Source organism: Streptococcus sp. STC1396, assembly GCF_058933875.1.
This window is the reverse complement of sequence record NZ_JBZYCU010000016.1, coordinates 1-52,116: the sequence shown is the minus strand read 5'-3', so window position 1 is coordinate 52,116 and position 52,116 is coordinate 1. Positions and strand designations below refer to the sequence as shown.

The following is a 52,116-nucleotide window of genomic DNA, read 5'->3' as shown; positions in this document are numbered from 1 at the left end:
TATTTTGGGGTACTCGTCGGTAGAGTGGATTAGTTTGTCCCGCGAAAGTGATATTCAAGAAATTATCAACCACAAAGCCCTCACTTATATTATACTTCTAAATGAGGGCTGTTTTCTTTATTTTCGTGTTTCTGTGGGTGACGGCTATGTCGTCATGGCTGTCTGTCCCACTCTCTAATATGGATTATTTGATATAAGCTGAGAAGACTTCTTCGTCTGAAATAGTATCAGAGATAAAGCTGCCGTTACTGGTGCGCTCAGACAGGCTGAGGTCAGCCAGATTGATTTCATAGGCCGTTCCTTTATTAGAAAGGACTTGTAAAATCTGCTCCTCACTGACTTCTGCTTCGGTAGTAAAGAGGTCAAAGTCCGTAGCTTCGCCAAAGACCGGTCCAGCCACAAAGACACGATGTGGCTTGGCCTTAAGCTCTCTCAGAACTTGAAGTCCGCGATTTGCTCGACTAGTAACAGGAATGTCTGCGACCGCCATACGCTTGAGCGAACCGCGCTGAGTCAGGAGGTAAAGCGAGTCTGTGTTGGCGATAAAGGCTGCCGCTAGGACATCGTCCTTCTTGAGGTTGATAGCCTTAACCCCAGCTGCCTTAGCTCCGACAACTGGTACTTCTTCAATATTGAAACGCAGGGCATAGCCCTTTGTAGTCACTAACATGACATCGTCTAGCTTAATCGGTGCCAGAGCAATGACCTGATCTTCTTCATTTTTCAGCTTGGCAAACTTGAGCGACTTAGACTTGTAGGTCCGCCAAGGGCTGAACTCCTTGCGCTCCACTCGCTTGATTTGGCCCAGCTTGGTCGCTGCAAAGTAAGTCCCTTCCTCAAAGCTGTCCAGCAATTCTGTATAGATAACCTCTTCCTTGGTATCAAAATTGCTGATGGTCTGGCTGAGGTGTTCGCCGATTTCTTTCCAGCGGATGTCTGACAGCTCATGAACAGGCCGGTAAATAACATTTCCCAGGCTGGTAAAAATCAGCAAGTGCTGAGTCGTCTTGGCTGGACTGAGGAAAATCAGGCGGTCATCATCACGCTTGCCCATCTCCTCTAAGGTCGAAGCAGAGAAGGAACGCGGACTTGTCCGCTTGATATAACCAGAACGTGTCACGCTTACATAGGTCTCTTCCTCAACAATCAGACTAGCCGTATCAATCTCAATGGCGTTTGCTGTATCCTGCAGCTCGCTGAGACGCGGATTACCAAACTTCTTCTTGACATCGCGGAGCTCTCGCTTCATAAGATTATACATAGTGCGCTCATCACCGATAATGGCAGCCAGCATGGCAATCTTCTCGCGCAGCTCTGCTTCTTCCTCTTCCAGAACAACAACGTCTGTATTGGTCAAACGGTAGAGTTGGAGAGTGACAATCGCCTCAGCCTGCTCCTCAGTGAAATCATAGCTGACTTTAAGATTTTCCTTGGCGTCCGCTTTGTTTTCTGAAGCACGAATCAGGGCAATCACCTCGTCCAAGATAGAAAGCACCCGAATCAATCCTTCCACGATATGCAGTCGTTTCTCAGCCTTAGCTTTGTCAAACCGGCTGCGAGCCAGAATAATCTCCTTGCGGTGGGCAATGTAGCTGGTTAAGATTGGCACAATTCCCACCAAACGCGGCGTGAAATTGTCAATAGCCACCATGTTGAAGTTGTAATTAACTTGTAAGTCGGTGTACTTAAAGAGATAGTTGAGAATCAGCTCAGTATTGGCGTCTTTCTTGAGTTCGATGGCAATGCGAAGACCGTCCCGGTCTGATTCGTCCCGCACCTCGGCAATTCCGGCCACTTTGTTATTGACCCGCACATCGTCAATTTTCTTGACCAAGACCGCCTTATTAATCTCATAAGGAATCTCGGTGATGACGATTTGCTCTTTACCGCCCTTCAGCTTTTCAATCTCAGTTCTGGAACGCACCACGACGCGACCTTTGCCAGTCTCGTAAGCCTTCTTGATCTCATCACGACCTTGGACAATAGCTCCTGTCGGAAAATCTGGGCCAGGCAGAAACTCCATGAGTTTGTCCACCTTGGCAGACGGATGGTCAATCATATAGATGACCGCGTCAATGACTTCGGCAAGATTATGAGGTGGAATATCAGTAGCATAACCAGCGGAAATCCCAGTTGCTCCATTGACCAAAAGGTTAGGAAAGGCTGCCGGCAGAACGGTCGGCTCTTTCTCAGTATCATCGAAGTTCCAAGCAAAAGGAACGGTATCTTTCTCGATATCCTGCAAAAGATAGCCAGCCATTTCAGACAAGCGTGCCTCAGTATAACGCATAGCCGCCGGTGGATCACCGTCCATTGAGCCATTGTTCCCGTGCATCTCAACGAGAATCTCGCGATTTTTCCAGTCCTGAGACATACGGACCATGGCATCGTAGATGGAGCTGTCACCGTGAGGGTGGAAATTCCCCATGATGTTCCCGACAGACTTGGCAGATTTGCGGTAGCCCTTGTCAAAGGTGTTGCCGTCCTTGTTCATCGAATAAAGAATACGGCGCTGAACAGGCTTCAAGCCATCGCGAATGTCTGGCAAAGCCCGCTCCTGAATGATGTATTTGGAGTAGCGACCAAAGCGCTCTCCCATGATGTCCTCAAGGGACATGTTTTGAATGTTGGACATAATAATTCTCTTTTTTAAATGTTTTGTTGCAAAGTAAATCTATATTTTATAAATTTAACTGTTTCTTTGTAGGTAGTGAGAAAAGAAGAGCAATCCTACTAATCCTAGAATGAATAAAAGATTAATTTTAATAACAAATAAGCTAAGTAGGGTATTAATTAGGCCGTGAAAAATGGCGCAATAAAGGATCGACTTAGTCTTTTTGAAAACAGCCGCTAGAAGAATGCTGAGATAAATTGCGAATAGACTGAATAATATAAAAGGCATCCTACTTTGAGAGCTTCCAATCACAAACCATAAAGGTACATGCCATACTGCCCAAATACAACCTGTTATCAAACCAGAAATCCAAAAGGAGAATCTAGTTTCCAAAGTTGGTTGCAAGATGCCTCGCCATCCCAATTCTTCTTCGCCACCATAAACACAGACTGCACTCAAAAAAACAACAAACAAATTTCCTAGTGGAAAAGCTGGATTAATCTCCTTAGACGAGACAGCAATAACACCCGTCTGCACGAAAATTAGTATAAGAAATAACAAAATATATTTCTTTGAGTCCCCTAAGATAAAAGAGACTATGCTTTTAATTGATTTTTGAGGCAAACAAGAAATGGCTGCAATGGTTGGACCGAAACCTCCTAGCAGATGGAGAAAAACCCCCAGCGGACTTGTTAGACTTAAGAGGCTCATTTGCGTCAGAAAAGCGAGCAATCCCCAACCAAATCCCCAAGAAATGAGAAAACTAATCAGTAAAAATTTTGTTATCTTATTATTTTGTAAATATTTCATTTGTTTCGAGTCTCTCCTCAGCATAAGCCAGCATCTTCTCAGCGGTCTCTTTGTCATAGTGGAAGCCAGTTTTGAGAGAGAAAACTTGTGCTTCTTTGTGGAAAAAGTCCATGGTAGCTAAGAGAGACTTGGTGATTTTTTTCTGGTCAGAAAAGTCAAGCAAGGATGTAAATTCTTTCTCTTTCTCAGCAGGCAAATGCTGAAAAAGGTATTTGTAGTTCTTGCCAACATCAACTGTTCCCTTGTCTGCTGCCACTTGCCAAGCTAAAAGTTTGAGCAATTCTTGCTGGCAGATGCCATAGAGATGATCCGTAGCATAGATGAGTTGTTTGCGACGAATGCCCTTGACCACATAGGCTGAGACCCAGCAAAATTCATTGCAGGATTTGTCAAAATCAATCGCGCTGGCTGGTGCCGTCCAATAGCGCTTAGTCGTCGGTGCATAAGGGGCAAAAAGCCCCTGCGGGTCATCCAGCACCGTAAAATCCGCTTCGCTATCCACCCACTCTTTGATGTGTTCCTTGGGACAAAGGGTCAAATCGATCCGATTGCCATCTTCAAAGAGCATGAGATAGAGGCGGCGATGGTCAAGTACATTATGCTGCTCGATGATGCGCTTACCAAACCTTTCCAACCATGCAAGGTCAGCTGCCAAACCATCCAAATCCTCCACAATGTAGACCACATCATAGTCTTGGAACTCGTCCTTGGGAGCATTCGGGTTTGTCCGCGAACCGGACATGGCGACAGCGTCAACCTGTAGCACTTTTGCGGTTTGCAAAATCACATCAAACATCTCGGATTCAGTTCTCATGGGAATACCTGCCTTTTTAGTGAAAACTCTTGATTCTGTAGAGGACATGTCTATAAAGGGGACTGTCTGCTGGAACTTTTTCATTATCAAATTCTTTGACAAATTCCATACTCATTTTTTGTATGACTTTGACAACAGACCTTTTCCCTAGCTATACAACTCATTTAGTTATTTCTCAATCTCTACCCGTACTATTGCATCATTGATAAAAATTTTTATTCATCTGATACAAGTCTTAATTTTTCAGTAGAATTATAGCCAATAATTCCACCAATTTCTACATTCGGAATGAAGTAATTAAAATTAAGCTCCTCATACTCATCCGGCTTATTGCACAAACTTCTGATATGAATACCTCTCGGAATCAATTCTTCCTCATGATAAATCAAATCGGCACGATATTTCACTTCAATAGAACTATCTTTCTTACAAATTCTATTTCTAATAAGATTTTCAAAATATGTTTGGTTATAGCCCCACCTAGCTTCGTAACAATTTTGTTCCTTTGGCTGATTACCTTCATTTGACCATGTTGTTTGCCGATATATGTTTTCCATATTTTTTTTGCTGGTATTAAAATCACTCCCTAAAAAAAGTTCTCTTCCCAATATATGCCCTGCATCAAAACCTGTTCCTGTGAACGGACTCTTTCCTCTTAATCCTCTTCCCGGTTTATCGCTTTTAGTTATTGATTCTTTTGTTGCCAAACCGACACCCCCTACTGGACGGCTAAAGCTATCAAATCCAAAATTGTACGGTTTATTCCAATCAATACCTTCAAAATCACATTCCTGCACATCAGGCAATTTATAACTACCAAATTTGTATTCTAAATCATAAGAAGTTACACCAAGTTTTTCTAACATATCATCTTTGAAAAAATCTTGACCAATAAGATCTTCCGGATATGCTTTATTATAGTCTGTTGCTCTCATTCTAAAAACTCCTTAGTTCCCATATTCACAACTCCTCAGCCTTATACAGGCTATAGCCTTCATAGTAGTAACTATGGTCTACGCCTATCATGTAGAGGTTGCGGTTATGAATGTCCTTTGTGAGGGCTCGCTTGAGAACGTGGTTGATTTCTGTGTCTCGAATAGGGCTGCGCTCCATGGCTAGGAGGTAATCCTCCTTGTCCACTTGAGACCAGTCCACGACTTGCCCCAGCTCAGCCTTGAGTAGGTGGTCCAGCCAAAGCCTCATACTTCTGCCATTTCCCTCGCGGAAAGGATGAGCAATATTTAGCTCCACATACTTTTCGACAATCTGATCAAAGGTCAGCTGAGGCATTCGATCAACATTTTCCAAGGAAGCTGCCAGATACATGACAGGCGCAAAACGAAAGTTCCCTTTGGAGAGATCGACTGTCCGAATCTGACCAGCAAAGTCATAAATTTCTTCAAACAAGAACCCGTGAATAAAGGCTAGAGTGGCATAGGTGCCAGCTACTTTATCGTCCAGAAACTGCTCTTCAAAAAGCTCTTTCGCTCGAGTTTTGCTGATTTTTTCTTCCATCTTGGCTAGTTCAAGTGAATCCATCAGCCCCAGTTTATTGTCAAGCGTCATGGTTAGCTCCTTTCGTCAGAAGTTGCTAGTTCGCCTCCGCCACTTCTTCCTTCGCTTTCTTAGCTGGCTTGCGTTTTTTATAGCGGCTGCGGATAGTGTTGAGATGGTCACGGAGATTGACCATGTGAGTTCTTTCGGGATAAGCGTAAGCACCGATAGCGGTGAAGTCCACAAGGAAATCATAGATTTCCTGCAGCTTGAGGCGGACAGTCTTATTTTGGCTTGGAGCCTTGCCCTTGAGCTCAGTCAGTCGCTCCTTATAAACCTTGTCAAAGGCTTTCTGAGCAGCAGCCAGACTATCGACATGGGCTTCCAGATGAAGCTTAGCTAACGCTGTCTGGTAGGCTGACTTTTTCAGCTCTTGGAGCAGGTGGTTGATGCCCTCGGTCTCCTTTTCAAAGCTAGTTCCAGCGAGGCCGCTATAGTTTTTCAGGAGCTGAGACAGGGTCTCGTAGGCTTCCTTGGTCGCTGCGTCCTTGACACGCGCAAAGGCCCGAACCAAAGACTGGAGCGTAGACAAAGCATCGTCACGCTCACGGTCAGCTTTATCTAGACTAGCCACCAGCTTGCTGGACTTGGTCTGATGAAGCCCGCCTTGTAGCTTAGCCAAAAGTTGCTCCATCTCCGCCAGCTTATTCGTGTAAATAGCATCTACCTTGTTGGCATTATTAAAAGCCGAAATCTCCTCCATGCTCTCAGACATAAGCTGGAAAAATTCATTGTTTTCCAAATTGCGTACAGTTAAACTAGTGATTCCATATTCTTTTTTCATAAAACTCCTCTTTCTTCATGTGTTTTTTAATCTTTTGCTCCAAAACCGCTCGGAACACATGTGAACGTTCGGCTTTTGCTCTAAAAAATCAAATTACACATGTGTGATTTGGTTTTTTGCTGCTAGATAAGAAATCCTTCATGTGAAATTTCTTGTTTTAGAGCTGGGGAAGATAATTTCAGATGTGGGATTGAGTCATCCTTCTCTTAAAAACGTTAATTCTGATAAAATTCTAGCTTCATCCAAGCTTAGAATAACAAACAAGGATGAGGTGTAGATATCATCGTACCATTGTTCTAGTTTCTCATTAGTCATATCAAGATGATATTGTTTAGCATTGTTATGTCTTAGACCAAAATTATTATACATTTCAAAAAGCTTCTCAAACGCAATAATCTTTTGATTATTAACCTTGAAAACCTCCTTTAATTCCTCAGAATTATTCAGTTCTTTTCTTAATGGCTCAAGGTAGTTCGCTAAAGAAATAAGTATTTCTTTCTTACGCTGAACATTTCCTTTATTTGCAAAATGATTATATTCTAAAACCTTTATCGCATCTTGAATACTCGTTTCAGATACAATTTGAGAAACTTCTGAGGCATAAACATTCTTTTCAACAATGATCCGATTTCCACTGTCTAATTCAATCAGTTCGTGATTTGTTTTATCTAGAGAATAGTTTATTCTATCCTCAATTTCTTTAAAACTATCTGATATTAAGATTAAGTTGTCTGAAAGGTCGTCCGAAAGCTGATCTAAACGATCATAGAAATCTGATTCCCTAAATTTTACATGAATATTATCATTTAGAAGAGATCTTAAATCAAGAATAAACTCTATATAAGAAAAAAGTCGTTCAATACCATTCATATTATTTTCAAAATATTCTTTTACTTCCTCATAAGAACTAAACTGAGTTTTTCTATATTTAAGATATATTAAAAAATTGTTATTAAATACATCTTGAAACGATAAATTTTTATTGAGTACATCTTTTAGAATGAATAAATTTTCTTTAGATAAACCATTATTAAGTAATAAACCTTCTACATCACCTGAATTTACATAAAAACGAAATTCTCCATATTCTTTTTGTAAAATTGAACTAAATAGTTTATTTAGAATTGATGAAAATGGATATGGTCGTCTTTTTTCCGATATAAGTTTTGAAATTATTTCAAACTCTTTATCTGCATCAAATCCCATATTCTGAATAAGCTCAAAATAATTTTTTCTCGTCATAAATTCCTCCTAAAACACCCCACTCTCCTCAAGAGTAAACTTGACGTTATCCTCAATCCACTTACGGCGTGGTTCGACCTTGTCACCCATGAGGACATTGACACGGCGTTCGGCGCGGGCTAGGTCTTCAATGGTGACACGGATGAGGGTGCGGGTTTCAGGATTCATGGTCGTCTCCCAGAGCTGGTCAGCGTTCATTTCACCGAGCCCCTTGTAGCGCTGAAGCATGGCACCCTTGCCAAACTTGCGGCGCAGGTCGTCCAGCTCGCCATCGGTCCAAGCATACTCGACAACTTCGCTCTTGCCCTTGCCCTTGGACATCTTGTAGAGAGGCGGCAGGGCGATATAGACGCGACCAGCCTCGACTAGCGGGCGCATATAGCGATAGAAAAAGGTCAGCAGCAAGGTTTGGATATGGGCACCGTCGGTGTCCGCATCGGTCATGATGATGATCTTGTCGTAGTTGGCATCCTCAAGGGTAAAGTCTGTACCCACACCCGCTCCAATCGTGTAGATCATGGTGTTGATTTCTTCGTTCTTGAGAATGTCGGCCATCTTAGCCTTAGCAGTATTGATAACCTTACCGCGCAGGGGCAGGATGGCTTGGAACTTACGGTCACGGCCTTGCTTGGCAGAGCCACCGGCAGAGTCTCCCTCGACCAGATAGAGTTCGTTCTTGGCTGGATTCTTGGACTGGGCCGGAGTTAGCTTACCAGAGAGCAAGCCCTTGTCTTTCTTATTCTTCTTGCCATTGCGACTTTCGTCTCGTGCCTTGCGGGCTGCTTCTCTGGCATCTCTGGCCTTGATAGCCTTGCGGATGAGATTAGAAGCCAACTCGCCATTTTCCAAGAGGAAGAAGGTCAGCTTGTCAGAGACGATGGAGTCCACGGCCGGACGAGCCAAAGGACTGCCCAGCTTGTCCTTGGTCTGGCCTTCAAACTGGAGGTGTTCTTCTGGGATGAGGATAGACAGGACAGCAGCTAGACCCTCGCGGTAGTCCGATCCTTCCAGATTCTTGTCCTTGTCCTTGAGCAGGCCTGTCTTTCTGGCATAGTCGTTCATAGCCTTGGTAATAGCGGTCTTGAGCCCCGTCTCGTGGGTACCGCCGTCCTTGGTGCGGACGTTATTGACAAAGGACAGGATATTGTCCGAGTAGCCGTCGTTGTACTGGAGGGCCACCTGAACTTGGAAGCCGCTCTCCTCGCCCTCGAAATAGAGAACAGGAGTCAGGGTTTCCTTGTCTTCATTGAGATAGCTGACAAAGTCTTCAACCCCGTTCTCATAGTGAAACTCCACTTCTTCGCCAGTCCGCGCATCAGTCAGTGACAGGCGGACATTCTTGAGCAGAAAGGCTGATTCCTTAAGGCGCTCCGCAATGGTGTTGTACTTGAAGTCTGTCGTTGAAAAAATCGTATCGTCCGGCATGAAGGTCACTTTGGTCCCAGACTTGGACTTAGGTGCCGTGCCGATTTTCTTGAGCGTAGTGACTGGTTTTCCGCCATTTTCAAAGCGCTGCTTGTAAACAGTGCCGTCGCGCGTGATTTCCACTTCTAACCAGCTGGACAGGGCATTGACAACAGAGGACCCTACACCGTGGAGACCGCCCGAGGTCTTATATCCCCCTTGGCCAAACTTACCGCCAGCGTGGAGAACTGTGAAAATGACCTCAACCGTGGGAATGCCCATAGCGTGCTTGCCGACTGGCATCCCGCGTCCGTGGTCTGCGACAGTCAAACTGCCGTCTTTGTTGATGGTGACCTCGATTCGGTCACCGAAGCCTGACAAGGCCTCATCGACTGCATTGTCTACAATTTCCCAGACCAGATGGTGAAGTCCCGCTCCGTCGGTTGAACCGATATACATCCCCGGACGTTTGCGGACCGCATCCAACCCTTCTAATACCTGAATGGCATCGTCATTATAATTGTTAATATTGATTTCCTTTTTTGCCACAAGGAACCTCCTGCATGATAGTCATCCTTATTATCTTACAGGTTTTTGGTAAATTTTGCAAAGTTTTTTCTAAAAAATAGCCTTAAAAAGGCTGATAGGACCTAGATTTCCACTCAATTAGCTGAAATTCGCCTTAGCTGACGATCGTCAGACTAGACAATTCCTTGAAAATATTCTCAGAATAGTCCTTTGTCCAAACCCCAAATCATGGTATAATGAAATCATGATGAACACGATAATTGGATTAATACTAGCATACTTACTGGGCTCCATTCCGACAGGGTTGTGGATTGGACAGATTTTCTTTAAAAAGAACCTGCGGGAATACGGTAGTGGCAATACTGGCACGACCAATACTTTCCGGATCTTGGGTAAGACGGCTGGCACCGCCACTTTTGTCATTGACTTTTTCAAAGGTACACTGGCAACTCTGCTTCCGCTTTTCCTGCATATTGAGGGGATATCACCACTGATTTTTGGTCTCTTGGCTGTGATTGGTCATACTTTCCCTATCTTTGCGGGCTTTAAAGGGGGCAAGGCTGTAGCGACTAGTGCGGGAGTCGTTCTAGGCTTCTCACCAGCTTTCTTCATCTATCTAATACTTGTCTTTGTGACAACCCTTTATCTGGGAAGTATGATTTCCTTAGCCAGCGTGGTCTCCGCAATCGTGGGCATCCTGTCCGCTTTGCTTTTCCCTGCTTTGGGCTTTCTTTTACCTAGCTATGATCTCCTTTTTACCCTGATTATTATCCTCTTGGCAGCTATTATCATCATTCGCCACCGTGATAATATCCAGCGGATTCGAAATAAAACCGAAAACCTAATCCCTTGGGGCATCAACCTCACTAAGCAAAATCCAAAAAAATGAGAGTGGGACAGAAATCGGTAATTCGTTAGAATTCGATTTCGTCGTCCCACCTCCGCACAGTTGAGTAGGGCTGTAAAAGCTGATGAAATCAGCCTAGTAGAGCCCACTCAACCACTGCGTCTTGCTCGACAATCCAAAAACAATTGAGAGGCTAGGACTTTTGTCCCAGCCTCATTTTTTTAGTCTTTTTGAGTTTTTTTCAGGCTTGCTACGCCGAACGTTCCCAGAACCAGTCCAAAGAGGGAAATAAGGAAAGGATTCTTGCTTCCTGTTTGTGGAAGAGTTTCTTGCTTACTTACTGCTCCTGTAGGACGAACCTGTGCTGGAGCTTGATAGGTCGGCTGGCTCAGGTGAGATGGAACTACTGGATTGTTAGGAGTCGTTGGGGTAGTAGGGCTACTTTGTTCAGGCTTAGAAGCGGCATCATTTGGATTGGTGCCTTGTTTGATCTCCTCGATGTCTGTGTAGCCATCACCATCTGTATCCTTGCTAGCAGACATAGAAATCGTGCGAGAATTTGGATTGATAACTGCATAAGCCGTCAAATCTGCACTTTCCAGATAGTCTGCAAATGCTACGTCCATAGATGGCCCTTCTTCACGTGCACCACCCAGCATGGTATAACCGTCACCACCGGCTGCTAAGAAGTCGTTGGTTGTCAGGTAATAGGTCTTAGCCAGATCAAGAGCCTCATAAGCACCTGTTTCTTTATTCTTGATTTCGATGTGAAGAATACGTTTCTCTGCTGGCAGGGTTGTGTCATAGTAAACTTTAGCACCAGAGACTTGCAGGAAACCGCCGCTTGGCTCTAACAATGGCTGACCGTTTTCATCCAAGACAGGTTTTCCATCTTTTTCTTGAAGGATTGAGCCCAAAGATTTGGCAAACATATCTGCGATATTCTGACCTGTTACCTTGATTTGAGAAATGGTATTTCCAAATGGCAATACAGCAATGACATTTCCCTTAGTGATTGGCTTGTCTTTAGCAATGGTTTCCCGCAGTCCGCCACCGTTGGTCACAGCCAAATCTGTTTTATTGGCAAATCCTGTTTGGCCATATTTGTAAAGGGCATCTGCTACCACATTTCCCAGATTGGTTTCTCGAACGCGGACATTTTCACGATCACCGTTAAGCTCCACAGGGCTATTGGACACGATTACCTTGGCATTTTCTGCATCGTATTTTTCCTTAATCTTCTTGACCATCTCTGCTACAACTGGGTCTGGAGTCGCTTTTTTAGCTATTTCAGCTGAAATTTGCTGAGGATTGCCCAGAAGTTGGTTGGCCTTAAAGGTAACTTTACCGATATTATGTAAGTAGCTGCCAGTCTGGTTGTAGGTCACATTTTCTCCGTAAGTAGTGGACTCAACTGTATGAGAGTGACCATCAATCACGGTAACACGTTTGCCTCTGAGTTTTTCATTTGCAGACAGGGCTGCCGCTAGAGTAGAGCCGCGCCATTCAAGTGGAGTCGTAGTATCGATACCTAAGTGAGCCAGAACAACATAGTTTTTGTAAGTCTTGCCTTCTGCAGCTGCACGTGCTTCGACCTCGTCAATCACCCGATTAACCTCTGTGATTGGATCCACGAAGGTCACACCTTGAATGTTTTTAGGGTGAGTTTTTGTAGCTGTCTCAGGAGTGGTTACCCCGATTACAACAAACTCATCACCTTCTACATTCTTATCCTTGTCTACAATGGTTGAAGCTTGGAAAACACGTGCATTGTTAGCATAAGTATTGGAGCTGAGCAGTGGGAAATTGAGAATTTCTTTGTATTTTTTGGCTTCATCCAAACCAAAGTCAAATTCATGGTTACCAACTGCCATGGCATCATAGCCAATTTCGTTCAGAATCTTCGCACGTTCTTCCCCTTTTGAACTGTTTGAAATTGGCAGACCTTGGAAAGCATCACCTGCATCCACAACGAGAGTTTGAGGATTTTTCGCACGTTCTTCTTTGATGACAGCTGCAAGCTTGGCATCTCCGATAACACCTTTTTCTTCCACGATACGACCGTGTACATCATTTGTGTGAAGAATGGTTGCCTCAGGCAAATTTGCTTCAGGAGCCGCCGCACCTGATGCATCCTGACCATTAGCAGCTATAGCTGCATTTACGCTAGCTTCATCGGCAGATTCACCACTGGTCGGTGCTACTTCAGTTTCAGCTGGCTGTTGAACAGAGTTGCTAAGATTTGACACTGTCGTAGCTGGTTGAACATCATCCGCCGCAACTTGATGGGCCAAAAAGGCAGGCGCCAAAAGGATTGTGGATAAAACAGGTAAAATAAGATGCTTCTTTTTCATCAAAAAGCTCCAATCTATGTTTTTTCTAATATTATACCGTTTTTTTGTAAAAAGTGAATCTTATTTGGTCAGATTTTAACCAAGTCCTCTCTTTTCCTCCATAATAAGAAAAAACGCCCCAAATCTGAAAGGGACGTTGCTATTCTGCAAATTTAAACTTAGGCTTGGAAGACAATTTCTCCATCGCAGATGGTATATTTGACTTGACCTTTGAGTTCTTCACCAACAAAAGGTGAGTTGGCTGCTTTAGATGCAAAGTGATCGGAGACTAAGCGGTCAGCTTTAGGATCGAAAATAGTGATGTCAGCTGGACCTTCTTCGGCCAGAAAACCAGCATTAAAATCATAGAGACTAGCTGGATTGACCGTCATTTTCTCTAACAGTTGCATGAGGCTAAGGTGCCCTGCTTCCACCAGATAGGTCAGCCCCAGAGAAAGCGAGGTTTCAAGACCAGTCATACCAGACGGCGCCTTGGTAATATCCGCCACATTTTTCTCATCAGCATGGTGAGGTGCGTGGTCCGTTGCAATAACGGAAATGACACCCGATTTGAGCCCTTCAATGACACCCATACGGTCAGATTCCAACCGCAAAGGCGGATTCATCTTAGCACTGCTGCCCTTGGTCAACAGCAGAGACTCAGTCTTGGAGAAGTGCTGAGGTGCTGCTTCTGCCGTTACCTGAGCCCCCAGTTTTTGGGCAAACTCGACAACCTTGACACTTTCTGCCTTAGATAGATGCTGGATATGGACATGAGCTTTGGCATCATAGGCAATCATGACATCACGGGCAATCATACTGTATTCAGCCACACCTGTCGCCCCGCAAAAATTAAAATGCTCTTTGGCGATATGTTCATTGAAGCCCAGAATACCGTTGAGTCCTGGATCTTCCTCATGCAGACAAATAAAGGTCTTGTTTTTTCTGGCTTCGATCAAGGCTTCTCGAAGAACCTTTGAACTTTCCAAAGGAATCCCGTCATCTGAGAAGCCAACGGCACCAGCAGCCAAGAGAGCTTTGAAATCTGTCAAATGCTGGCCATCGAAATTCTCAGTAATGGTCGCGACCGACTTGATATGAATATTTTCACGACTAGCAGACTCCAGCACTTCCTGCAGGGTTTCAACTGTAGAAATAGTCGGATTGGTATTGGCCATCATAACGACCGTTGTAAAACCGCCCGCTGCCGCTGCCAAAGCTCCTGTGTGAATGTCTTCCTTATGAGTCTGACCCGGCTCCCGAAAATGAACGTGAATGTCAACCAGACCGGGGGCAACGACCAAACCACTGGCATCTAGAACTTGGGCATCAGTCGCTTCCAGATTTTGGCCGATTTTGACAATGTTCTTGCCCTCCACCAGCACATCACACACTTGATCTAGACCAGACTTAGGATCCATTACACGGCCATTCTTGATTAATAGCATTTTTTATCTCCTTTATTCGTAAAAATCGACCTGCGTGTCGAGCAGTTTATCACCATCATAAACAAATTTGGCTGAAAAGAAGGGCTTATCCTCCAGCAGCCATTCAACAAAGGTATGATCCCCTTCCCAAGTTGGCTTGGACAAAACCTGATCGTAAGGCACCCATTCCAGCGTCCCTTCATTGCAATCAATCAACTCTCCTTCAAACTCCGTCACCTTGAAAACATAGGTGTACCAGTCCAAGTCGGGAGTGAATTCTGGAAAAGTAATAACACCTTTTAGGACAGGCTTGGCCTTTAGCCCTGTTTCCTCTAAAATTTCGCGAGCAGCGCATTCCTGCGGGGTTTCTCCCCGCTCTAGCTTGCCACCGACACCAATCCATTTCCCAGCATGGACATCGTTGGGCTTTTTGTTGCGGTGCAACATGAGAAACTCCCGACCATTATCAATATAACAAATCGTTGCTAACTGAACCATACTACCTCCTATGCTAACCAATTGATAGGCTCCAAGCCTTTAGTAACTAAAAACTCATTGGTGCGGGAAAAGGGTTTACTGCCAAAAAAGCCACGGTAAGCAGATAGCGGACTTGGATGAGCCGACTCAATAATCAAATGTTGGGAATTACTAATCAAAGCTTTTTTCTTGCGGGCGTAAGAACCCCAGAGTATAAAGACAACCGGATCTGACTTTGCATTAACGACCTTAATAATGGCATCCGTAAAAGGCTCCCAAATCAAGCCGGCATGAGCGTTGGCTTGGCCAGCAGGCACTGTCAGTCCAGCATTGAGCAAGAGAACTCCTTGCTGGGCCCATGAAGTCAAATCATGCGACTCTTTCACTCCGATATCATCAGCCAGTTCTTTGAGAATATTCTGCAAAGAAGGCGGTGCTGGAATGTCATCAGGGACCGAAAAACTCAAGCCCTGCGCCTGTCTCGGTCCGTGGTAGGGATCCTGCCCTAAAATAACCACCTTAACATCCGCCAAATCCGTCGTCTGAATGGCATTAAAAACCTTGTCGCGAGGTGGGTAAATGGTTCCTGAAGCATAAACTTCGTCTAAAAAATGATTGATTTTTGCAAAATAACCTTCTGGCAGCTGCTCCTTAATCAAAGCGTGCCAAGCTGAATGCTGCATCTTCTCTCCTTTTTATTTTACATTCTATGTTTACGAGCAAGGGATGACAATAGGTCTCCTTAGACCTCATTTTTTCCAAAATTTCATGCGAGTCAAGTCTAGCGGATACTGAGTTAAGCCCACAGCTGACAGAATTAGAATTTGCGGCAGAAACTGAATCAGATACCGGGTCTTCCCTCCTTCAAAAATCTGTAAAAAGAGCAAACCTCCAAAGACTGCCAAAATTAAGAAATTCAAAGAGTCATCTGGTCGGTATTTCCAAAGGGCAAAGACAAGCCCCAAAGCCATAATAATCCAAACCACCTGCTTGAGCAGCGAATAAAAACGATAACTATCTTTATCGGAATTCAGGAAAAAATCACGAATAAACTGAGCAAGTCTATTGTCTTTTGTGCTTTCATAAAGCGGTGAAATATAGGGCGTTTTTTCATGTTCAACACTCCTATAAAGCCAGCCCAAGTTGCCTTCGGCAACCGTCAAAGATTGCTTATAATACAGGTGTTGAAGAAAAGTCAGCGGTGTATATTCCTTCAGGCGACGCTTGATTTCCTTAATGACATTTTCGGTAGCAAACATTCCATTATTGTAGTCAGCTCGCTTGTCAGGATCAACATATTGCAAAAGACCTTCTTTCATATCTTCTTGATTGTGTCCGATAAAGGTCAGGCCTAGATTGACAAAAAGTAGCGGCCCTTTGGCCAGTCCTTTCCCTTGGATAATCGGCACTTCTGTCTGATGAGCTAGACCGTAATGAAGGGGAAGATAGCTAGCAGAAAAACCAAGGCCGAATACCGCCGCAGTCAAGAAAAACTTTTTCCAGTTTTTTCTCAAAAAAAGCACTCCCAAAGCAGCAATCATCAAAATCATCACTGTCGGACGAATCAGAAAGGCAAGACTGGTCAGAATTCCTAGCAAGAGGCTTCTGCCAATGATTTGTCTGGTTTTTTCCTGATTTTTGAGTAAACCAAGAGCCAGAAAAATCTGCAAACTAATTAAAGGCAGAGGGGGAATATCAGTATACATGGACATGTAATAAGGTGAAAATCCGACCAGAGCCACATAGAGGGTAAATGTCACATCTGCTACAGTCTGAGAAAAATATCTCTGACAGCCTTTGTAGAGGATCCAAGCCGCAATATTGACATAAAAAAGATTGAGTCCCTGCATAATCCAGAGAGCTGCTTCTCCAAAAAGGTTGAAGAAAAAACGCTCATAGAGAAAGAGGGGCAGATTATTGGGATTGCGCGTCAGATAGCTGGAAATAGATGACTCCTTCAGGTACTTGAAAGCCCCTGTAAAAACTACCGCTGCATCCCGTCTAATCAAAAGCTCAGCCGATAAGAGCACGATGATCTGAAAAAGAAGAGCTGCAAACGCTATGGCAAGCTTATTCCGCATTAGAAATTGATAGCACTTTTTAAGTTGAATGCGATAATGAACTGCGAAAACAGCTACAATTCCAAAAATAATCAGAGCCAGACTATTCAAATAAGCCAAATAGACACCGAAACCAATAGCTGTAAACAACCAATGGAGACTTAGCACCAGCATGATTTTTTGCAGGATCGAAAAAGTGACATGATAAATCTTAGACATAGCTTCATTATAACAAAATCAAGGTTTTTTTGCTATTTTAAAAAGTGAACGACATCAAAAATCATCCCTAAAAAGGAGACAGGGACATCCTCGTCCCGCCTCCTCGTACCTTCTTAATTTTGCCAATTTTCTTGATCGTCTTTGAACTTCTTCAGCAAAGCCAATCCTTCTGCATTGATGTAGCCTTCTTGCTCAGCCAAGTGGATAAGCTCTGTATAGTTTGACAAGGTCACCAACTTCACGCCTGCATCTGCAAAGTTCTTATCCGCCTTCGGCAATTCGTAGGTGAAAATGGCTGCAGCACCGATCACATCCGCTCCTTCACGCTTGGCTGCCGTAATAGCATCCAAGACAGACCCACCAGTGGAAATCAAATCTTCAATCACAACTACCTTTTGACCAGGAGCGACACGCCCTTCAATCTGATTACCCGCCCCGTGATCTTTTGGTTTGCTGCGGATATAAGCAAAAGGTAGATTCATCTTGTCGGCGATGATAGCCCCGTGAGGAATGCCTGCTGTTGCCGTACCCGCAATCACTTCCACATCAGGAAATTCTGCACGAATCTTTTCGACAAAGCCATTTTCAATCAAAGTCCGAGTTTCTGGGTAGGCCAAAGTCACTCGGTTATCTGTGTAAATCGGTGATTTGATCCCAGAAGCCCAAGTGAAAGGCTCCTCTGGTTTCAAGTAAACTGCTTTGATTTTCAACAAGTCACGTGCAATATCGTTGGCTAAAGTCATTTCTTACTCCTTATACATCTGTTTTTTAAGCTATTCGTCTCGTTTGACGGTTTCATTTGAAAGTCTTATTCTTGCTTAGCTGTTCCACTGCCTCTTAATTTCATGATAGGCATCCCAAGGATTTTCAGCCTGAATAATTGGCCGACCCACTACAATATAATTGCTGCCAATCTGATGGGCTTCCTGTGGCGTCATAACCCGCTTTTGGTCACCGATTTCAGCACCTGCCGGCCGGATACCTGGCGTCACGCAAAGAAAATCGTCCGCCGTAGCTTCCTTGATGAGCTCAACTTCCAAGGCTGAACAAACAACCCCATCCAGCCCAGCTTCCTTGGCTTTGCGGGCATAATTTACCACCGATTCCTGCACGGTCGTTTGGATATTTTGACAGTCGCGCATGTCTTCTTCACTGGTCGAAGTCAACTGGGTCACTGCTACCAATTTAGCATTGTCGCCGAGAACTTTTTTGGCCTCCCGCATCATCTCAACACCGCCAGCTGCATGAACTGTCACCATATCAATGCCGAATGTTCCCAAAACAGACATAGCTGAACGCACGGTATTAGGGATATCGTGCAATTTCAAATCGAGGAAAATACTATGTCCCAAACCTTTCAGATAATGCACAATTTCTGGACCAATGGCATAAAAGAATTCCATGCCGATTTTGACGTAAAGTTTTTCATCTTCAGGAAAATGCTCCAGGAAGTTTTTGACATCATCAAAGGATGGAAAGTCTAGGGCGATAATGGGACGTTCTTCACGCATGAGGTAGGTTCTCCTTATTATTTACTAAAAATAGCAATGATTTAAAATCATAGAAAAAACCTTGCCCGAGAGCAAGGTTACACGAAAATTAGGCAGAATCTGCCATTTTAAACGTATGCGCCTTAGAGCCTCTCTGGACTTCTTTAAAGGTTTTATCTTAAACATTCTATAATTTACTGGGAAGTTTGTCAAGAGAAAATCGAGCTTAAAGTAAATTTTCTCTGACTTCTTTTCTCAAGCTTTCTAGGTTTTCAATGCCATATTTATCCATGACTTGCGGCAACTTTTCTATGATGTTGGGGCAGGCATATGGATCGGTAAAATTCGCCGTTCCGACACCGATAGCTGATGCACCGGCGATAAACATCTCCAGCGCCGCCTCTGCCGAGTCAACTCCGCCCATGCCAATGATTGGCAGTTTGGTGAACTGAGCAACCTGACGAATCAACTTGAGCGCAACAGGAAAGACAGCTGGGCCAGACATACCACCCGTTCCATTGGCAATGATTGGCCGCTTCGTTTTCAAATCGAAACGCATTCCCACCAAGGTATTGATCATGGTCAGTCCGCTCGCGCCCGCATCTTCTGCCGCCTTGGCCACTTGAGTAATATCTGCTACGCTGGGGGTCAATTTGACATAGACTGGGACTTGGGAGGCAGCAACTGCTGCTTTTACTGCTTCATAAGCTAGCTCAGGGACTTGCCCGATTAAAAGCCCCGCATTGCCATGGTCTACATTGGGGCAGGAAATATTGAGCTCAATTGCCTTGACATTGGGAGCTTGGGAGATTTTTCCAGATACATAAGCATATTCTTCATTGGAAAAACCGGCCACATTGGCAATAATCGGCAAATCTGGATAATGCTTGGCCAGCCAAGGAAGTTTTTCAGCCAAAACGGCATCTACACCTGGATTTTGGAGACCGATAGCATTGAGCATGCCAGCTGGCGTCTCAGCCACACGGGGCGTTGGATTGCCAAAGCGGGGATGTTGCGTCGTCGCTTTGATCATGATAGAGCCCAGTAGATCCAAGTCATAGTATTTGGCATATTCTTGACCGAAGCCAAAACAACCTGAAGCTGGAATGATTGGATTTTTTAGCTCTAAGCCTGGCAGAGAAATTTTTAAACGATTTTCAGTCATTTCCTTATCCTCCTAAAGCACGATGGTTCCAGTCTCAAAAACTGGTCCGTCTTCGCAGACCCGCTTATTAACTGCTTCATCCTGACCTGCTACATGAACGACGCAGGCATAGCAGGCGCCCATGCCACAAGCCATCCGTGACTCCATTGATAGATAAGCATGGGGATGATCATGAAATTTTCGATCCACATACTGGAGCATACCGGGCGCCCCGCAGGAATAGACCGCAGCAAACTCATCTGTCAGCTCGTCGACAATGGTTGATACATAGCCCTTTTGACCATAAGTGCCATCATCTGTGGTGATAAATAACTGACTACACTCACGAAATTCTTCTTCCAAAATAACCGCAGATTGATTGGCAAAGCCTAATACTGCTGTAACGTGGGCACCCTTAGCATGCAGTTCTTTGGCCGTTTGCAAAAGAGGAGGTACACCGATACCACCACCAATAATCAAGACCTTGTCCCCCTTTTCTACCGGAGACAAATCAAAGCCATTTCCCTGAGGCCCCATGACATCGAGGTAACTACCGACAGGAAGCTGAGAGAAAATGGCCGTCCCGCCACCTTCGACCCGATAGATAATCCGGCAGATTTGCTGCTCTCGGTCAATCTCCGATATGGAAATCGGACGCCGCAACAACTTGCTATCATCTGGCACTCGGATATGCAGGAATTGCCCGACCTGCATCTGGCTCACCATCTGGCCTCTCAGACGCATCGAAAAAATCTGAGGCGCAATTTCTACTTGATCCAGCAGCTCCATTTGCTCCAGCATAACCTTGCCAAATCTCTTTTTACAGTTTTCGCTAACCATGATACCCTCTTTCTCCTTATATGATAAAAACCTCGCCACAGCAAGGTTTTACAAAAGAAAGGCACTTGGGCCTTCTGTTCTTTTTCCGTTTCCTTGCAGTCTCTCTGGACTTCCTTAAAGGTTGAATTTAAAATATTTTACAACTTAAACCGTGTTTTGTCAATGCTAATATGATAAAATAGACCTATGAGAATTCAACAATTACACTATATTATCAAAATCGTCGAGACTGGCAGCATGAACGAAGCTGCCAAGCAACTTTTTATCACCCAGCCTAGCCTATCCAATGCCGTGCGGGATCTAGAAAATGAAATGGGTATTAACATCTTCATCCGCAATCCCAAAGGCATTACCCTGACCAAGGACGGTATGGAGTTTCTTTCTTATGCCCGCCAAGTGGTAGAGCAGACCCAGCTTCTGGAGGAACGCTATAAGAACCCGGTTGCCAATCGCGAGCTTTTCAGCGTTTCGTCCCAGCACTATGCCTTTGTGGTCAATGCCTTTGTGTCTCTCCTCAAAAAGAGCGACATGGAAAAATACGAACTCTTCCTGCGGGAGACTCGGACTTGGGAAATCATTGACGATGTGAAAAACTTCCGCAGCGAAATCGGTGTGCTCTTCCTTAACAGCTATAACCGCGATGTCTTATCCAAAATGCTGGACGACAGCCATCTGATCGCGACCCATCTCTTCACGGCTCAGCCCCATATCTTTGTCAGCAAGTCCAATCCGCTGGCCAAGAAGAAACTGGTACAACTGTCCGACTTGGAGAATTTCCCTTATCTCAGCTATGACCAAGGTACGCACAATTCCTTCTACTTTTCAGAAGAAATCCTTTCGCAGGAGCACCACAAAAAGTCTATCGTGGTCAGCGACCGTGCAACCCTCTTTAACCTCCTGATCGGTCTAGATGGTTACACCATCGCGACCGGTATTCTCAACAGCAACCTCAACGGTGATAATATCGTCTCTATCCCTCTGGACATCGATGACCCGATCGAGCTGGTCTATATCCAGCACGAAAAAGCCAGCCTGTCCAAGATGGGAGAGCGCTTTATCGAATATCTGATCGAGGAAGTACAGTTTGATAAATAAAGTAAAACACCTAGAAGCAGACACTTCATGCAAGCTCTAGGTGTTTTTTCTATTTTTGAGACTTGGTTTTCCTGTCAGGTTTATCAGATGGGAGGAAGGTTGAGAGTCACTCAATCTTTTCTTTCTTCAATTCTCATCCCTCCCATTCCTAGGCTACACTTTGTACCGACTCCGGCATACTCACCGAATCTTAGGAGCATCTGCGCATAAGCTTTTAGTGTGGATGCTCCCTTTACCTGTATCGTCACCCTGCCTTCAAAGGCGGGGTATTTTCGTCCATGAATTGGAAAATAATGACTTTTTAGATGATAGCTGGTGATTTGGCTATGGTCTGCTAAAAACTGTAGGGTCTCCTCTTCGATTTCCGCTCTCCCTTCCACCAGTCGACTGTATTTTTGCATCAAACTTTGAAAAATCAGGCGCGTGTCTGGAAATAGCACAAACTGCCCCTGACGCTTAAAGGTCGTTGGCGTATAAAAATGGACGCGTATCAGGTGGGAGGCATCATCATCTTGGTAAATATCCAGCAAGGTCTGCTGGGACAAGGAGTGGATTTCCACCTTTTTGACAAGGATTTCCTCAGCATAGCTCTCTAGCTTGATGGTTTCCAGGTTTAATAAAGGAGCTAGCATTTGCTGTTCCGCCTCTTCTGAAAGCAAATTGACAACCCACACCGACTCATCGCGCGTGGAGCACAGATTCAGCGAGTAGGGATTGGTCTCCTGCTCATGGAGAAAGGTCGCAAAGTCTGGTGAAATCTGCGCCATCAAAAAGCCCTGAAGCTTACTGACCAATTCTTCGTCTTTTAGTCTTGTCTTTGATAAATGTAACTCTACTTTCTTCACACGCTCTCCTCTCTATACTGCAAAAGCGCCCGAAAAAGGCAAAAGTATGTTTCACCGATTTCATGGCGCCCTTTAGAACGATTATTATTTACTGAGCTTATTATATCAAATTCTGAAAGCGTTGTCAATATTTTTGAAGCGTTTAAAAAAGCTTAAGCAGTCAGGATCCTTCTTTCTTGGCAAAGCAAGAAGCTGAGGGAAAGTAAAAAAGCCCCCATCTACTCCGTACCCTCTCGAGGATTGTGGGGGTTCTAACGTTCTCGAAGGTGTATCTTACTCTACTGCTTCTAAGTTTCCATCCCCTCTCAAGGATTGTGGGGGTTCTAACGAAATTGACTAGTATTATAAAATCTTTTCATTATACGTTTCTATCCCCTCTCGAGGATTAGGGGGGCTCTAACCTATGATTGACTATTTTAAAAAACTTTCTAATCGTGTTTCCATCCCCTCTCGAGGATTGTGGGGGTTCTAACACTCGAAAAAATCTATAGTCGGGCGGACTTTAAAAGGTTTCCGTCCCCTCGCGAGGATTTTGGGGGGTCTAACCTAATACATGGCTATTGTAGGTTTAAAAATGGTTACATTTCCGTCCCCTCGCGAGGATTTGGGGGGGGCTAACAAACCTATATCAGTGTTTGGTGGACTAGAATCTTTTTTAGTTTCCGTACCCTCTCGAGGTTTAGGGGGAATCTAACGTAAAAACTACAAAATTGGTTGGAAGCGTGAAAGTCGGGTTTCCGTCCCCTCACGAGGATTAGGGGGTTCTAACGGTTCCATCCGCACCCAGCAGACGGTCTACGAGCAGTTTCCGTACCCTCGCGAGGTATATGGAAGAGTCTAGCTCAAGTTCTTTAATTCGATGATAACCTATAAAACTTATATTTCCGTCCCCTCGCGAGGATTGGGGAGGTCTAACATACCACAAAGGAGATAGAGAGTGAACAAAGCTAAGTTTCCGTGCCCTCTCGAGGATTGGGGGGGTTCTAACATTGAGAGAATAACAGAAAAGCAAAAAAGAGATCGGTTTCCATCCCCTCTCGAGGATTGGGGGGGGTCTAACAGTTGTTAATGTATCTAGAGGTATTCCTAAATACGTTTCCATCCCCTCTCGAGGATTGGGGGGGTCTAACGGAGTCCCCCAAAATCGGGAACGTGTGTTTATTATGTTTCCGTCCCCTCTCGAGGATTTTGGGGGGTCTAACAAAATGGCTTTTCTGAAGTAACAGCCAAGGAATTGAGTTTCCGTCCCCTCTCGAGGATTTTGGGGGTTCTAACAAAAAGGTAGCCTTAACAGGAACATCTGGTTATAGTTTCCGTCCCCTCTCGAGGATTTTGGGGGTTCTAACGCAATCGATCATAAGCATTATATTGAAGAATGTATTAGTTTCCGTCCCCTCTCGAGGATTGTGGGGGTTCTAACACATTCAAGAAAATCTATCCGTCGAGGGGAACTGTTTCCGTCCCCTCTCGAGGATTGTGGGGGTTCTAACGTAAAAGATTTTACAGATGAAATAAATGATTTATTGTTTCCGTCCCCTCTCGAGGATTGTGGGGGTTCTAACGCGTGTCCCGCCGTACTCAGGATTCTGCTAGGTACGTTTCCGTCCCCTCTCGAGGATTGTGGGGGTTCTAACGCAGCACGATACCGCCTAGCCTTAAAATCACGCTATGTTTCCGTCCCCTCTCGAGGATTGTGGGGGTTCTAACCAATCAGAATGGTCCCCACGCTCTGCATGGCCGTCAGTTTCCGTCCCCTCTCGAGGATTGTGGGGGTTCTAACAGCATATCTTGTATAAAGACTCAGAAGAGCCCCACCACATCTTGTACCCCTTAGAAACTAGCTAAAACCTTAACTCCATTATACCACCTCTCGCTCAGAAATAACAGCTTAAAAGAACAAAATATCGTCTAGCAACTCCGCGCCATCATAAGGATTAAAAACAACCCTTTCTTCCTTGTTCCCCAGATAGATAATGATATTATCCCCTTCTTCTGCCTGATAAAAGGCCCTCAGCTCCCTCACAAGGCAGTCAAAGTCCAGCTTATCAAGAGCCAGCTCAAAGCAGGAACGCTGAACTCTCACGCCATAGCCTTCTAAAAGCTTTGATAGCTTCAAGCGTCGCTTATGGCTCACGATATCATAAATGACCAGACAAAATTTCGTTTTCTTTCTGGCAAACTCTTTTTCATCATCATCAAGATTAAAGAAGACCATCTTTCCCTCCTCCCGTATAGCTAGACACATACTCAGCTGGATCCAAGGCTTCAAAGCTTCGGATCAAGGATTTGATTTGCTGATCCGCCGCATATAGAAAAGTGTAGCGGTTCTTATCCAGCTCGACATAGTGATGAATCTCCAAGATCCTCTCCCTCATAGCCCGAGAAAAAATCTCGATTCCTTCAGGCGTCAAAAAGATACCATCTTCCTTTTCAATGAAATGCTCTTCAAGAATTTCCTGACGGTTGACCAGCCCCAGCACCGTATCATCCACGATCACCGGCCGCCATTCCTCCATCAAGTCACTCGCCAAGACAGCATGATGGTCATGTGGCTGATGCATCACTCCAAAGCCCAAGCTCAGACCATTCTTGCGAATCAAGCCCATAAAGCAAGAATAAAGAATAGAGTAGCCAAAGTTTAGCAGGGTATTAAACTTGTCCATAGCTGGCCTCCGACTCCGACCAGAAAAATGAAAACCATCAATGACCAGTAAGTTCAAGAGGTAAAAGTAGGATTTTGCCAGTCGCCCTTCGATTCCCATAATCTCTGCAATGCTTCTAGCTTGCTCGATATGTACCATCCCATCACTAAAGCGTTTGAAATCCTCCTGATCCAGCAGGTCATTTTCGTCAAAAGCCTGGAGCAGATTGAGCTGATTGCCTATCTTAGCGGCAGCGATTTTCCGAGCGATGCCCAAGCAAAAATCCGCATCAAAAGAAGCCCGAGCCTGACTACGCTGCTTTTCAAAATCTTCCTTCCTAAAGGAATCAAGGGAAAATAGAAACTCGCCCTTGCTCGAGAAATAGAATACAAAAATATCTCTAGTGGCCAAGGCTTTCAGTAGCTGAGTAGACAGCTGTGCATTGCCAAAGACCAAGATATTGTCAATCAGATTGAAGGAAATTTCCTTCAGTAAGATGTGCTCCTCATTTCGCACAAGCACACGCTGCTCCCTCACCGACAAGCTACAAGACGAATGTTGAATATATAAATCAGCCATAAAATCCTAAATATCTCTCACAAATAAACTTTCCCATTGAAAAACTCTTTTAGTCTCCCTGTCTCAACTGCGCAAACACTTCCCCAATCTTGCCTTCGATGACGAGGTCAGCTTGCTTGTCCTGCGGAATGCTGGTCTTGTTGATGACGACCAGATGCTTGCCAGCAAAGTACTGGATGAGGCTAGCTGCAGGATAGACCACCAAGGAGGTTCCCCCGATGATCAGCAGGTCGGCTTGATGAATGGCCTGCGCGGCTTGCTGAAAAGTCTCCATATCCAAAGGCTCTTCATAGAGGGTCACATCAGGCTTGATCACGCCGCCGCAGTCAGGGCAGTAAGGCACTGTTCCAGGCAGAGCTAGAAATGCCGCCAAATCGTAAAATCGCTGACAGTCTAGACAGAAATTCCTATCCGCACTGCCGTGCAACTTGAGGACATTTTTTGAACCAGCCATTTCGTGCAGACTATCAATATTTTGCGTCACCACAGCCTTGAGCTTGCCGGTCTTCTCCAAATGAGCCAGATAGGCATGAGCCACATTGGGCTTGGCATCCGGATAGAGCAGGTATTTCTTGTAAAAGTCGAAAAACTCCTGCGGATAGCGCTCAAACATGGTATGCGAAACTAGCTGCTCTGCCGTAAAATGCCGCCCCAGCTTGACACTATAAATGCCATCCGAACTGCGAAAGTCAGGGATATTAGACTCAGTCGAGACACCCGCCCCACCGAAAAAGACGATATTCTGACTTTGGTCAATCATGCCTTGCAACTGCTGTATTTTATCCATTTTCCTCTCCTGTCAATAAAGCTCTAACCAAGCGATTTGCCTCATCAAAATAAAAATGTTCCCGATCGTAGACAATCCCTGTGAAGCGTGCCAAATCCACCAAAATCTCCATAAAATGCTGGGATGAAAAGCCAGTTGTCCGATATAATTCTGCCTCATCAAAGGGCTTAATCAGATGAGCCAGCGGATTTCGGACTGACTTTTCCAACTCACGCAGCTGTCTGACCTCTTCCTTGACAGACTCTGGCAGATCTAAGCACAGAATCAACTCTGTCAGACTGGACGAATTGACCGTGCTTTCTGCATGAAAATCTTGCAAGACTGCATAATCTGACTCTCGCATCCGTTCAAACTTCCAGCGGTCATAGCTGGCTTCACGAGAATTATGGATAAAGTGCTCAATATCAGGAATTTCCAGCTTAATCAAGCGCATGAAAATCCGATAAATCGCTGGGCTGACTGCTCGAATGAAGTCAATAATCTGCTCATTGCGCAGCTTGGCTTCCAAATCGTAGAGATAGTTGGCCAGCTGTTCGTCAGCCAAATCGGTATGACAAAAAAGCTGAAAACCACTTTGCATCTGCAAAGCAGTCTTCAACTCTTCATCCATGGCTGGCAGAATATTGAGCTCTCTGCGCTCTACCAGAATATGCAACAATTTTGTCAAAAGGGGTGAACCGTTTATCAACTGTTGCGCCAGCTTATAGGCATAAGCATAGTCATAACGGGAAATCGCAAAGAGAATTTCCTCTTTTAAATCTAGATTCATGCTTAATCAATCAAGGTTTCCAGACCAACCTTCATCATATCGGTGAAGGTATTTTGACGTTCCTCAGCCGTCGTATCCTCGTCTGGATTGACCAAACTATCAGAAATAGTCATGATGGCAAGCGCATCTACTTGGTGCTGAGCAGCCAGATAGTAAAGGGCTGCAGCTTCCATTTCGACCGCTTTCACACCCCATTTACCCAGCTCGATATTTTTTTCAAAATAGTTGGAATAGAAGACGTCTGATGACAAAACATTTCCGACATGGGTCGTCATGCCTAGATCTTTAGCGATATGATAAGCCTTGTCCAGCAAGTCAAAGCTAGCAATCTGCGGAAAATCATACTGAGGCCAGTCATTGCGGATAATGTTTGAGTTGGTCGCAGCCGCTTGAGCCAGAACCAATTCACGAACGTGAACATCTGCATTGAGCGAACCAGCCGTTCCCACACGAATCAGCTTTTTCACACCGTAGTCCACAATCAGCTCACGTGCATAGATGGAAATCGATGGCATTCCCATCCCTGTTCCCATGACAGAAACCCGCTGACCCTTATAGGTACCAGTGTAGCCGAACATGTTCCGAACTTCATTGAAGCAAACGGCATCTTCTAGGAAATTCTCCGCAATAAATTTAGCCCGCAGCGGGTCCCCCGGCAAAAGGATTTTATCAGCAATCTCACCTTGTTTAGCAGCAATATGGATAGACATAATTTATGATACAAAGAGCGACAAGAAAACGACTGAAAATTAGGAATCTGACGAGAAATCCTGATTTCTCAGGCAGATTATCTATTTTCCGAGTTTTCCGCTCGTGTTCAAATCAAAACACACGCTCTACCTTTCTTTTTTTAGATTCAGGATAGCGACAGAGAACAAAGCAAAAATAGGAAATCTAACGAAGATGCGACTGCATCTAGGTAGATTTATCTTTTTTACACAGTTCTCCGCCCGTATTCAGTTCAGCGAATACAGTTAGCCCTTCCTTTCTGTGTTTATTTGAAAGATAGTTTTCCGCTCGTGTTCACATCTGAACACCTCGTTCTACCTTTCCTTAGTTTAAATATTTACCAAATGTCATAGAAAGGTTAGCCCGAGTTCGTTTGAAACTCAGGCTCTCCCCTCTCTATGATTTTTTATTTTCTTACAATTCAGCAAGAATGGCTTTGAGCAAGCCTTTGAAGTCGCCCTTGATGCGTTCAGTTACTTCCACTACTTCTTCGTGGTTGAGTTCTTCTTGCAAACCAGCGGCGAAGTTACTGATACATGAAATACCCAGAACTTTCAGTCCAGAGTGAGCTGCAACGATGACTTCTGGAACTGTAGACATACCAACAGCATCTGCACCCATAGTCTTGTATGCACGGATTTCAGCAGGTGTTTCATAAGTCGGACCTGTAGCACCGAGGTAAACACCGTCTTCCAACTTGATGCCAAGCTTATCAGCGACTTTATGCACGATTTCACGGTATTCTGGAGTATAAGATTTAGACATATCAGGGAAACGTGGACCAAATTCATCCAAGTTTTCACCAATCAAAGGATTTTGACCAGTCATATTGATATGGTCAGTTATCGCCATAAGCGTTCCAGGGCCATAACCGATACCACCAGCAGCATTTGTAACGATAACACCTGTCGCACCGAGAGCCTTCATCACACGCACTGGAAAAGTAACGACTTCTAAAGGATTTCCTTCATAGAAGTGGAAACGGCCTTGCAGTGCCAAGACCTTACGACCTGCCAAGTCTCCATAGACTAATTTACCAGCGTGACCAACGACAGTTGAGCGGCCCCAGTTTGGAATATCTGCATAGTCAAGACTAACGGCATTTTCAATTTCAGAAGCCAACTCTCCCAAACCAGATCCCAAGATCAAGCCGAATTCAGGCTCTGTCATACCTTTTTCTTTTAAAAAGGCTGCTGTTGCTTTGATTTTTTCAGATAATGTTGTCATAAACTAATTTCCTCACTCTCTTATAGTGCTTATACCAATTTGTCCAAGAAGCTTTCACCAATCATAGCCTTGTCGACACCGAAGTTGTCCGCAACGGTTGCTGAAATGTCCGCAAAATGTCCGACAGGCAAGTGACCATTCCCCTTGAGGGATTTACCAAAGACCAAGAGCGGAATGTACTCACGAGTGTGGTCAGTTCCGGCGTAAGTCGGATCATTTCCATGGTCAGCGGTAATCATGAGCAAGTCATCCTCACGCATATTTTCAATGATTTCTGGCAAGCGAGCATCAAATTCCTGCAGACAATCACGATAGCCATGCGGATCACGACGGTGGCCATAAAGAGCATCAAAGTCCACTAAGTTGGTAAATGAGAAGCCATACTTGAAGTCTTCAGACTGGATAGCCTTAACCAGATTGTCCACTCCATGATTATTGGACTTGTTGTGGCCCATATCATGGTTGATACCAGCGCCATTGAAGATATCGTTAATTTTACCTACAGAATAGGTATCAATGCCTGCTTCATTGAGCTTGTCCAAAACAGTTGGCTCAAATGGAGAAACTGCATAGTCATGGCGATTAGCTGTACGAGTGAAGTTGCCAGGCTCACCTACATAAGGGCGAGCAATGATGCGGCCTAGAAGCGCTGGCCGATCCAAAGTGATAGAGCGAGCGTATTCGCAGATACGATAAAGCTCGTCCAAAGGAATAATCTCCTCATGAGCTGCGATTTGAAGCACTGGATCTGCAGAAGTATAGATAATCAATTCGCCAGTTTCCATCTGACGAGGCCCGAAGTCGTCAATAATTGCCGTGCCAGAATAAGGTTTGTTAGCCTCACGAATAACTTTGCGCCCAGAAAATTCTTCAATCTTAGTCAAGATTTCCTCTGGGAAGCCATTCCAGAAAGTATCAAAAGGCTCAGTAATGTTCAGACCCATGATTTCCCAGTGGCCTGTCATCGTGTCTTTACCTAAAGAAACTTCTTCTAATTTAGTATAGTAACCACTTGGATTTTCCTCGGCTGGTACTGTTTTCAGCGCTTGCTCACGCTCGATATTACCCAAGCCCAGCTTAGCCATATTTGGCACATCTAGGCCGACTGCTTTGGAAATGTGTCCCAGAGTATCGGAAGCTCCATCTGGCACCCCTGCATTGACAAAGTTATTGGCATCTGGCGCAGCACCAATACCAACTGAGTCCATGACTACCAAGTGAATACGATTAAATTTTGACATATAAACCTCTTTTCTAGTTGTCTGTTTCTAAAACCTTTACGCCACTTTGTCCTGCGACGATGACCTTGTTGACCATTTGATTGAAAAGTCCATGCTCAACAACGCCCACGATGTGGTCTAATTCTCGACCAAATTCGATTGGATTTTCGATCACCCCCAAACCCAAATCGATAATGAAATTCTGCATATCCGTTATAAAACGTTGGCCATTTTTTTCACGGAAACTTGGCTTGTAGCCTGCCTTGGCAAAGCGACGGAAAACTTGCTCCGCACCATATTGCACTACTTCAACCGGAAGCTTGAAGGCACCTAGTTTTTGAACCAGCTTGCTTTCATCAACCACCCAGATGTAGTCCTTGGTAGGTGTCGCAACAACTTTCTCCATCAGCAGGGCTCCGCCACCGCCTTTGATCCCGTTAAACTGAGAATCCACTTCATCAGCTCCATCAACGGTCACATCAACCTGATCCACCTCATCAATGGATTTCAGCGGAATGCCCAAGCCTTCTGCTTGCTTAGTGGTCACGCTAGAAGTCGTGACTGCAGTAATCCGCAGCCCCTCTTCTTTGATGCGACGACCAATTTCTTCAACAAAATAATAGGTAGTCGAACCTGTTCCCAGACCGACCACCATCCCATTTTCAACAAATTCAGCAGCCTTGATGCCTGCTAGTTTTTTTAGAGTTTCCATAGCACCTCCCAAAATCAACTATTTTAATTATATCATGATTCTTCGGAATATGAAAGTGTTTTCAGCCTTTTTAAGGTAGTTCATGCTTTACCATTCATACTTTTCATTAAAATGACCTAAAATCTTGCTCCCACTCCTTTTTTGCGTTACAATTAGAATAATTGATTCACTATTTATAGAAAATGCAGGGAATAAAAGATGATAACACGAGAATTTGATACCATTACTGCGATTTCGACGCCTCTTGGAGAAGGAGCTATCGGCATCGTCAGACTAAGCGGAACGGACAGCTTTGCTATTGCCCAAAAAATCTTTAAAGGCAAAGATCTAAGCAAAGTTGCCAGCCACACGCTCAACTACGGCCATATCGTTGATCCAGAAAAACAGGAAATCCTAGACGAGGTTATGGTCGGCGCTATGCGCTCGCCCAAGACCTTCACGCGCGAGGATATCATCGAAATCAACACCCACGGCGGAATTGCGGTCACCAATGAAATCCTGCAACTCGCCATCCGAGAAGGAGCTAGAATGGCAGAGCCAGGGGAATTCACCAAACGGGCCTTTCTCAATGGACGCATGGACCTGACTCAGGCTGAGGCAGTCATGGACATCATCCGAGCCAAGACTGATAAAGCCATGAATAATGCTGTCAAACAACTGGACGGCTCTCTCTCCGACCTTATCAACAGCACCCGTCAGGAAATCCTCACCACATTGGCACAGGTAGAGGTCAATATCGACTATCCTGAGTACGATGATGTAGAAGAGATGACAACTCAACTCATGAGAGAAAAAACAGCTGAGTTCGAAGCATTGCTGAGCAGCCTTCTCAAAACTGCCCGCCGAGGAAAAATTCTCCGCGAAGGCATTTCTACAGCTATCATCGGTCGGCCAAATGTTGGCAAATCCAGCCTGCTCAATAATCTACTTCAAGAGGACAAAGCTATTGTAACCGACATCGAAGGGACAACTCGTGATGTGATTGAGGAGTATGTCAATATCAACGGTGTACCGCTCAAGCTTATTGATACGGCAGGTATTCGCGAGACAGATGATCTGGTAGAGCAGATTGGTGTTGAACGCTCTAGAAAAGCACTACAGGAAGCTGATCTAGTCCTCCTAGTTCTCAATGCTAGTGAGCCCCTGACCGAGCAAGACCGCCAGTTGCTTGAAATCAGTAAAGACAGCAATCGTATTGTCCTACTTAACAAAACTGACCTCGAAGAAAAGATTGAGCTGGACCAACTACCTGCTGATGCTATCAAGATTTCTGTCCTCCACAATCAAAATATTGATAAAATAGAGGACCGTATTAATCAACTCTTCTTTGAGAATGCTGGCATTGTCGAGCAAGATGCCACCTACTTGTCCAATGCTCGGCACATTTCCCTCATCGAAAAAGCCGTCGAAAGCCTGCAAGCTGTCAACGAGGGGTTGGAATTGGGCATGCCAGTTGATCTTCTCCAAGTCGATTTGACTCGCACCTGGGAAATCCTAGGCGAAATCACAGGTGATGCCGCACCAGACGAACTCATCACCCAGCTCTTCAGCCAGTTTTGTTTAGGGAAATGACATGGGCATCACAGAATTTATCAAAGCAAAAAATCTAGGCGAATATCTAGAAAGTCGAAAGAATGAGCAAGTCAGAGATACCATCCAAAAACGCAGCTGGAAGGAGGCCTTCCTCAACAAAGCCCGCACCACAAAAATAAATCCTGAAAATTACGAAAAAGCGAAGAAAAAGAAGCACGGTTCTTGATAGATAGAACCGTGTTTGTTTGTCTATTCAATCTAGCTGAGAATTCGCCTGATCATGAATCGTGGTACTCTCCTTATCCCAAACTATTTTTCTGTTTGGGCACATCTTCATCGGACTTGAGTCAGCACTCCGTCTTGCATTTCATAGACCTTGTCAACCTCGTCCAGTAGGCGGGTATCATGGGTAATCATGACCACGCTCTTGTTGAATTTCTGAGTCACTTCTTTGAGCAGATGGACCACGCGCTTAGCCCGCTCTGTATCCAGACTAGCTGTCGGCTCATCAGCCAAGATAATATCTGGGCTATTGTAAAGCGCTCTGGCGATAGCAGCTCGCTGCCGTTCCCCACCAGACAATTCTTTGGGATACTGCTTGAGTGTGTCTTTTAGATCTAGCAGCTCAATCAGACTGTCCAGTTCTGTTCTTTCCTTTTTAGATAAGCGGTCAATCAGCTGAAACTGGTCTTCGATTTTCAAAAAAGGTATGAGATTGGAGGCCTGCAAAATAAAGCCGAAATCATTGAAGCGTAGGGCAGCTCGTTCCTTTTCCTTGAGCTGGGAAGTATCTTTCCCATGCAGGAGAATCTGCCCTTTTGAAGGCGTTTGTAAATGCCCCAGCAAGGTCAGAAGGGTTGTTTTACCCGAGCCTGACGGCCCAATAATAGCTACAAACTGCCCTGCTTCCAGTTGGAAATCAGTTGGTTTCAGGGCTTGAACCAGCGTATGCCCCTGACCATATTCTTTTGTAACCCCTTTTAGTTCTATGATTGGCATTTACTCACCTCCGATCGCTGTGATAGGGTCAATTTTCAGAACCCGATGAATGGACAAGAGTCCGCCAGCCAGTGACATGAAAACAATCAGGACAATCAATCCAGCATAAGCTCTCCAGTCACTGTAAAAAGGCATAGAAGCCGGCAAGACTAGCTGGGTTCCCAAAAGAGCCAAGACAGCTAAGCTGATTCCCAGAGTGGACAGGATGAAAATCTGCCAAAAAATAGAAGCAATAATCTTCCCACTGGCAATCCCTTGGGCGCGCATAATACCGTAAAGGTGCGTCTTCTGAATGGTAATGATGTACATAAAAATTCCCAATACCAAAAATGTAATCAGAACCATGGCCCCAATCATAAAGGAAAAAGTCAGTACCTGAGGCTGATAGCCAGGGATATTTTCTATAAAATCACTCATAGAGAGCTGACTAAGCCCAGTTTCTTCAATTTTTTGACTATCTTTGACCACAAGTGCGCTGATATTCTTAACCTGACTAGAGCCGTACTTTAATTCCCTGAAATCCTCCAGCGCCATAAAGACAACTGGCTGAGTTAAGAAGCTATTATCCACCGTGAAGCCAACAACTTGATAAATGTGCTCACTACCATTGAGCTGGAGCTGGTCGCCCAGTTTCACACCTTTTTGCTGCAGGCGCTTATCCGCAATGACTTCATGAGCATTCTCAACAGGACGTCCATCAATAACATCTGGTGCCAGAAAACTATCCCAGGAAAGACCAAAAACTTGAGCGTTGAGTTTATCCGTCCCATCTTCATAATTGGCCACTGCTGACGTTTGTCCCAAAGCAGCGATTGAGTCCCTTTGAAGCAGGTTACTATACTCCTCTTCCTTGAGAATCGAAGCTACCAGATTCTTATTGGCGTACTCCGACAAGACGATCGACTCAGCCTGCCATTGGTCCAAAGCCAAGCGGTTAAGCCTAGCCAAACCGACGGAAAGACTGGATAAAAAGAAAACCATATAGGTAATGAGAAAGACCACAGCAACCACTAAACGATAGCGTCCGCGGCTGTAGACAATCTCTTTAAAAGCTAAAAACAAAGCTGTCCTCCTTTGAGATATTTAAGACCATTATATCATAAAGAAGCAAGCTAGAAAAACATATGAGACTAATAGTGACTAGATTCAGGCGAAAATCACTCATTCACTAAGTCAGAAACATTCCGTGAAAGAAAATCGTAAAATAAAAAGAAACAAGCACGGACTTCAGTTCATCTACCGAAGCTTGCCTTGTTTCTTTTCTCTAGGTTTCGACCGCTATCTGACCCGCTCCTTCTCTTATCCAGAGCAGATTGAAAATCGGCTTATTGCTTGCTCCTTTGTTATTTCTAAATCCATAACTTTAACTACTTTTCATAATGGTATACTTTATCTCAAAAAATACATATTTGAAATTATATACAATTTGTCACATTAACCTCATCAGTAATTTAATATAACGAAAAATTTTTAAGCTACATTAAACTGCAAAAAAGACAACGACTAGCAATAGTCCACCAATCCACGCTCCCGTGAAGGGAGCGACTTAACCATTGCACCATTACATCGTCCAGTAGTATTATTTCAATCCACGCTCCCGTGAAGGGAGCGACATACAGATATGGCGGCCGAAGTCCAACAACAATTAATTTCAATCCACGCTCCCGTGAAGGGAGCGACCATCCATATTATCTGTCGAGCCTTCCGTGTCGATATTTCAATCCACGCTCCCGTGAAGGGAGCGACTGCTCACATTGGATCTTATGCTGGCTAGTAAGACAATTTCAATCCACGCTCCCGTGAAGGGAGCGACAAAACTCCGAAAGGGGAGTATGCCTGGGATTTAATTTCAATCCACGCTCCCGTGAAGGGAGCGACCGGATGCTGAACCTACCGCCTTTGCTTTGATGTTTATTTCAATCCACGCTCCCGTGAAGGGAGCGACGATGATCCATCATATCATACACGCTTGCTTTCTATTTCAATCCACGCTCCCGTGAAGGGAGCGACAAGATCAAAGAGATTTCGCTTGTTGTCCTCAATATTTCAATCCACGCTCCCGTGAAGGGAGCGACCATCTGTATAGATGAGACTGGCCATTTTATTTAAATTTCAATCCACGCTCCCGTGAAGGGAGCGACTCCATGCACGGATTCCGACAAAACCGCTATTGTTGATTTCAATCCACGCTCCCGTGAAGGGAGCGACGCGACTGTGTTGCTAGTCTCGTCAACCACTTTCTGATTTCAATCCACGCTCCCGTGAAGGGAGCGACAATAGCATTGGTGCACTTTATGACTACCGAGGAAGATTTCAATCCACGCTCCCGTGAAGGGAGCGACGAAAAGTGGCTATGCACTCGCTTTTTCTCTGGTATTTCAATCCACGCTCCCGTGAAGGGAGCGACGACCGAGGTTATCGCTGAGCAATTCCAGATGTTAATTTCAATCCACGCTCCCGTGAAGGGAGCGACGATGAATAAGGCAGATGTGGCTAAGCAGGCTTTGATTTCAATCCACGCTCCCGTGAAGGGAGCGACAAGTAAGCTTCAGTCTTTTTCGCTTGATGATTCAATTTCAATCCACGCTCCCGTGAAGGGAGCGACGACCTTCGCCGACAATCGCAAATGACCGCTGACCAATTTCAATCCACGCTCCCGTGAAGGGAGCGACTATTTTCACGACTTAGCACACAAAAATCTGTTTATTTCAATCCACGCTCCCGTGAAGGGAGCGACGAGTTCGCCTTTTGAAATCTTTGCTGACCGTTATATTTCAATCCACGCTCCCGTGAAGGGAGCGACCTTCTGAATTTGATGTGGATGCTGCCATTCAAATATTTCAATCCACGCTCCCGTGAAGGGAGCGACGATACTTGGATTTGTTTTTCTACATTTCCTGTCGATTTCAATCCACGCTCCCGTGAAGGGAGCGACCGCTCTTTTTTCAAGAGACGAGAGCAGAAATCAAAATTTCAATCCACGCTCCCGTGAAGGGAGCGACGCTATTTCCTGCTTGCTTGTATAGTTGGCTATTTATTTCAATCCACGCTCCCGTGAAGGGAGCGACAAGACAGCTCTTATCCGACCATTCACCCTACGCAATTTCAATCCACGCTCCCGTGAAGGGAGCGACTTCCCGATGGTCTCTTTAGGGCCGCCGAAATCATATTTCAATCCACGCTCCCGTGAAGGGAGCGACGCTAGTAGATAGAGGTGGACGCTGTCTTGGTCGGATTTCAATCCACGCTCCCGTGAAGGGAGCGACATGTTCTCCGCCTTGATTATATCCGTGTGCTCTTTATTTCAATCCACGCTCCCGTGAAGGGAGCGACGTGCATTATCAGTTATGATTTTTTCAAAACCTTTATTTCAATCCACGCTCCCGTGAAGGGAGCGACATAATCCCATATTTCAAGCGGTTTGGCATCTTTTATTTCAATCCACGCTCCCGTGAAGGGAGCGACGAAACAAATCTTCTTGATGTTTAACCCAGTTTCATTTCAATCCACGCTCCCGTGAAGGGAGCGACTTACCTTCTCCAAAAAAGAGGGATTTGCCTTTTTATTTCAATCCACGCTCCCGTGAAGGGAGCGACGGAGATGTGAATGATCCAAGTAGCATTATAATCACTATTTCAATCCACGCTCCCGTGAAGGGAGCGACAGCGCGTAGTTGCACTGTTTTAGGCAAAAATCATCTTTCGAGGAAAGAAAACTCTTCTAGAATTTCGAATTTTTGCCTTATTTTTGTTTGTTTTTTGCGCGAAAGGCCTGCTTTTTTATGAGCAACCACTATTCACACTAAACTATTTAAAGGAGTAATACCCCTATATCAGGATCATAACTCGTATCACGTCCAATCGTTTCTAGACGATTTTGCCAGTTTTTTCCTAGCAAATAAAAACGAATACTGTCAGACTCAGTGTCAATAATACTCAAAAGTTGAGCCTTTATTTCTACAAATTCTGCTGGAGTCAGCGAGCATTCAAAGACCGAGTTCTGAACACGCTGTCCATAATCCACACACAGTTTCGCCACGTGACGCAATCGCTTTCGGCCTCGTGCCGTTTCTGTATTGACATCATATGTCACTAATACCATCATAAACCAACTCCTATATCAAAAATGGTGGATAGGATTCCAATTCCCCACGGATTGTCTTGGCCAATAACTGTGCTTGGACATAGGGCAGTAACATCAATTTCACCTTTTCTTTAGTAAAAGGATGTTCTACTTCCTGATGTTTCCGCTTTTGCCAGGCTTCAATAAAGATTTTACGCCCTTTTTCAGTTAATATGACACTTCCATTTTCTTTAAAGTCAAAATGTTTTTTGTTTAACTGAGCTTTATTTATCAAAGAAAAGACAAAGCGATCAACAATATAAGCACGAAATTCTTCGACTAAATCCAATGCTAAGCTAGCACGACCTGGTCTATCCGTATGGAAGAAGCCAACATAACTATCCAGCCCCACTGCTTCCAAAGCAGACTGGCATTCATATGTTAACAAACTGTAGCCAAAAGATAACAGAGCATTAACGCAATCTAACGGAGGCCGCCTGGTCCTCCCGTTAAACTGAAAAGTCTCCTTATCAGTTAATACTAAATCATTAAAAATACGAAAATATTGGTTTGCTGCCTGACCTTCAATTCCTAAAAGAGAATCCTTGTCTTCAGCTGCTTGAACCTGTTCCAATGCCCACGTCAATTCTGTATTCACTTCTTCAAAGAGACGGCTATCGATCCGATCCCGATGGTCACGCTTGAAACGCAATAAATATTTTCTAGAATTTGAAATCTTAGCAAGAATAAAACGTTTTGCATATTCTAGAGATTGTTCTTCATCCGCCAAACGATAGTGCTGTCTCCTTAACAAAACATTCCCATTTGTTTGCCCAACAAATCGTCCACAAAAGCGTCCCTGTGGTGTATGAAAGGACAAATTAATCTGATTTTCAGCACATAATTCAATCAAAGAAGGAGACGCTCCTAAATAAGAAAAACAAACAATGCCATCAATAATTCGATACGGGAAACGACTGATAACTTTACCTTCTTGCTTGATAACGATGTTGTCTCTTTCACGCGTTAAATAAAAATTATCTTGAGTCAAATATAGAGTATTAAGCAGCTTTTTCATAAGCTATCCTCACTTTTTAGTGCTTGGAAAATATAATTGTCAACATTGCGCGCCTTTTTGCTCAAACGCGGCATGCAAATATCAACTAAGGAGCATAACTGACAGTTTTTAAAATACTCAGCTTTTGGAATAAGCTTTTTATCATAATATTCATGCATTTGGCAAGCCAACTCAGCTACTTCTTTTCGTAAATCAGAAGTGATTTCTATTAGCTTCTTTTGATTTACACTATGATAATAAAGATAACCATAATCAATTGCACACTCAAGAGTTTCTTCCAGACAAATCGTTTGAGCAACCAGCTGAACAATGTCACGAGTATCCTTTTTAGGTTTTCCACGCTTATATTCAATAATGACAGGAAGCCATTTGCCACGTTTTCCTTTTAGCGGAATTCCTTTTTCATCCTTATGGAATTCAACCACATCTAATATCCCATAGAGACCAAGCTCTTTTGATGAGACATGCATGGCTCGTGAGGTAATGACATCCTTTCGCTTCTCTTTAATATAAGGATTGTCCGCCTTTTGATGCAAAATCTGCCCATGAGCTGTCGCTTCGTTTTCAGCCCACTGCTGCTCAATATGAATCAAACTCCATTGGCGCTTGCAGAATTGGAAATGCTGAATACCAGATAACATCAAATAGTCGCTTTCAGCATACGCCATATTACAACCCTTCTATGATATCAACTTTCAATCCTTTAGCCTCATATTCTGCTAATTTTTCTTGATTAAGATGAATGCTGTAGTCATCGTAATTATCTTTATCCTGTTTTTCTTTGTCATATTCAATCAAATCAAAAACACGCGCACTGGAAACATTTCCTAACTTATTAGAATGAGTAAACCAGAAGACTTCCCTCACGCGCATAGAACCTTCAGGACGAGCGGATGACGCATCGTTTTCAAAAAGACTAACGAGCACTTCCTTAATAACTTCAGCATCTTCGTTAGAGAATCCTGTTTTTTCAGCAAAATTTGGATTAATCGAACCTTTGATGACATAGACGCCATAGTCCACAAAATGCTTAGTTCCCATCGTATCAGATGAACGTCCACCTGCTTTTTTAGGTTCGACACCATTTGTACTTCTAGTAATCTGTAAACTAGAGATGATGATTGGATCCAAAGATTTAGCCATGCTGACAGAAACTGGTCCACGAATAGCAAACGAGCGATCTTTTAGATAAGTGAACACTTGACCAAACGAACGGACATCCATCCATAATTGATTCGCTTTTTCATTAATTTCTTCATCTGATTCTTTTCCTGTAAATTGAGTCTTGAACCGTTTCTCAAGTGAATTAAGCCCATCCTCAATGCGATCATTTGCTTGTACAAAGATGGTGTAGCCAAAATCCTGCATCCGATTGCGGATTTTGCGCTTGATGGCCACATCACTGATTAAACCTTGATTGGCTGCATTTGTTCTTGGCATATTTCCTGATAAGGGATCTCCATTTGCATTAGCTTCCCTCACTTCAACCGTGACCATAAAATCAATCTTGTGTTCCAACATCTGCTATTCCTCGCTTTCATTTTTCTCTTGTTTTGTATAAAAGAACTGCTTTTCAGCATAGTAACCAAAAATAAATTGATAATCCAAGGGATCATTGATATCCTTCTTTGCCATTAGGGGGCTGAGTAATCGGACAATTTCTGCTCGCTCTTTATCCAATTTATTAAAAATTCCATGAGCATTTAACTTTACAGTTTCTTCATAAGGTTTAATTTTATTTGTCAAATTCATCATTAACTTGGCAGGCTGGCTGGTATAGGCGTTCCAGTACCTCTCGGCATTTGTAACTCTTTCCTGATTATTACCATCTATTCGATATCGCTGAGTTTCAATTAGCTCAAATATAGCTAATAATCTTCCAAAAAGGTAGGAACGATTGGTATTTTCGTGGTCTAACATTGGTTTAAACTCCCTTCCATATTGTTTGTGTAAAATCGCTAAACTTATTTGCTGCACCTGAGACCAGTGATTAGGATACTTTTGTCGCTGTTTAATATTCGTTTCTAACTTCTTAACGATAGTACTGGGCATGGGATTTCCATCAATCAAAGCAGTTACTAATTGCTGATATTGATCGCTACGGAAAGAATCATTATCTAACTCTAAATAACGCTCCCTATCAACACCGTAGGCAACATTAATAATCTCATTAAAAGTAGGCGTTTTAAGTCTATAATCTTCTGCTTTAGTTTTTGCTTCCCAAGAGTAGTTTTCCTGCCATGATTCCAGATTTTTTAATAACTGTGAAACTTGAACCTGACGGAAATATTTTAAAGCAATACGACCATTGCTTGTTTTATTTAGTATTGCAACATAGTAGGTTGCATCATTGCCAAACAATTTTCGCCTTTTAATAAACGAAGATCCTATATTCTTGTTTTCTTCGTTCGGTTTAATGAAAACAAGACTATCTTTTTCATCTTCATCATCTTCAAATAATTCATTAAAAACCGGCTTAACAATATCCAATTGACTCTCATTCGCTAAATCATCGCTAAACCAGTTGATGAGATATTGTGACGATCCCAGCCAAGTACTGCTGTTGTTATTTTCCAGCAGATACTTAATCATTAAATGAATTTTTTCTGAAGTTTCATAGCCAACGCTAAAAACATCTTCCCGCTCCTTAAAGCGCCCTTTATAGGCCTCTCCTTTATTACTAACTGAAATAATTTTAGCATTCCCCATCAGTCCTCGATGCTTATTGGTAATTTGCTCCGTTCGTCCGCTAATATTACATGTTCTCAAATTATCCTGATTAGCAGTCATAAACGAAATAAAGGATTGGTGTAATGCCTTGTAGCTAGTCACTGATTCATCTTTAAAGCCATGAAATTGTACAATTGAAAACTCTAAGAAATAAGCTGATAAATCAACAGTCTTTTTTTTTCCATCAGAGTCAGAATAGGTGATTTTCAATCCCTTCCTTTGGTAATTATCACCATATAAAGACTGAAGAATACTACTTAGAAAATCTGTTTGGAGAATAAATTGCTGAATTTTCATCAAAAAATCCTTGACTTTAGCTTCCTCACAGTAAGCAATCCAACTAGCTAATTGTTTATGAAAATCATCATATTGTGATTGACTCACTTCTGATATATAATAAGAAAACTTGTCTACAAGAGGATGTGGAGCAGGATTGCTACCAGATCTTGCTACAGAATTTGCAGTCACAGGAAATATAATCGTTTGATTATCAGCCATGACCTCTGCCTTATAGAAACTCCCATCCTGATCCAATTTAACTGAAATAATATTTTTACCGTTTGACTTCAAACTAGTATGATAGAGCGGAAGCAAAACAGGATTTTCCCCATTTTGTTGGTCAACTAATCCAATTTCTTCTGCTTTTTCATAAGCTTTTAAGAGAGAAGTAAAAAAATCCATTAGCTTTCCCCTTTCTCCATGACTTCGTATTCTTTGTACTCGTCGTCAACTGATTTAATCTGACCAGGCACCTTAAATACGTAACTAGACAAAGTATTTACAATCTCACACTCAGACTGAGGCTTAAACTTAACCACTCCATTTTCCATTACTGTTTTAGTGAAATACGACTTTAATGGAGTTATTTCATCTGTTGGATAGGAGAAAGAATGAAACATAATACCTAAATCAATGGTAATACCATCGTAGTAAGAAGGGGTGTTTTCATACTCTTCCTGACTAATTTCATCGACTAAGCCAAAGCATTCTCTTGTGCCGAGGAAAATGTCACGTCGTCCACCTTTTCGAATAGAACGCTCCATAATAGCTTCATGCTTGTTGGGTAGCCTATCTTGCATTAAATCTTCACGATTTGCATTCCAAATGAAATGGAATTTCACTAAGTACTCCACATCACTCAAATATGAAACATAGCTTAAATCCGCACTGTAATCATGTAACAAAGCACGAACACCATGTAGCTCTGTCTGAATTTGATTAACAACCTTAACTTCCGTGACAATATTTATGAATGTCGGCTTATGATAAATACTATCAACTATGCCTTGCAAAGCTTGTCTAGTAGGAACTGAGTACGATGATCTCTCTGATCCTCCTTTAGTTGCGGGATTTGTAAAGAGAGCCTGTTCACCACGTATTTTCGCATAGAAATTTCTTGATCTGTACAAGGTTAAAACCTCCTTCTGTGATTCTATAAACCTATCTTAGCACTTGAAACTTCAAAAGTCAATTATTTTCTTTCTATATTTAGTATTTATAAAATAGCTGTTGATTATATGAATCAATTTTGATATAATCTAGCCATCATAGTGCTATCTATGTGGATTGAAATTATATTTAGTGCTTATTTATGCTGAATTACAGGCCAACGAAGTCCTCTACTGACTCTCGTTGGCCTGTTTTCTTTTAACTGTTACATCAGGAAACTTCCTGACTCTAGGGTGATCCCCTTTTTCTCATCATAATAACCATCTGACAGTATCTGAATTTGGCCGTTCAGATATGATTTTGTCGCTTCAAGCACTTGATCGTGCTTACGAACGTTTACCGTATAGGGCTGCAATTCCTTTAAAAGGGCTTTTATTATTTGATAGTCTTCAACAGATGGGTAATCATATTCACACAATTCTTCTAAAACCAACAACTTCTCAATAGCGTCTCCATACGGAACCAACACCCCTACTGTGTCATTGTTTATTAGATTCATTTTCAAACCAGCAGTTTTAAAGGCTTGTTTTAACTTTCCTTTAAAATTATTTTTATCTTGATATGAATTTACACTTAAATAGTCATAAACGGATTCACCGTGCGACAAAGGATAATCCATCGAACCTTGATTATTAGCATAATAATATTCAAAAAAATCCCGATTTAAAAGCGACATTTCAATAGGTGATGAAATCTTATGTAGAATATATTCTGTAGCGTCTTTCTTAGCTTTTATTTCTTTAAGTGATAAGATATTTTCTTCTTCATTTGTGAGATTAACTAAGGTAACTTGACCTTTATCACGTTTACCTTCACGATTACATCGTCCACTAGCTTGCACAATTGAATCAACACCTGCATAAGATCGAATGACGCGATTAAAATCAATATCAACTCCAGCTTCAATTAGTTGTGTACTAATACAAATAATAGGTATTCCTTTTTTTAGATGCTGTTTAATTTCCGATATAATGTCTAATCTATGCTGAGCACACATATTAGTCGAAAGTTGATAAATAGGTCTATCAGTCAATCCTTCAAGCATCATATAGAATTTATCAACTGTCTTTTTGGTGTTAAAAATCGCAAGAATAGACTCATCATTTCCCAGTACAAAATCTACTAAATCTGACAGATTCGAATGTTGATTGTTTTCATCGAATTTTCTAAGTTCTGTTCTTGAAAAGACTTCTTTTTCGTCATGAGTTAACTCAACAATATCAGCAGCTTCACCATATTTTCCTCCATAAGAAAGTTTATGTTTAATTGCAGTAGAATCATAAGCCGGCTGTGTAGCCGTACACAAAATAATAGTCGTGTTCATAACTTTATTTAAGAAATTCATGGTTAAATTAAATAAAGTTGTCACCTCAATAGGCAAAGATTGTACTTCATCTAAAATCAAAACACTATTAGCTAAACTTGAAAAGCGACGAATGTTTGCTGACTTTGTCTTAAATAATGTTTGAAAAAATTGTACCATTGACGTAAGAATAGTCTGACTATCCCAACTTTCAATAAGATAGTTAGACATAGCAGCTTCTTTCTCATCATTATCGTCAGTCTGTTTAACAACATTGGAATGGTGCTCTAAAACACCTAGCTCGCCAATTACTTTCCTAATTTCAGAAGCATTTTGCTCCAGGACAGATAAAAATGGTGTAATATAGAAAAATCTTGATTTATTTTGATCAACCAACTGATGAAAGGCATATCTCATACTAAGATTCGTTTTTCCAGCGCCAGTTGGCAGATCCAAACGATAGATTCCCGTTGAATCTTTTTCACCCCTACTCTTAACTCGTTCACCAATTTGTGAACGAATCTCATTAAGTCTTGTAGTGGGATGACTAAAGCTACGATATTTTCGCTCAATAGCTTCAAGATAAGACTCATTTAGTTTTTGTTTTTCTTCGTCTTTTAAAGGTTCAATGAGTAAGCCATAAGCATTGATAGTATCTAGTATATCTGCATTCTTCAAAAAAGATAAGTACATCCGAATAAAACAACCACTATAATATTCTTTCTCACTTTCATCAGACCAACTAAGTTTAGGCCAGGCTTGCTGGTAATTTGCAAATGCTTTTTCGATTAAATCGTTTAAATCTTTGTAACCATAATCATTTAATTTATCTTCCAATTCTTGAGCAAAAGGTAGAATATCTTCTTGGTAAGAATCATTCTTCATGCATTCTATCATTCTATGCCTTAATTTATTGAATGCAAATTGCTCTGCTTGAACACCTTCATCTTGCAGAGGAATGTCATACATACCGTGGTGAGCTGAAATGACATAGGCACTGATCTCTTGAAAAAGTACCCTGTCTGCTAACGGAACACTTGATTTTTTTAAACAAGCTTGTATATTCTGAAAGAGATAGATAGCTCCAGCAGATGAATGATCAACATGCTTGTTAGGGTGCATTTCCAATTTATCTTGAAAAGCTTTATTTGCCTTACCTAAGTCATGATATAAGCCTAGTAAAAAAAGTACATCACCCTGTCCTAAAGATTCCGCTTCTTTTCTTCCACTTTCAGCAACATTCGTTAAATGTATTTTTAGCGATTGCATTTCGTTCGTATCACGATTATAATGAGCTTTTATCATTTTTATCCTCATTTCATTTAGTGTTAATGTTGGGAAAATAATCCAACCTTAAATTTCTAATTTAGATTAAATCGCCCAGAAATTAAAGCGCTTTCATTTTTTAGAAAAAATAATTTCTGAAAGATTATAGACAGAATATTTAAAAGTATAATATAGTAGTCCTAGGAAACGAATCCTTTATCAAAGTGACCATATAAATAAAGACATTACTAATCAGCTATACTATAAGTATTTGGCTTTAATAAAAATCCACTGATAATCTTCATAGGAACATATTTAGAACACTATATTAATATCATTGTAAACTTAAACATTCAAAAATTCAATAGATAATGAGGATTTTTGTTACTTTCTACTAAAAAACGCTACAGTATTTGCTGTAGCACTCATTTCTCATTCTTCTATATCTCCATATCTGCAGTTATAAAGACTGATATTACTCTCGTTACTCGGTAATGACGGCAGGCCATCTGACTCCTTTCGACTGAAGACTTCCACTAATACCAGAAGAAAATGAGCTTGTTGTAGCTGTTCTAGACTGATTTGATGAACACCCACTTGTCTACGCTCCTCTTCAATTTTTTCGCAAAAAGTGAGGCATTAAGGATTCCGCGACCAACTGTATACAGCTCGCTTTCATTATCTTTCTAGTTTTCGATATGTCAGTCTGTTTTGAGCTTTTAGAAGTCTACATCCATCAGTTAGAACAACAAAAAGAAAAAATCATAATCGAGTAAGAAAAATTTTTGAAACTTTTGGAGCAGATTTGGGGCCTAGATACTAAAAACCCTTGAAAATCCAGTGTTTTCAAGGGTTATTTAAATATAACATATGTCCCCTGCCGGAATCGAACCAGCAACTACTCCTTAGGAGGGAGTTGTTATATCCATTGAACTAAGGGGACTAGAGAAAAACTCTGCCAAGTGACAGAGTCATTTCTAAAATTAGCGACGGATTTCTTTGATACGCGCTGCCTTACCTTGCAATGCACGAAGGTAGTACAATTTAGCACGACGAACTTTACCGTAACGAACGACTTCAATCTTATCAACACGTGGTGTGTGGATTGGGAAAGTACGTTCAACACCTACACCGTTAGAAATCTTACGAACTGTGTAGTTTTCTGAGATGCCAGCACCCTTACGAGAGATAACCACACCTTCAAAGATCTGGATACGTTCGCGAGTTCCTTCGACAACTTTCGCGTGAACGCGGACAGTGTCACCAGGACGGAATGCAGGGATATCAGTACGAAGTTGACCTTCAGTCAAGCTTTGGATTAATGGATTCATTTTTCTACTCCTATCTTACTAATCTTAAGGTTCTGGACCGCAGCGGATTAGCCGTTTTTTTTGTGCTTCCATTAGGCACAAAGTATATTATATCAAAATTTTAAAAAATGTAAAGATTTTTAGATGAAAATTCCTAAAAGAATCGCCAAAAATCCTAAAAGGTAGGTCAGCATCAGATAGAGGCTAAATTTCTTCTTATCTGAAAACAGCTCTGCTAATTCAGCATTAAAGGTGGAAAGAGTTGTTAAACCGCCACAGAAACCTGTTGCCAAAATGCTATACAGTTGCTTATCTTGGATATGATTATAAAAATATCCAATCAAAAAAGCTCCCAGTACATTAGCCATCAAGGTGCCTGCTGGCAGAGCAGCTCTGCTATTGACCTTAGAAAAAAAGTAACGGACAAGAGCTCCTAGACCGCAAGCAACGAGCAAAAACCAAATCATGCGGCCACCTTCCTTCCAGCCCATAAAGCAATGCAAAGGCTGCCGCCGATACTCAAGGATAAATACACGAATAATTCCGGATAACGGCCTAAATCCAGCAATTTGAGTGAGTCTAAAAGAAGACCCGAAAAAGTCGTCAAGCCGCCACAAAATCCTGTCGACAAAGCTAGGAGCAAACGTTTGGTAACCTGCTTGCTTGTTAAATAACCTTTAATCAAATAGATTAGTAGGAAGGTTCCTAAATAGTTGACTAAAAGCGTGGCCAGTGGAAAATGCCCTGTAAATGTAATCAATAAAGAAGCCTGATATCGAAGCCAGCCGCCTAGCATGGCTGCCAAGAAAATAGCCAGTGAGTTTTTTATCTCCTTCATCTGATTTGCTGCTTCTGAAAGGTACGAGAATGTTTCAGAATATCTGAAAAGGTCGCAACGATGGCTGCTTGGTAGTCCTTGTTTTCCACTTTATCCGCAACCCTAGAAACAATCACTTCTTCGCGCTTATTATCCAAAACAGCCTTTCCAGTCGATTTTTTAAAATCCACTACTTGTCCAACTAGATTCATGCGCTTTTCCAGCAAGGCAACTAGGGCATCGTCCACTCGGTCAATTTCCTGTCTAATTTCTTCTAAATTCATCAGCTTCCTCCTTGTGTTCTATCTATCATATCAAAAATTAGGAAAATGTTCTAGCATTACTCCAAATTAACAGCAAGGTCAAATAATTGAAAATTCCTATTATCTCACTTGATTTTGCCTCCCATACGCAACCTAAAACAGGCTCACAGAACTTAGATTAAAGGGAACTTCGCAGAAGCGAGTTTTTATCCACAACCTAAAAATACCCGTTAGGCTTATCTCAAGGTAAACCGACTACTATCGGTTTTCTTATCTACAGATTAAAAAGGTTCTCTGGACCTTAATTAAAACGAGTTTTTATCTACAGCCTAAAATAGTCTCCCAGACCTTAGATTAAGGGGAACTCGCAAAGGCGAGTCCCTATCTACAGATTAAAAAGGTTCCCCGAACCTTATTAAAGAGCACTCGCTTAACCGAGCGCTTATCCACAACCTAAAACAGTCCCCCGGACCTTAGATTAAGGGGAACTCGCAAAGGCGAGTCCCTATCTACAGATTAAAAAGGTTCCCCGAACCTTTTTAACCAACTGAGCCTTCCATACTCATGTTGATGAGTTGGTTGAGTTCAACAGCATATTCCATAGGCAGTTCTTTGGTGATAGGTTCCATAAATCCGTTGATAATCATAGCCGTGGCTTCTTCTTCACTGATACCTCGGCTCATCAGGTAATAGAGTTGATCTTCCGACACTTTGGAGACTTTGGCTTCGTGTTCTAAAGTAACATTGGAATTATGGATTTCATTAAAAGGAATGGTGTCAGAGCTGGACTCGCCGTCCATGAGAATGGTATCACACTCGATATGAGATTTGGAGCCAGCACTATTCTTGCCAAAGCGAACTTGACCACGATAGTCCGTCTTGCCGCCATCCTTGGCCACTGATTTGGAAATCAAGGTACTGGATGTCTTAGGGGCATTGTGAAAGACCTTGCAGCCCGCATCCAAATGCTGACCGTAGTTTGCAAAAGACATGGAAAGGACAGAAGTTCTTGCATTTCGACCATTGAGAATACTGCAAGGATATTTCATATTGACCTTACTGCCTAAGTTACCATCAATCCACTCCAAGGTGCCGCCTTCTTCGACAATGCCCCGCTCCGTTACGAGATTATAGACATTGTCCGACCAGTTTTGAATGGTCGTATAACGGAAAAAAGCGTCCTTTTTGACAATGATTTCGACTGTCGCAGCATGCAGACTGTTGGTCGTATAAGTCGGTGCTGTGCAACCCTCGATATACTGGATAGATGATCCCTCCTCGATAATCATCAAGGAGCGCTCAAACTGGCCAGCATTTTCACTATTGATACGAAAATAGGTCTGAACAGGAATTTGGCACTGAACATTCTTGGGCACATATATAAAGGTGCCGCCCGACCAAACAGCTCCATTTAAAGCAGCAAACTTATGTTCTGCATTTGAAACCACTGTCCCAAAATATTGCTTGACCAAGTCTGGATATTCCTGAACAGCTGTGTCCGTATCAGTGAAGATAATGCCTTGCTTGGCAATCTCCTCCTTCATATTGTGGTAAACCACTTCCGACTCATACTGGGCCACTGCACCAGATAGGAACTCCCTTTCAGCCTGAGGAATACCTAAACGTTCAAAGGTTTTCTTAATCTCATCTGGCACTTCATCCCAGCTGCGAGCTCTCTCTCCGGTCAGCTTTTGATAATAGATAATGTCATCAAAACGAATACCTGACAAATCAGGGCCAAAGTCGGGCATGGGTAGCTTATGAAAGAGTTCCAAGGAGTGCAGACGATAGTCCAGCATCCACTGAGGTTCATTCTTGATTTCTGAGATTTCTCGAACTACTTCTTCGGTCAGACCTTTACCAGTTGAAAAGAGCGGCTTAACATCATCATGAAAGCCAAAGGCATAGTCGCGTTCTTTCATAGAGGGTCCTCCTTTGTACTATGGATAGCGCTTACCTATATTATACTCCTAATCATGAGAATTGTCAGAAAATAAGAGTTGTGCAAAACAAAAACGGCCGTAGCCGCTTCCCATATTTATCATTTTAAACTTTATTAACCAACTCTTCCGCAAAAGCTTCCAGACGCTCAATGTCTTCCTCCTCAGCTGACAAATCCACTTTGACACTTTCCGCACCTTTTTCAGCACCTGTGCCAGCAAAAACTGCATCAAAATCATCTACAGCTTTACAGAATTCATCATAGAAAGTATCGCCTGAACCGACCACTCCATAGACCTTACCAGACAAATCTAGTCCAGACAAGTCTTCATAGAAGTCCATAATCTCATCAGGCAGCTCGCCGTCACCATAAGTATAGGTCGCTACAATCGTAATATCTGCTTCCAAGAAATCTTCTGCATCGACAGTGGTACACTCATCCACTTCAACTTCTACATCCAGTTCTCTTAGCTTATCCGCCACAATATCGGCAATTTCTTCGGTGTTTCCAGTCATGCTGGCAAATACAATTTTCGCTAAGGTCATAGTTTCCTCCAAATTCTAATCTTCATTCATTATAACACATCTTTTTTATTTTAAAAATAAAAAATCTTATGCTATAATAAATAGAGAAAGTCTACGAGGTTAGCTATGAATACCTACAACAAAATTTTGAAGAAAATCAAGGAATACGATAAAATCGTCATCCATCGTCATGTGCGGCCTGATCCAGATGCTATTGGCAGTCAGGTCGGTCTGCAGAAACTCCTCCAGCTCAACTTCCCAGAAAAATCTATCAAAGTAGCTGGTTACGACGAGCCAACCCTTACCTGGCTGGCCAAGATGGATCAAGTGACAGATGCTGACTATGAACAGGCCCTTGTAATCGTTTGTGATACGGCTAACACGCCCCGTATTGATGATCAGCGCTACAATAAGGGGGACTTCTTGATTAAAATTGACCATCACCCCAACGATGATGCTTACGGAGATCTTCGTCTGGTCGATACAGCTTCCAGCAGCGCCAGCGAGATTATCGCTCTTTTCGCCTTTGAAAACCGCTTAGAGGTAAATGACTATATCGCTAAGCTCCTCTATGCTGGAATTGTCGGTGACACAGGACGATTCCTTTATCCAGCTACCAGTTCCCGCACATTTGAAGTAGCTGCAAAACTCCGTCAATATCCCTTTAATTTTTCAGAGCTCTCCCGTAAAATGGATTCCATCACTTATCGAGTTGCCAAACTACAAGGCTATGTTTATGATAATTTGGAAATCGATGAAAATGGTGCTGCGCGGATTATCCTATCACAGCAACTACTACAAGACAATCACCTGACAGATGCAGATACCTCAGCTATCGTAGCTGCCCCTGGACGTATCGAAGATGTTCGGATGTGGGCAATTTTTGTCGAGCAATCGGATGGACATTACCGTGTCCGCATGCGCAGTAAGTTCACCCCAATCAATGAGATTGCTAAGCAACACCACGGCGGTGGCCACCCACTTGCCAGCGGCGCCAAGGCCTTTTCAAAAGACGAAGTAGAATTGATTTACCAAAAATTAAAGGAAACTGCAAAAAAGTAAGAAAATCATCCAAAAGGCTTGTCAAATGGAGCATAATTTGATAAACTATCAAAGTAACGAATCTATGGCTCGCAAAGAGACCATGGCAGAAAGGATTTTTTAAAAATGAGAAAAGACATTCACCCAGAATACCGCCCAGTTGTATTCATGGACACTACTACTGGCTACAAGTTCCTTAGCGGTTCAACTAAGCGTTCTAACGAAACTGTTGAATTCGAAGGCGAAACTTACCCATTGATCCGTGTCGAAATTTCATCAGACTCACACCCATTCTACACTGGACGTCAAAAGTTCACTCAAGCAGATGGACGTGTGGATCGTTTCAACAAAAAATACGGTCTCAAATAAGAACCGTATTGACATTACAAAGAATGTTGATACAAAGCCATTTTCGAGAAATCGGGATGGCTTTTTTTGCGGTTTGATTTTTGCTAGCTAAGACTGATTTCCCTCACTGCCACCCACTACAGTTGACAAACATACTAAGATTAGTAGTGAAGAAATCTCCGACGGGAGAGAGTACTCACTACTTTTTCTTTATGTTAAAGTAGTGGTGTCTTGTAAAGTCGTAGGGCTCTATGGCGCT

47 protein-coding genes, 1 tRNA gene and 2 CRISPR repeat arrays are annotated in these 52,116 nt (G+C 42.9%); of the genes, 6 read left to right on the top strand and 42 right to left on the bottom strand.

Annotated features, from left to right (window positions below; all coding sequences use genetic code 11):
- Positions 1-184: 184 nt before the first annotated feature.
- The 8 genes from parC to parE form a co-directional block, all read right to left on the bottom strand.
- Complete coding sequence (gene parC, locus AC5FEC_RS07050) at positions 185-2,635, bottom strand: DNA topoisomerase IV subunit A (RefSeq protein ID WP_493661743.1); 2,451 nt, start codon at positions 2,633-2,635, stop codon at positions 185-187.
- Between the two features lie 54 nt (positions 2,636-2,689).
- Positions 2,690-3,424: a CPBP family intramembrane glutamic endopeptidase gene (locus AC5FEC_RS07045; protein WP_493661742.1), complete on the bottom strand. Its 735-nt coding sequence runs from the start codon at positions 3,422-3,424 to the stop codon at positions 2,690-2,692.
- On the bottom strand, positions 3,405-4,238 hold the full coding sequence (locus AC5FEC_RS07040; RefSeq protein ID WP_493661741.1) for an aminoglycoside 6-adenylyltransferase: 834 nt from the start codon (positions 4,236-4,238) through the stop codon (positions 3,405-3,407). Before AC5FEC_RS07040 ends, AC5FEC_RS07045 begins: the two co-directional genes overlap by 20 nt.
- Before the next feature lie 215 nt (positions 4,239-4,453).
- Positions 4,454-5,173 carry a hypothetical protein gene (locus AC5FEC_RS07035; RefSeq protein ID WP_493661740.1) on the bottom strand — a complete coding sequence of 240 codons (720 nt, stop codon included), beginning with the start codon at positions 5,171-5,173 and terminating at the stop codon, positions 4,454-4,456.
- A 25-nt stretch (positions 5,174-5,198) separates the two neighbouring features.
- A complete protein-coding gene (gene fic / locus AC5FEC_RS07030; protein WP_493661739.1) occupies positions 5,199-5,804 on the bottom strand; it encodes a protein adenylyltransferase Fic in 606 nt (201 codons plus the stop codon).
- Between the two features lie 25 nt (positions 5,805-5,829).
- A complete protein-coding gene (locus AC5FEC_RS07025) occupies positions 5,830-6,576 on the bottom strand; it encodes a DUF6261 family protein (protein ID WP_493661738.1) in 747 nt (248 codons plus the stop codon).
- 195 nt (positions 6,577-6,771) lie between these two features.
- Complete coding sequence (locus AC5FEC_RS07020) at positions 6,772-7,818, bottom strand: tryptophan--tRNA ligase (RefSeq protein ID WP_493661737.1); 1,047 nt, start codon at positions 7,816-7,818, stop codon at positions 6,772-6,774.
- Between the two features lie 9 nt (positions 7,819-7,827).
- Entirely contained in the window at positions 7,828-9,771 is a 1,944-nt protein-coding gene (gene parE / locus AC5FEC_RS07015) for a DNA topoisomerase IV subunit B (protein WP_493661736.1), read from the bottom strand.
- Positions 9,772-9,994: 223 nt separating this feature from the next.
- Here parE and plsY point away from each other — a divergent pair, with 223 nt between their 5' ends.
- A complete protein-coding gene (plsY, locus tag AC5FEC_RS07010) occupies positions 9,995-10,639 on the top strand; it encodes a glycerol-3-phosphate 1-O-acyltransferase PlsY (RefSeq protein ID WP_082757316.1) in 645 nt (214 codons plus the stop codon).
- Positions 10,640-10,818: 179 nt separating this feature from the next.
- Here the strand turns inward: plsY and nt5e are convergent, their stop codons facing one another.
- From nt5e to AC5FEC_RS06965, 9 genes are all read right to left on the bottom strand, one after another.
- On the bottom strand, positions 10,819-12,951 hold the full coding sequence (gene nt5e, locus AC5FEC_RS07005) for a cell surface ecto-5'-nucleotidase Nt5e (RefSeq protein ID WP_493661735.1): 2,133 nt from the start codon (positions 12,949-12,951) through the stop codon (positions 10,819-10,821).
- Positions 12,952-13,109: 158 nt separating this feature from the next.
- Positions 13,110-14,378 (bottom strand): dihydroorotase, encoded by a 1,269-nt coding sequence (locus AC5FEC_RS07000; RefSeq protein ID WP_493661734.1) that lies wholly within the window; start codon positions 14,376-14,378, stop codon positions 13,110-13,112.
- A 12-nt stretch (positions 14,379-14,390) separates the two neighbouring features.
- Positions 14,391-14,855, bottom strand: a complete 465-nt coding sequence (locus AC5FEC_RS06995; RefSeq protein ID WP_002904550.1) for an NUDIX hydrolase — start codon at positions 14,853-14,855, stop codon at positions 14,391-14,393.
- 8 nt (positions 14,856-14,863) lie between these two features.
- The gene (locus AC5FEC_RS06990) at positions 14,864-15,517 is read right to left on the bottom strand and encodes a uracil-DNA glycosylase (protein ID WP_148880421.1); all 654 of its coding nucleotides are present in this window, start codon (positions 15,515-15,517) and stop codon (positions 14,864-14,866) included.
- 66 nt (positions 15,518-15,583) lie between these two features.
- The gene (locus AC5FEC_RS06985) at positions 15,584-17,113 is read right to left on the bottom strand and encodes a glycosyltransferase family 39 protein (protein WP_493661733.1); all 1,530 of its coding nucleotides are present in this window, start codon (positions 17,111-17,113) and stop codon (positions 15,584-15,586) included.
- 113 nt (positions 17,114-17,226) lie between these two features.
- Positions 17,227-17,856, bottom strand: a complete 630-nt coding sequence (pyrE, locus tag AC5FEC_RS06980) for an orotate phosphoribosyltransferase (protein WP_493661732.1) — start codon at positions 17,854-17,856, stop codon at positions 17,227-17,229.
- Between the two features lie 75 nt (positions 17,857-17,931).
- Positions 17,932-18,624, bottom strand: coding sequence for an orotidine-5'-phosphate decarboxylase (pyrF, locus tag AC5FEC_RS06975; RefSeq protein ID WP_037618089.1), 693 nt, complete (start codon positions 18,622-18,624; stop codon positions 17,932-17,934).
- A gap of 205 nt (positions 18,625-18,829) precedes the next feature.
- Positions 18,830-19,768, bottom strand: coding sequence for a dihydroorotate dehydrogenase (locus AC5FEC_RS06970; protein WP_493661731.1), 939 nt, complete (start codon positions 19,766-19,768; stop codon positions 18,830-18,832).
- Positions 19,769-19,780: 12 nt separating this feature from the next.
- The gene (locus AC5FEC_RS06965) at positions 19,781-20,587 is read right to left on the bottom strand and encodes a dihydroorotate dehydrogenase electron transfer subunit (RefSeq protein WP_493661730.1); all 807 of its coding nucleotides are present in this window, start codon (positions 20,585-20,587) and stop codon (positions 19,781-19,783) included.
- Positions 20,588-20,773: 186 nt separating this feature from the next.
- On the opposite strand from AC5FEC_RS06965, the gene AC5FEC_RS06960 reads away from it, so the two are divergent.
- On the top strand, positions 20,774-21,682 hold the full coding sequence (locus AC5FEC_RS06960) for a LysR family transcriptional regulator (protein ID WP_037618083.1): 909 nt from the start codon (positions 20,774-20,776) through the stop codon (positions 21,680-21,682).
- Positions 21,683-21,792: 110 nt separating this feature from the next.
- On the opposite strand, the gene cas6 is transcribed toward AC5FEC_RS06960, so the two are convergent.
- From cas6 to rpiA, 9 genes are all read right to left on the bottom strand, one after another.
- Positions 21,793-22,527: a CRISPR-associated endoribonuclease Cas6 gene (gene cas6, locus AC5FEC_RS06955; RefSeq protein ID WP_493661729.1), complete on the bottom strand. Its 735-nt coding sequence runs from the start codon at positions 22,525-22,527 to the stop codon at positions 21,793-21,795.
- Between the two features lie 950 nt (positions 22,528-23,477).
- Positions 23,478-24,307: a CRISPR direct-repeat array (repeat unit 37 nt; unit sequence GTTTCCGTCCCCTCTCGAGGATTGTGGGGGTTCTAAC).
- A 108-nt stretch (positions 24,308-24,415) separates the two neighbouring features.
- Complete coding sequence (gene cas2 / locus AC5FEC_RS06950) at positions 24,416-24,742, bottom strand: CRISPR-associated endonuclease Cas2 (protein WP_493661728.1); 327 nt, start codon at positions 24,740-24,742, stop codon at positions 24,416-24,418.
- Positions 24,729-25,748: a CRISPR-associated endonuclease Cas1 gene (gene cas1, locus AC5FEC_RS06945; protein ID WP_493661727.1), complete on the bottom strand. Its 1,020-nt coding sequence runs from the start codon at positions 25,746-25,748 to the stop codon at positions 24,729-24,731. The genes cas2 (AC5FEC_RS06950) and cas1 overlap by 14 nt, the downstream gene beginning before the upstream one ends.
- Positions 25,749-25,797: 49 nt before the next feature.
- The gene (locus AC5FEC_RS06940; protein WP_493661726.1) at positions 25,798-26,535 is read right to left on the bottom strand and encodes an NAD-dependent protein deacylase; all 738 of its coding nucleotides are present in this window, start codon (positions 26,533-26,535) and stop codon (positions 25,798-25,800) included.
- Positions 26,528-27,304, bottom strand: coding sequence for a hypothetical protein (locus AC5FEC_RS06935; RefSeq protein WP_493661725.1), 777 nt, complete (start codon positions 27,302-27,304; stop codon positions 26,528-26,530). Before AC5FEC_RS06935 ends, AC5FEC_RS06940 begins: the two co-directional genes overlap by 8 nt.
- A 2-nt stretch (positions 27,305-27,306) precedes the next feature.
- Complete coding sequence (gene deoD / locus AC5FEC_RS06930; RefSeq protein ID WP_015604594.1) at positions 27,307-28,014, bottom strand: purine-nucleoside phosphorylase; 708 nt, start codon at positions 28,012-28,014, stop codon at positions 27,307-27,309.
- Positions 28,015-28,447: 433 nt separating this feature from the next.
- Entirely contained in the window at positions 28,448-29,260 is an 813-nt protein-coding gene (locus tag AC5FEC_RS06925) for a purine-nucleoside phosphorylase (protein WP_493661724.1), read from the bottom strand.
- 29 nt (positions 29,261-29,289) lie between these two features.
- Positions 29,290-30,501: a phosphopentomutase gene (locus AC5FEC_RS06920; RefSeq protein ID WP_493661723.1), complete on the bottom strand. Its 1,212-nt coding sequence runs from the start codon at positions 30,499-30,501 to the stop codon at positions 29,290-29,292.
- A 13-nt stretch (positions 30,502-30,514) separates the two neighbouring features.
- Entirely contained in the window at positions 30,515-31,192 is a 678-nt protein-coding gene (rpiA, locus tag AC5FEC_RS06915) for a ribose-5-phosphate isomerase RpiA (RefSeq protein WP_493661722.1), read from the bottom strand.
- Positions 31,193-31,390: 198 nt separating this feature from the next.
- On the opposite strand from rpiA, the gene mnmE reads away from it, so the two are divergent.
- On the top strand, positions 31,391-32,764 hold the full coding sequence (gene mnmE / locus AC5FEC_RS06910) for a tRNA uridine-5-carboxymethylaminomethyl(34) synthesis GTPase MnmE (RefSeq protein ID WP_493661721.1): 1,374 nt from the start codon (positions 31,391-31,393) through the stop codon (positions 32,762-32,764).
- A gap of 1 nt (position 32,765) precedes the next feature.
- On the top strand, positions 32,766-32,951 hold the full coding sequence (locus AC5FEC_RS06905; protein WP_037618054.1) for a hypothetical protein: 186 nt from the start codon (positions 32,766-32,768) through the stop codon (positions 32,949-32,951).
- A gap of 107 nt (positions 32,952-33,058) precedes the next feature.
- Here the strand turns inward: AC5FEC_RS06905 and AC5FEC_RS06900 are convergent, their stop codons facing one another.
- From AC5FEC_RS06900 to AC5FEC_RS06825, 16 genes are all read right to left on the bottom strand, one after another.
- Positions 33,059-33,724 carry an ABC transporter ATP-binding protein gene (locus AC5FEC_RS06900; protein ID WP_493661720.1) on the bottom strand — a complete coding sequence of 222 codons (666 nt, stop codon included), beginning with the start codon at positions 33,722-33,724 and terminating at the stop codon, positions 33,059-33,061.
- Positions 33,725-34,786, bottom strand: coding sequence for an ABC transporter permease (locus tag AC5FEC_RS06895; RefSeq protein WP_493661719.1), 1,062 nt, complete (start codon positions 34,784-34,786; stop codon positions 33,725-33,727). It lies immediately after the preceding gene.
- A gap of 452 nt (positions 34,787-35,238) precedes the next feature.
- A CRISPR array of direct repeats spans positions 35,239-37,388; the repeat unit is 32 nt; unit sequence ATTTCAATCCACGCTCCCGTGAAGGGAGCGAC.
- Between the two features lie 146 nt (positions 37,389-37,534).
- Positions 37,535-37,828 carry a CRISPR-associated endonuclease Cas2 gene (cas2, locus tag AC5FEC_RS06890; RefSeq protein ID WP_217472546.1) on the bottom strand — a complete coding sequence of 98 codons (294 nt, stop codon included), beginning with the start codon at positions 37,826-37,828 and terminating at the stop codon, positions 37,535-37,537.
- 10 nt (positions 37,829-37,838) lie between these two features.
- The gene (cas1c, locus tag AC5FEC_RS06885) at positions 37,839-38,864 is read right to left on the bottom strand and encodes a type I-C CRISPR-associated endonuclease Cas1c (protein WP_304948967.1); all 1,026 of its coding nucleotides are present in this window, start codon (positions 38,862-38,864) and stop codon (positions 37,839-37,841) included.
- The gene (cas4, locus tag AC5FEC_RS06880; RefSeq protein ID WP_217472548.1) at positions 38,861-39,532 is read right to left on the bottom strand and encodes a CRISPR-associated protein Cas4; all 672 of its coding nucleotides are present in this window, start codon (positions 39,530-39,532) and stop codon (positions 38,861-38,863) included. Before cas4 ends, cas1c begins: the two co-directional genes overlap by 4 nt.
- A gap of 1 nt (position 39,533) precedes the next feature.
- The gene (cas7c, locus tag AC5FEC_RS06875) at positions 39,534-40,385 is read right to left on the bottom strand and encodes a type I-C CRISPR-associated protein Cas7/Csd2 (RefSeq protein ID WP_493661718.1); all 852 of its coding nucleotides are present in this window, start codon (positions 40,383-40,385) and stop codon (positions 39,534-39,536) included.
- A 3-nt stretch (positions 40,386-40,388) separates the two neighbouring features.
- The gene (gene cas8c / locus AC5FEC_RS06870) at positions 40,389-42,275 is read right to left on the bottom strand and encodes a type I-C CRISPR-associated protein Cas8c/Csd1 (protein ID WP_493661717.1); all 1,887 of its coding nucleotides are present in this window, start codon (positions 42,273-42,275) and stop codon (positions 40,389-40,391) included.
- The gene (cas5c, locus tag AC5FEC_RS06865) at positions 42,275-43,003 is read right to left on the bottom strand and encodes a type I-C CRISPR-associated protein Cas5c (protein ID WP_493661716.1); all 729 of its coding nucleotides are present in this window, start codon (positions 43,001-43,003) and stop codon (positions 42,275-42,277) included. The genes cas8c and cas5c overlap by 1 nt, the downstream gene beginning before the upstream one ends.
- A 245-nt stretch (positions 43,004-43,248) precedes the next feature.
- Positions 43,249-45,651 carry a CRISPR-associated helicase Cas3' gene (gene cas3 / locus AC5FEC_RS06860; RefSeq protein WP_493661715.1) on the bottom strand — a complete coding sequence of 801 codons (2,403 nt, stop codon included), beginning with the start codon at positions 45,649-45,651 and terminating at the stop codon, positions 43,249-43,251.
- A gap of 832 nt (positions 45,652-46,483) precedes the next feature.
- Positions 46,484-46,555: transfer RNA gene (locus AC5FEC_RS06855), tRNA-Arg, on the bottom strand.
- A 40-nt stretch (positions 46,556-46,595) separates the two neighbouring features.
- Positions 46,596-46,943, bottom strand: coding sequence for a 50S ribosomal protein L19 (rplS, locus tag AC5FEC_RS06850; protein WP_037618036.1), 348 nt, complete (start codon positions 46,941-46,943; stop codon positions 46,596-46,598).
- Between the two features lie 119 nt (positions 46,944-47,062).
- Positions 47,063-47,389, bottom strand: coding sequence for a fluoride efflux transporter CrcB (gene crcB, locus AC5FEC_RS06845; protein WP_187423847.1), 327 nt, complete (start codon positions 47,387-47,389; stop codon positions 47,063-47,065).
- Entirely contained in the window at positions 47,386-47,760 is a 375-nt protein-coding gene (crcB, locus tag AC5FEC_RS06840) for a fluoride efflux transporter CrcB (protein WP_148880448.1), read from the bottom strand. The genes crcB (AC5FEC_RS06845) and crcB (AC5FEC_RS06840) overlap by 4 nt, the downstream gene beginning before the upstream one ends.
- Complete coding sequence (locus AC5FEC_RS06835) at positions 47,757-48,023, bottom strand: chorismate mutase (RefSeq protein WP_493661714.1); 267 nt, start codon at positions 48,021-48,023, stop codon at positions 47,757-47,759. Before AC5FEC_RS06835 ends, crcB (AC5FEC_RS06840) begins: the two co-directional genes overlap by 4 nt.
- Before the next feature lie 518 nt (positions 48,024-48,541).
- Entirely contained in the window at positions 48,542-49,924 is a 1,383-nt protein-coding gene (gene sufB, locus AC5FEC_RS06830; protein WP_493661713.1) for a Fe-S cluster assembly protein SufB, read from the bottom strand.
- A 124-nt stretch (positions 49,925-50,048) separates the two neighbouring features.
- On the bottom strand, positions 50,049-50,489 hold the full coding sequence (locus tag AC5FEC_RS06825) for a flavodoxin (protein ID WP_493661712.1): 441 nt from the start codon (positions 50,487-50,489) through the stop codon (positions 50,049-50,051).
- A gap of 105 nt (positions 50,490-50,594) precedes the next feature.
- On the opposite strand from AC5FEC_RS06825, the gene AC5FEC_RS06820 reads away from it, so the two are divergent.
- Positions 50,595-51,530, top strand: coding sequence for a DHH family phosphoesterase (locus AC5FEC_RS06820; protein WP_493661711.1), 936 nt, complete (start codon positions 50,595-50,597; stop codon positions 51,528-51,530).
- A 105-nt stretch (positions 51,531-51,635) separates the two neighbouring features.
- Positions 51,636-51,878 carry a type B 50S ribosomal protein L31 gene (locus tag AC5FEC_RS06815; RefSeq protein WP_005590635.1) on the top strand — a complete coding sequence of 81 codons (243 nt, stop codon included), beginning with the start codon at positions 51,636-51,638 and terminating at the stop codon, positions 51,876-51,878.
- The last annotated feature ends 238 nt before the right edge of the window (positions 51,879-52,116 follow it).

Bases quoted from the DNA above. Each gene is read 5' to 3' on its own strand.
- fic (WP_493661739.1), bottom strand. From the start codon at position 5,804: ATGACGCTTGACAATAAACTGGGGCTGATGGATTCACTTGAACTAGCC.
- cas2 (WP_217472546.1), bottom strand. From the start codon at position 37,828: ATGATGGTATTAGTGACATATGATGTCAATACAGAAACGGCACGAGGC.
- cas4 (WP_217472548.1), bottom strand. From the start codon at position 39,532: ATGGCGTATGCTGAAAGCGACTATTTGATGTTATCTGGTATTCAGCAT.
- AC5FEC_RS06900 (WP_493661720.1), bottom strand. From the start codon at position 33,724: ATGCCAATCATAGAACTAAAAGGGGTTACAAAAGAATATGGTCAGGGG.
- sufB (WP_493661713.1), bottom strand. From the start codon at position 49,924: ATGAAAGAACGCGACTATGCCTTTGGCTTTCATGATGATGTTAAGCCG.
- pyrF (WP_037618089.1), bottom strand. From the start codon at position 18,624: ATGCGTGAAGAACGTCCCATTATCGCCCTAGACTTTCCATCCTTTGAT.
- pyrE (WP_493661732.1), bottom strand. From the start codon at position 17,856: ATGACTTTAGCCAACGATATTGCACGTGACTTGTTGAAAATCAAAGCA.
- plsY (WP_082757316.1), top strand. From the start codon at position 9,995: ATGATGAACACGATAATTGGATTAATACTAGCATACTTACTGGGCTCC.
- AC5FEC_RS06985 (WP_493661733.1), bottom strand. From the start codon at position 17,113: ATGTCTAAGATTTATCATGTCACTTTTTCGATCCTGCAAAAAATCATG.
- mnmE (WP_493661721.1), top strand. From the start codon at position 31,391: ATGATAACACGAGAATTTGATACCATTACTGCGATTTCGACGCCTCTT.
- AC5FEC_RS06960 (WP_037618083.1), top strand. From the start codon at position 20,774: ATGAGAATTCAACAATTACACTATATTATCAAAATCGTCGAGACTGGC.
- AC5FEC_RS06925 (WP_493661724.1), bottom strand. From the start codon at position 29,260: ATGACAACATTATCTGAAAAAATCAAAGCAACAGCAGCCTTTTTAAAA.
- cas1c (WP_304948967.1), bottom strand. From the start codon at position 38,864: ATGAAAAAGCTGCTTAATACTCTATATTTGACTCAAGATAATTTTTAT.
- nt5e (WP_493661735.1), bottom strand. From the start codon at position 12,951: ATGAAAAAGAAGCATCTTATTTTACCTGTTTTATCCACAATCCTTTTG.
- crcB (WP_148880448.1), bottom strand. From the start codon at position 47,760: ATGAAGGAGATAAAAAACTCACTGGCTATTTTCTTGGCAGCCATGCTA.
- AC5FEC_RS06935 (WP_493661725.1), bottom strand. From the start codon at position 27,304: ATGAATCTAGATTTAAAAGAGGAAATTCTCTTTGCGATTTCCCGTTAT.
- AC5FEC_RS07035 (WP_493661740.1), bottom strand. From the start codon at position 5,173: ATGAGAGCAACAGACTATAATAAAGCATATCCGGAAGATCTTATTGGT.
- AC5FEC_RS07000 (WP_493661734.1), bottom strand. From the start codon at position 14,378: ATGCTATTAATCAAGAATGGCCGTGTAATGGATCCTAAGTCTGGTCTA.
- cas3 (WP_493661715.1), bottom strand. From the start codon at position 45,651: ATGATAAAAGCTCATTATAATCGTGATACGAACGAAATGCAATCGCTA.
- cas7c (WP_493661718.1), bottom strand. From the start codon at position 40,385: ATGTTGGAACACAAGATTGATTTTATGGTCACGGTTGAAGTGAGGGAA.
- AC5FEC_RS07025 (WP_493661738.1), bottom strand. From the start codon at position 6,576: ATGAAAAAAGAATATGGAATCACTAGTTTAACTGTACGCAATTTGGAA.
- parC (WP_493661743.1), bottom strand. From the start codon at position 2,635: ATGTCCAACATTCAAAACATGTCCCTTGAGGACATCATGGGAGAGCGC.
- AC5FEC_RS06815 (WP_005590635.1), top strand. From the start codon at position 51,636: ATGAGAAAAGACATTCACCCAGAATACCGCCCAGTTGTATTCATGGAC.
- cas1 (WP_493661727.1), bottom strand. From the start codon at position 25,748: ATGGCTGATTTATATATTCAACATTCGTCTTGTAGCTTGTCGGTGAGG.
- AC5FEC_RS06995 (WP_002904550.1), bottom strand. From the start codon at position 14,855: ATGGTTCAGTTAGCAACGATTTGTTATATTGATAATGGTCGGGAGTTT.
- AC5FEC_RS07040 (WP_493661741.1), bottom strand. From the start codon at position 4,238: ATGAGAACTGAATCCGAGATGTTTGATGTGATTTTGCAAACCGCAAAA.
- AC5FEC_RS06965 (WP_493661730.1), bottom strand. From the start codon at position 20,587: ATGGTTAGCGAAAACTGTAAAAAGAGATTTGGCAAGGTTATGCTGGAG.
- rpiA (WP_493661722.1), bottom strand. From the start codon at position 31,192: ATGGAAACTCTAAAAAAACTAGCAGGCATCAAGGCTGCTGAATTTGTT.
- AC5FEC_RS06940 (WP_493661726.1), bottom strand. From the start codon at position 26,535: ATGGATAAAATACAGCAGTTGCAAGGCATGATTGACCAAAGTCAGAAT.
- cas8c (WP_493661717.1), bottom strand. From the start codon at position 42,275: ATGGATTTTTTTACTTCTCTCTTAAAAGCTTATGAAAAAGCAGAAGAA.
- AC5FEC_RS06970 (WP_493661731.1), bottom strand. From the start codon at position 19,768: ATGACTGAAAATCGTTTAAAAATTTCTCTGCCAGGCTTAGAGCTAAAA.
- AC5FEC_RS06825 (WP_493661712.1), bottom strand. From the start codon at position 50,489: ATGACCTTAGCGAAAATTGTATTTGCCAGCATGACTGGAAACACCGAA.
- AC5FEC_RS06990 (WP_148880421.1), bottom strand. From the start codon at position 15,517: ATGCAGCATTCAGCTTGGCACGCTTTGATTAAGGAGCAGCTGCCAGAA.
- AC5FEC_RS06820 (WP_493661711.1), top strand. From the start codon at position 50,595: ATGAATACCTACAACAAAATTTTGAAGAAAATCAAGGAATACGATAAA.
- AC5FEC_RS06905 (WP_037618054.1), top strand. From the start codon at position 32,766: ATGGGCATCACAGAATTTATCAAAGCAAAAAATCTAGGCGAATATCTA.
- AC5FEC_RS06835 (WP_493661714.1), bottom strand. From the start codon at position 48,023: ATGAATTTAGAAGAAATTAGACAGGAAATTGACCGAGTGGACGATGCC.
- AC5FEC_RS07045 (WP_493661742.1), bottom strand. From the start codon at position 3,424: ATGAAATATTTACAAAATAATAAGATAACAAAATTTTTACTGATTAGT.
- AC5FEC_RS06920 (WP_493661723.1), bottom strand. From the start codon at position 30,501: ATGTCAAAATTTAATCGTATTCACTTGGTAGTCATGGACTCAGTTGGT.
- deoD (WP_015604594.1), bottom strand. From the start codon at position 28,014: ATGTCTATCCATATTGCTGCTAAACAAGGTGAGATTGCTGATAAAATC.
- crcB (WP_187423847.1), bottom strand. From the start codon at position 47,389: ATGATTTGGTTTTTGCTCGTTGCTTGCGGTCTAGGAGCTCTTGTCCGT.
- AC5FEC_RS07020 (WP_493661737.1), bottom strand. From the start codon at position 7,818: ATGACGAGAAAAAATTATTTTGAGCTTATTCAGAATATGGGATTTGAT.
- rplS (WP_037618036.1), bottom strand. From the start codon at position 46,943: ATGAATCCATTAATCCAAAGCTTGACTGAAGGTCAACTTCGTACTGAT.
- cas2 (WP_493661728.1), bottom strand. From the start codon at position 24,742: ATGGTCTTCTTTAATCTTGATGATGATGAAAAAGAGTTTGCCAGAAAG.